We start from the raw sequence: 48133 nt of genomic DNA on the forward strand, positions 1-48133 counted from the left end.
TGGCCAGCACCGCCGCCAGGTCCGCTTCGCTCATCGACAGGTCCGCGGTCAGTTCCGCCACCAGGGCACGGTTGGCATCGATTTCCGGATGCTCCAGACCCTTGGCGAGACGCTCGCGGAAGCTGCTCAGGCGCTGCTTGTTGAGGTCGTCCACGGACGGCAGGGACATGGCGTCCAGGCGCTGGCCGGTGGCGCGCTCGATACCGCGCAGCATGCCCTGCTCGCGGCGGGCCACGAACAGAATCGCTTCGCCGGGGCGGCCGGCACGGCCGGTGCGGCCGATACGGTGCACATAGGCTTCGGTATCGGTGGGCATGTCGTAGTTGAACACGTGGGTAATACGCGGCACGTCCAGGCCCCGGGCGACCACGTCGGTGGCCACCAGCAGGTCGATGCGCTTATCGCGCAGCCGGGCCACGGTGGTCTCCCGTTGTGCCTGGGGAATATCACCGTTCAGCGCTTCCACGCGGAAACCGCGCGCCTGCAGCTGGTCGGCCAGGCTCAGGGTGGCGTGCTTGGTGCGGGTAAAGACGATCACACCGTCGTGCTCTTCCGCTTCCAGAATACGGCACAGGGCGTCCAGCTTGTTGATGCCGGCCACCGGCCAGTAACGCTGGCGGATGTTGGCGCCGGTGCTGGAGGACGAGCCTTCCACGCGGATCCATTCCGGGTTCTTCAGGTGCTTCTTGGCGATGGTTTTGATCGCCGCCGGCATGGTGGCGGAGAACAGCGCCAGCTGGCAGGCGTCCGGGGTGCGTTCCAGCACCCAGCGCACGTCGTCGATGAACCCCATGCGCAGCATTTCGTCGGCTTCGTCGAGCACCAGACAGCGCAGTTCGTCCATGCGCAGGCTGCCGCGCTCCATGTGGTCCATCACCCGGCCGGGGGTGCCGACAATCACCTGGGCGCCGTTTTTCAGCGCTTTCAGTTGATCGCGGTAACCGCCGCCGCCGTAAATCGGCACCACGTTCAGGCCTTTCAGGCCGGTGGCGAAGGTTTCCAGGGCGGCGGCCACCTGAATGGCGAGCTCGCGGGTGGGGGCCAGCACCAGCATTTGCGGTGCTTTCAGTGCCGGGTCCAGGCGTGCCAGCAGGGGCAGGCCGAAGGCGGCGGTTTTACCGGTGCCGGTTTGTGCCTGACCGAGCAGGTCACGGCCTTCCAGCAGCGCGGGAATGCTTTGTTCCTGAATCGGTGACGGAGTGGTGAAACCGAGTTGGGCGATGGCGCCGAGCAACGACTCGGGCAGGCCCAGGGTGGAAAACCCTGAGGGACTTTGCGACATGTACAGACCTATTAGTGAGCGGGCTTGTGGCCCTGAAGCTGCTAACTATTAGGAGCTGTGCCGGGCGCTGCCCTGTATGAAGGGGTGCGGACTATACGGGATGCGTGGCGTTTTTGCACGCTTTTTATCGGCTTGTGCGAGCGGGCCCCGCCCGCGAAAGGGCGGCAAAGCCGCCCGGCAGGATCCCAGAGACCTTAAAGCGGCAGCACCTCAAAGGTCCCCATGTACTGCAGACGGCGGCCATCGGCTTTCGGATGCGCGGCGCGGTCGTCGCTGTAGGCGGCTTCCAGGTGGTAGCGGCCGGCCTTGGGCCATTGCAGCTTGATCTCGCCGTTGTCGTCGCTGGTGGCGGTGAGGGCGCCGTGGTTGTCGCGGTAGCGGCTGCCGCCGGGCACCACTTCCACTTCCACGCCGGCGGCCGGTTCGCCGTCGACCAGGAAGCGGAACAGGGCGGTTTCCCCGGCGTAGAGGTCGTTGGGGTGGGTCACCGGCTGCAGTTCCAGGCCCTTGCCGACCGGTTTGAAGTCGGAGGGCGCGCCCACCGTGGCGAAGGTTTCCAGCCGGTTCATGACTTCGGAGAGACGCATCTCTTCCGCGCCTTCGGGAATCTCCCGCAGCAGCGCTTCGGCGCTGTCGCCGCGCCGGCGGTGGCGTTCGCCGTCGAGCTGATAAAAGGCCATGTACATGGGCCGGAAGAGGGTGATGCGGTAGCTGCCTTCCTCGCTGAGCTCGGCGTCGAAGCCGCTGCGCCGGTGGCCCTCGAAACGGTGATCCACCGGCGCCTCCTTGCCGTCCGGGCCGGTGACGGTCAGTCCTTGCAGCGGGAACGGCCGGTCGACGTCGAAAATGTCGTTGGAGACGCTGGCGTCCACGGTGATCCATTGCGCTTCCGAGACCACGGTGTGGCTGGGCAGCAGCCAGAGTTTATGGGCCTGGGCCGCCGGGCTCAGGGTCAGCAGCGCGGCCAGGGCGGTGCCGGCGAAAGGGGTGATTTTCATGGAAACTCCTTGCAAAGAACCTGGTGAGAAATAGTCGGTCAGGGCGCGAGGCGCAGTTGCACCCGGCCCAGCTCTTGCTCGCCGTCGGCGCGCACGGTTTTGTTGCCGGTGGCCGGCCACTGGAACGGCAGGCGCACCACTTCCCGGCCGCCCACTTCGCGGGCCGCTTCCACCACCAGTTGGTAGTCACCTTCGGGCAGATCGCTGAGAGCCGGCAGCTCGGAAAAATCCACGGAATGGGTGCCGGGACGGCGGGTGGCGCCGGTGAGGCCGTCGTAGGGCCGGCTTTGCCCGCGCCCGGTGCGGCGCCACCACAGGCGCAGGTCCTTGAGCCATTTTTCCTGATCGTCGTACCACAACCCCAGCGGCACGATCTCGCCGCTGTCGGCGTGTTTGAGCCAGAACGCCAGGTAGGGGGCGTGGTATTCCGCCACCGCCATGCGCGGGATGTCCACCTCCAGGCGCAGCTCGGCGGCGGCCGCGTTGGCGGCGGCGACGCCGGCGAACAGGGCGGCGAGAAGAGAGAGCCAGGGACGCATTTCGTTCTCCAGTCAGTGCACGAACAGGGCGATCAACAGCCAGGGCACGATCAACCCCAGCGCGGTGACCGGCCAGGTGGCCGGCCGGCGTTTGGCGTGCAGCGCCATCAGCGCCAGGCCGGTCAGGGCGAACAGCAGCGTCGCCACCGCGAACAGGTCGATGAACCAGAACCACACGGCGCCGCCGTGGCGGCCTTTGTGCAGGTCGTTGAAAAACGCCACCCAGCCCCGGTCGGTGTCTTCGTGGATCAGCTCGCCGTTACCCAGGTCGATGGCCAGCCAGGCGTCACCGCCGGGGCGCGGCTGGGCCAGATACACCTCGTCGGCGGACCACTGCGCGTCGCGCCGGTCCACCTGGATCTCCGCCTCCCGCGCCAGCCACCGGCGTACCGTTTCCGGCAGGGGGCCGCGTTCGGTTTGCGCCAGGGTCGCCAGCAGCGGTGGCGGCAGCACCGCTTGGCGTTCGCTGATCACCGGTTGCGCATCGATGTCCGCGGCGTGGTTGAGGGTGATCCCGGTGACACTGAACAGCACCATGCTGATCAGGCACAGGGCGGAGCTGATCCAGTGCCACTGGTGAAGTTGCTTGAGCCACCGGGCTTTGGTTTTTTTGTTCACGCGCTCCGCCATGCCTGCGAATCAGGCGATGGATGTTATTGGGAATGATTCCCATCCACAATGGAGCGGCGCGTAAAGAGTGTAAGGTTGTGGATTGATGGAATGATAATATTTACTATTTGCGAATGAATGCCATAACGACCTGCCCGTCGCGCCTGCTGGTGATCGAGGACGATCCCGTATTGAGCGCCGACCTGGGGGACTACTTCCGCGACCGCAATCACCGGGTCACGCTGTGCCGCGACGGCGGCGAGGGCCTGACCCTGGCCCGCGACGGCGATTTCGATCTGGTGCTGCTGGACATCCTGCTGCCCGGGCTGGACGGCCTGGCGTTGCTGGCCCGGTTGCGCGAAACCAGCCCGGTGCCGGTGATCCTGCTGTCCGCGCTGGGCGACGAACAGGACCGCATCACCGGCCTGGTGCGCGGCGCCGACGACTACCTGCCCAAGCCGTTCAGCATGGCCGAACTGGCGGTGCGGGTGGCCGCCGTGCTGCGCCGGGTGGCGTTGGAGCGCCGCGCCGGCCAGCGGCCCCGCCAGGGCCCTCTGCGGCTGGACGGCCTGGCCCTGGATCTGGACACCGAGACCGCCCGCTACCGGGACCGGGCCCTGGACCTCACCGTCACCGAGTTCCGTCTGCTGCGGGTGTTCCTGGAGCAGAGCGACCAGGTGTTGAGCAAAGCCTTCCTCTACCAGACCGTGCTGCACCGCGGCTACGGGCGCCATGACCGCAGCCTCGACCTGCACGTCAGCCACCTGCGCCGCAAGCTGCGCGCCGCCGGCGTGCCCGGCCAGCCGCTGCGTACCGTCTGGGGGCAGGGCTATACGCTGGCCACCGAGGCGGCCGGCGCCGAGCCCGCCACGCCGGGCCCATGATTCCCGGCCGTCATTCCCTGTTCTGGAAGCTGGCGCTGCTGCTCTGCCTGAGCGCGGTGTTCACCGTGGTGCTGAGCGGCTGGCTGTTGCGCACCGTGGGCGAGCAGGTGGTGCTGCTGGACGAGCCGGCCAAGGTGGTGATGCGCGAGTACGCCGCCCAGGCGGAGGACGCCTGGCACCGGGGCGGCGCCGAGGGCGTGTCGGCCTGGCTGCAGCAGCTGCGCCGCCGTGAGCCCGGCGACGCCATGGTGGTGGACGCCAGTGATCATTCGCTCAGTGGCCGGCCGCTCACCGAGAGCCAGCGCGCCGGCCTGCGCTTCCAGAGGGAGCTGGACTGGCGCATGAGCTTCCGGTCCACCTCCATGCCCTACATCGGCGTGCCGTTTCCCGAGAACCCGGAGGCGGGGCGGCTGGTGATGCAGTTGCCGCCGCGCTTTATGCCCGGGCGCAACTGGCCGCTGTGGCAGACCCTGCTGGTGGTGGTGCTGCCGGCGCTGCTGGCGATGCTCGCCGGCGGCCTGCTGTACTGGCGCACCATGGTGCCCCTGCGGCTGCTGCAGGCCCGGGTGCGGCGCTTCCAGGACGACCCGGAAGCGCGCGTGGGCCCGGGGCTGGCGGCGCGCCGGGACGAGTTCGGCGACCTGGGCCGGCGCTTCGACCGCATGGCCGAACGGGTGGCCCAGGTGCTCGGCAGCCAGCGCCAGCTGCTGCACGACATGTCCCACGAACTGCGCACGCCGCTGAGCCGCCTCAGTGTCGCCCTGGAAGGCGACCTCTCGGAGCAGGACCTGCGCCGCCGCGTGGCCCGGGAAGTGACCGCCATGCGCGAGCTGGTCTCGGACACGCTGTCGCTGGCCTGGCACGACACCGAGCAGCGCGGCACCGCCACCGAACCGCTGTCGCCGCTGGCGGTGTGGGACCTGGTGGTCGACAACGCCGCCTTTGAAAGCGGCTGGCCGGCCCGCTGCTTTCCGTGCCGGCTGCCCGCCGACGCCCGCGTGGCCGGCAACCTGAACGATCTGGCCCAGGCGCTGGAAAATCTGGTGCGCAACGCGGTGCGCCATTCGCCGCCGGAGGGCCCGGTCCGCCTGGACGGCCGCCGCGAAGGCGACTGCTGGCACCTGTGGATCAGCGACCGCGGCCCCGGTGTCCCCGACGACCGGCTGGACAGCATCTTCGAGCCCTTCGTGCGCCTGGACCAGGCGCGCTCCGCCGGCAGCGGCTTCGGCCTGGGGCTCAGCATCGCCCGCCGCGCGGTGCACCGCCAGGGCGGCCGGATCTGGGCGGAGAACGGCCACCCCGGCCTGCGCGTGCACCTGTGCCTGCCCGCCGCCGCGGAAGTTCCCGCCGCGAACGTATAGTTTGTAAAGCCTCTTTATTTGCAAATAAGAATTACTATCATTCCGGACTCTGTTAACTGGATCGGACAAAAAGGAGTACCGGGATGCGATTTGCGTTATGGGGTGCGGCCGCGCTACTGGCCACCGGGCCCGTATTGGCGGAAAGCGGTGACGGCCACGAACTGGGGCAGGTGACGGTCACCGCGTCGGGGCACGCGCAGCAGCTGGAGGACGCGCCGGCCTCGATCAGCGTGATCACGCGCGAGCAGATCGAGCAGCGCTACTATCAGGACGCCACCGACGCGCTGCGGGACATCCCCGGGGTGATCATTACCGGCGGCGGCTCCGGCGATCGCGGTAACGACATCGTGATCCGCGGCATGCCTTCCCAGTATACCCTGATCCTGGTGGACGGTAAGCCGGTGTCCACCCGCGAAACCCGCCCCAACGGCAGTGCCGGTTTCGAGCAGGACTGGCTGCCGCCGCTGCAGTCGATTGAGCGGATCGAAGTGGTGCGCGGCCCCATGTCCACCCTGTACGGCTCGGACGCCATCGGCGGCGTGATCAACGTGATCACCCGCAAGGTCGCCGAGGAGTGGGGCGGCGCGGTGCAACTGGACACCATCATTCAGGACGATTCCCGTTCCGGCGACATCCAGCAGGGCAACTTCAGCCTCAGCGGGCCGTTGCTGGCGGACACACTGGGCCTGCAGGTTTACGGCCGCGCCAGCAGCCGCCAAGAAGACCGTTTCGTGGACGGCTTCGAAGAGAAAAACCTGAAGAACCTCAACGCCCGCCTGTCGTTCACTCCCACCGACAACCAGGATTTCACCCTGGAGGCGGGGCAGACCAAGCAGGACCGCCGTTCCCTGATCGGCTACAGCGCGCCGGCCACCGGCTGCCGGGGCGGCTGCACCGATTCCGACAACGAATACACCCGCGAAGTGCTGGCTTTGAGCCACACCGGCCGCTGGGATTTCGGCACCACCGACTCCTACGTACAGCGCGAGGAAGCGGAAAACCTGACCCGCGAGATGAAGGTCACCAACACCTCCGCGAAGACCGCCCTGGTGGCGCCGCTGGGCGACCACCTGCTCACCGTCGGCGCCAACTTCGAGAAAGAAGAGCTGTCCGACCGGACCTCCAACCAGATCTCCAACCGCACCGACGTGGACGCCTCCAAATGGGCGCTGTTCGCCGAGGACGAATGGATGCTGCCGGGTAACGTCTCGGTCACCGGCGGGGTCCGTCTCGACGACGACGAAAACTACGGCAGCCACGTGAGCCCGCGTCTGTACGGCGTGTGGGGCATGGCGCCGCGCTGGACTCTGAAGGGTGGGGTGTCCACCGGCTTCCGGTCGCCGTCGCTGCGCGAGATCACCCCGGACTGGGGCCAGGTAAGCCGGGGCGGCGACGTCTACGGCAACCCGGACCTGGAACCGGAGACTTCGGTGAACAAGGAGCTGGGGCTGTACTTCAACGCCGGCCGCGATCTGCAGGCCAACGTCACCGTGTTCCACAACGACTTCAAGGACAAGATCACCCGCATCGCCTGCCCGCCCAGCGTCTGCCCCGGCGGCCCCAACCAGTTCGGTTCCGACCCCACCTACCGGGTGAACGTGGACGAAGCGGTGACCCGGGGCGTGGAGGCCGCCGTGTCCACCACGCTGGCGCGCACCCTGGACCTGACGCTCAGCTACACCTACACGGATTCCGAGCAGCAGTCCGGCGAGTACGAGGGCGAGCCGCTCAACCAGGTGCCCAAGCATCTGGCCAGCCTGCAGGCGGACTGGCGCGTCACCAGCCGGTTGTCGCCCTGGCTGGCGGTGCGCTACCGCGGCGAAGAGAGCCAGCCCACCACCGGCCCGTCGAGCAGCAGCATCGTGGCGCCGTCCAACACCCTGGTGGACGCCGGCCTGGCCTTCAAGCTGACGCCCCAGGCCACGCTCAACACCGGCATCTACAACATCGCCGACAAGGAAATCTTCCAGGACGAGTACGGCTACGTGGAAGACGGCCGCCGCTACTGGCTGGGCATGCGCGTCAGCTTCTAAGCCCTTACAGCGGTTCCGTGAAGCGGGTGAGGATCGCCCGCCAGCGGTCGTAGACGAAGAAATGGCCGCCGTCCGGCTCCAGGGTCAGGCGGCTGTTGGGCAGCCACTGGTCCACCGCCAGCGCCTGGGCCACCGGCACCTGACCGTCCCGCTCGCCGTGCCACAGAAACACCGGCATGGTGAGGGAGGCGGCGTCCGGTTCCGGGGCCCGGGCCACCGCCCGCAAATCCTCCACGAAACCCTGGCAGCCGTTGCGGTAGGCTTCTTTCACCGCCTTCACATAGGCGTCCCGGTGGCGCTGCTGGGCGAACACCGGCGCGTCCGCCGGGCTGGTGAAGGTGACGAAGCGGCGCAGGTGCTTGTCCGGGTTCTTGATCAGCCCCCGCGCCACCAGGTTGAGCACGTTCTCCATCAGGTCCGGCGCTCGGTCAGCCACGCCCACCACCATCCGGAACAGGCCGCGCATCGGGTCGGCGTCGCCGCTCAGGTGGGTGGGGCCCAGCGCCGATACCAGGCCCAGCCGCTGCACCCGGTCGCCGAGACGGCCGGCGCAATGCAGGGCGAGAAAGCCGCCCAGGGAATAGCCCAGCAAATGGAAGCGGTCGATGCCCAGGTGCTCGGTCAGCAGTTCCAGATCGCTCACCAGGTCGTCGATGCTTCTGTCCTTGAGCGGGTCGGAAAGGCCGTAGCCGGCCCGGTCCGGCACGATCAGCCGCAGGTTCAGTTCATGCAGGATATCGGCGCCGCCGGGCACCTCCAGCCGCGATCCCCGCACGCTGTGAAAGAAGATCACCGGGGTGCCGTCGGCGTTGCCGTACTGGTGGAAGCGCAGGGCGCGGCCGTCACGGGTGGTGAGCTGCCCGCCGCCGGTGCTGTCCAGGGCCGGCAGGTCCAGTGGCGGTTCCGGGCGGGCCGCCGGCGCGCGCTCGGCGGGGCGCGGGGCCAGCGGCGCCAGCCCGGACAGAATCACCGACACCAGCTCCGCCTGGCGGCCGGTGTCGGTCTTGCGGAACACCGACTTCAACTGCGCGCGCACCGTGGCCGGCGCCACCTGGGCGTCGTCGGCGATGCGGTCCAGGGTGTGGCCGCTGACCAGGCCCTTGGCCACCTTGCTCTCCGCCGGGGTCAGGTCGTAAAGATCGCCCAGCAGCGTCTCGTCCACCAGGTTGTCCAGATTGGAGTGGGAGATGAACAAGGTAGCGGCGGGGCGCTCCGGGTCTTCCATGTCCACGGTGCGGCTCGGGCACACCAGCAGCGAGACGGTCACCCCGGTAGCCGGCTCGGTGAGCGGCAGGGCATGGTGGCTGCCCTGTTCCAGACAGCGGGCCAGGGCCTCGTGCAGCGCCTGATGCTGGCGGCGGTTGTTGATGCGCAGGCGCCCCTGGTGGTTGCTGAGCACCTCGCTGTCGCTGAGCGCGCCGGCGGCGATGCGGTTGAGCGTGATGATATTGAGCTGGGCGTCCACCACCGCGATGCCGATGGGCAGGCGCTCCAGCGTGGCCACCGCCAGGTCCCGGGTTTCCCGGGTGCGCTCCATCTGCTCGCCGAGCCGCAGCGCCTGCTCCACATGGGGCACCAGGGCGTCGAGCATGCGCCGCCGCCGGTTCGGTTGCTGGTAGAGCCGGTCGTCCTCGAACGGGATGGCGGCTTCGCGGAGCAGGGCGGTCATTTCCGCCCAGCGCTCCGGGTCCTGCGCGGCCTGGTACATCAACAGAGTCAGCGCCGACAGTTGTTCGGTATGGCGGGCGCTGTCGTCGCCCTGGTCTTCATGCATTCGTCTTCCCCTCCCCAGGTTCCGAGCATGAAGCCATTGTGCACGTGAACAGAAACGAAAGAACCCCGCCGTGGCGGGGTTCCAAGGGTCACGGCCCGGCGGTGCCGGGCGGAACCGGGCTTACATCTTTTCCTGAATGCGCTCGCGCAGATCGGTGTCGTACTGCGCCAACTGCGCGATCTGGTTGTATTTGCGCACGTCCAGGCCGGTGTCCTTCACCGCCTTGACCATTTCCTGCTGCGCTTCACGCTGCACTTCCATGGCTTTTTCCGGATCCTCGGAAGCCGCCTGAACCTCGCCCTGGTACTGGCCTTTCACTTCTTCCACTTTGGCCTGGGCGTCAGCGAATTTCTGCACTTCCTCGTCGGTGATGTCGGAAGCGTCACCCAGCGCCGGATTGGGCTGGCCCTGCGGCGCCTGTTGCGCCGGCGGCTGACCCTGCTGGGCCGCGCCTTGCTGGCCCTGCTGCTGGGGCGCGCCCTGCTGTGCGAACGCGGCGCCGGTGACGCCGGCGGCGAGAAGAAGAGCGGACAATGACATCAGAGGCTTTTTCATGGAGCTTCTCCTATCCAATACAGAATTTTTAAGACGCGTTTCCCGATGCGTCCTGGCAGGTGTGACAGGGGGCAAGCCAAGAGTTCCCAAATTGACGGGATCAAATTGTGTAAAGCCGGGACCGGATACCGTGACGCGGGCCTTTATATTCCTTTAGAGAATAAAACTAGCACCATATATTTCTTTTAAATGAGACCGACGCCCTTATCATTGCTCACTCATACGAAGTCAGGACGAAAGGAAAGGCACGCCATGGGTAACGCGCAGTTGATCACACGGGTCGGCAACAACAGCGCCGGTCTGTCCCGCGACGCCATCGATGACCTCAACCGGGAATACCGGGATTTGGACTTCGAGGCGCGTATCCGCCGTGTCTATCAGGATTTCGCCCCGGACAAGATCATGGTGACGTCCTCGTTCGCGGCCACGTCCGCCTATTTCCTGCACATCATTTCCTCGATCCGCCCGGAGCAGAAGATTCACTTCATCGACACCGGCTACCACTTCGAGGAAACCCTGAAGTACAAGGAATACCTGATCGAGCGCTTCAACCTGGACGTCATCGACCTGCGCGCCGACGAGCGCCAGCACCAGATCACCCAGGACGAACAGATGTGGCGCACTGATCCCGATCTGTGCTGCCAGGTGAACAAGGTCCAGCCCCTGGAAGACGCCAAGGAGCACTACGACCTGTGGATCTCCAGCCTGATGGGCTGGCAGACCGAGCACCGCGCCGGCCTGGAAGTGTTCGAGGAGCGCCGTGGCATGATCAAGTTCAACCCGATGATCGACGTCACCCGCGAGCAGCGCGACGCCTACATCGCCGACCACGACCTGCCGTTCCACCCGCTGGTCGAGGAAGGCTACCACTCCATCGGTTGCAGCCACTGCACCTGGAAAGGCGAAGGCCGCGAAGGTCGCTGGCAGGGCTCCTCGAAAACCGAGTGCGGCATCCACCTCTGACAACGCGTTGATTTCTGGCCTCCTTTCAAAGCCCGGCTTCGCCGGGCTTTTTTATGGGTGACCGGACTGATGGCTCCGCCTTTAGGCTGCGTTGTACCATGATCAAGACCGGCCTTCGGGGCCATGGCTTGATCAAAGGGAGTCGACAACGCCATGAAACGTTTCGCCGTAGCGTTCGTCTTGCTGTTGGTGCTCACCGCGCTGATGCTGGCCGGCTATTTCAGTGGGGTCTTTCGCGCACCGGCTCCGCCGGAGGCCGCCGCCATTACCGTCACCGAGGAGATGCGCGGTGACATCCGGATAACGGAATTGCGCTTGCGCGACGCCGCCACGCGCCGGCACTGGCACAGCGAAGGCGACAATCATCGCGTGGACATTCGCCGCGAGGGCGCGGACCTCTACCATCTGGATATCGCCCTGCTGGACGAGCGTATCGCGCCGCTGGAGCGGCGGATGCGCTCCACGGTGGTGCTGCGCCCCGGACGCCACCGTGTGGGTGGTTTCAGCTACGACGACGTCGGCCAGCAGCGTGTGCGGCGGCGTATCGAGGTGGTGATCGAGGAGTGAGGCGCGGCCCCGCCGAGGAGCCGCGCGGCCGGTGGGGCGTTACCGGTAGCGGCGGCTGTAGACCCAGTACACGCTGGCCAGCAGCGCCGCCAGAGTGGCGGGTACGAGCAGGGCGGTGAAGTGCAGCCCACGGAACAGCAGGGTTCCCACCAGGCCACCGCAAACGAACCCGCCGATCAACAACAGGAACAGCAACAGCCGCCGCCCGTTTATCGGCACGCCGCGCAGCCGATTGCCGAGCATGATGCCCAGGTCGGTGAAGATGCCCGACAGGTGGGTGGTGCGGATAATCGAGCCGCTGTAGGTGGTCACCATGGCGTTCTGCAGGCCGCAGGCCATGGACGCCAGATACACCCCCAGATCGCTGCCCTGTTGCAGGGTCAGCATCGCCATCAGCAGCAGGAACGCTTCGATCAGCAGCGAAAACCCGTAATGGCGGCCCAGCTTGAGCGCCGAGCCGGGAATCAGCACGCCGCTGAGGGCGGCGCCGGCCAGGAAGCTGAGCAGGGTGAGCAGCAGGTGGCCGGCATGGGTCAGCGCCAGGTCCGCCAGCGCCAGGCCCAGCAACGAGGTGGTGCCGGTCAGGTGCGACACCGACTGATGGCTGAAACCCAGCAGGCCCACGGCGTTGACGCTGCCGGCGAGGAAGGCCAGCAAAAAAGCGCCGACCTCCACCCAGCGGGGTAGGCGGGTGAGCAATGGCTTGTCCTTGTGGTTGGAAATAAACCGCCATGATAGCAAAGGCCCCGCGCCCTGGTCCTTCCGAGACCCTGGACCTGCTCGCGGATCCCTCACGGAAACCGGTTTATACTAAGCGGTTACAAACCGAGGTGGCGGCGGTCCGCCTGCCGTGCCTCAATGGAAGGGGTCTATCGGGGACAGGGACATGAAAACAGCGATCATCGTGGAAGATCATGGTGACACCAGGGAGTGGTTGGCCGCTCTGTTAGGGGACGCGTTCCCCGGCATTGACGTGGCTGTCGAAAGCACCGTGGCCGGCGGCCTTCAGGCGCTGAGTGAGAGGGCGTTCGGACTGGCGTTGCTGGACATCAGTCTGCCGGACGGCAATGGGGTGACACTGGTGGAATGGCTGCGCCGCCACGCCCCGGACACCTACATCGTCATGGCCACTATCTTCGATGACGACGACCACCTGTTCACCGCGCTGCGCGCCGGCGCCCACGGCTACCTCCTCAAGGATCAACCCCGCGAAAGACTGATCGAGCAGCTCGGCGGCATCCTGCGTGGCGAGCCGCCGCTGTCACCGAGCATCGCCCGCCGCATGATGCGCCACTTCCGGCAAACCACCAAGCCGGAGAGCGGCGAGGATCCGCTCACCGAACGGGAGCGGGAAGTGCTCGGGTTGCTGGCGCGGGGCTTTACCCGCACCGACATCGCCAACGCCCTGGGCATCGCCGCCAACACCGTGGCCACTTACACCAAGAGCATCTATCGCAAGCTGGGTGTGTCCGGCCGCGCCGAAGCCGCGCTTGAGGCGGTGCGGCTTGGTGTGGTGAAACAGGATGGCTGACTCGTCACGGACGAATAAATGATAATCGGAATAACAGGGTTGGCCCCGCAGCAGCGGTTAATCATCGTTACCTTAATGGCTGTGTTCGTCACAGCGCTCTCCATCGCCTATGTTCTCAGCGTCCCGCAGCTTGGCATCGATTGGAAAGCGGATTTCGAACGCAATGTGCTGGTGGTCGAGAACGTATCTCCGGACAGCCCCAATCACGGGAAAGTGGTTGCTGGCCAGCGCGTCGTCGCGGTAAAGAAGGACAACGGCGGACTGATTCCTCTGTTCGTGGATACCATCCATGAAGATCCGGATCTGCTCACCTATCAGCGGTACAACATTCTTCTGGAGCAGCAGAATCGGCTAATCGAAGAGCTTGAAGATGGGATCATTAACGTTATCACTTCGGACCAGAGGGTGGTGACGCTTACCGCGGAACAGCAGGCCGGTTCCGGCGCCCTTGCATACTTACTGATCAAGGCCGGCTACGGTTGGGTGGCGCTCCTGGTAGCGGCGGGCATCTGGGCCTACAGCCCTGGCAGGATAGAAACCAAGCTGTTCTTTTTGTCCGGTGTCAGTATATTTTCCACCACTCTGACCCTGGGCACCTATGGCGGCCGTGAGCTCGCCATCAGCGGTGACGTGCTTGCCGTTTTGATGTCTCTGAACCACCTTGCGGTATTACAGGTGTCCGCGTCGCTCATCGCCTTATTCTGGGTCTACCCGATTCGTCAAAGTCGCTTCCCGGGTCACTACGTGATACTGGCCATCGGCGTCCTCGCCTGGCTGAGTGATCAGTTGCAGCTCGCCACAAGCCCTCAATACACGGTTTACTCGGTTATCGTGGTGGGCTTTATTCTCGGTGTGATGGTACTGGGCAGGCAGTGGCGTCTTACCCGCAATCATCCGATCGAAAGAGCCTCTCTGAAATGGTGTGCACTCTCCGTGTTCACCGGCTGTCTGTTACTGACGACATTGATCATGCTGCCACCGGCATTGGGTGTAAGCCGGGGCTTGCCACTGTCGCTCAGCCTTATTTCGGTGCTGGTGCTTTATTTGGGGATGGCAGCGGGGCTGACGCGATATCGGTTGTTTGATCTGGAGCAGTGGTGGTTCAAGACCTGGATCTGGTTTTTCGGCGGTGTGCTGGTGGTGCTGTTGGACGTGGCGCTGATCTTTGGTCTGGGCCTGGCGGGCGAAATGGCACTGGCCCTGTCTCTGGCGTTGGCGGGCTGGTTCTACTTCCCGTTGAGGCAGGCGCTGATGAGCAGGCTGGGACGAAACCGGCAGAACAACTTTGACCTCGCCTTGAAGAAGCTGGTCGATAACCTTTTCTCCGCCAGCAGCGGCGGGCGCATTCTCTCCGCCTGGCCGGATCTGCTGAAGCAGACGTTTTCGCCGCTTTCGATCAGACCCATCAAACAGCCGGCCGATGCAAAGCCGGTAGCGGTTTCCAACGATGGCGTGCAGATGACGTTGGCCGCTCTTGATGTTGACCAGCCCGGCTTTCTGCTTGAGTTCGCCGATGACGGCCGGCGCCTCTTCAGTCCTGACGATCTGCGCATCGCGAGCCTGTTAAGAGCGATCAGCGAGCAGGCCCTGTTCACGGTGCGGGCCCGCGAAGACGGTGCCGAAGCGGAGCGACGTCGCATTATGCGTGATCTTCATGACGACGTTGGCGGCAGGATACTCAGCGTGCTACACAATGCGAGCGACGAGCGCCAGGCCAGCCTCGCCCGCAACGCGTTGCAGTCGCTGCGAGAGGCTCTGCAAGCCCTGGATCAGGAGTCCCTGAGCTGGCTGGTTGATTGCGTTCATGACTGGAATGACTTATGTCTCCAGCGCTGTAAGGAAATGGGCGTGCAATTACGCTGGTCGTTCACCGGGGACCTCTACAAAGAGCAAGCGATAACGGTGCGTCAGCGCATTAACCTGAGCCGTATTATTCATGAGGCGCTCACCAATGCGTTCAGGCATGCCCACCCCGATTACGTCCAGGTGAGTGTCAAACTCGATAACGAAAATTTGTATCTCAAGGTGACCAATGACGGTGTGGTCAGGCTCCAAACGGAAAATAACAACATAGCAAAGCGTGGCCTGAACAATATGCGCACCCGCTCCGAAGAGCTGGGCGGGCACTTTCACTTCCATATAAATGGCTCCACCGCCACCATCGACGCTGTGATTCCCCTCGACGGCGCCTAGCGCCGGCTGCTTCCCCCGGCCTCACCCCAGGTGACCCCGTTTGGGTGATGGGGCGGTTGTTCCCCGCCGCCTATGCTGACTCCGCTTGCCCTGGTCCACAGGGCTCCATGGAACGACGTAGCGGATAATAGGGGAACAACATGAAAACCCGTAACCAATTCTCGGGGGCACGCGCGGGCGTGCTGGCGGTGGCACTCGGTGCTTTGTTGGCCGGTTGTGGTGGGGGCGGTAGCTCCAACGACGGTGCGGCGGGAGGGCCGTCGACCCCCGGTGGCGGAGGCGGCGGCGTCGAGCCCACCGAGCTGCCGGCCCTGGCCGGTCTGGAAGGCGACGCCGACAACCAGGACCTGCTCTATTTCACCCAACCCGAAGGCGCCGACCCGGGGTTGTACGCGCTGGACCCGGCGGCGCCGGAGACTTCCATCCTGGTGGACGACCGGGTGCTGCTGGATGAAAACGCCTTTTCGCTCTCCTACGACCGCAGCTTCCTGCCGATTCACGAAGCCACCCTCAACGACGACGGTTCGCTGTCCGATTTCCGCGTCGACCGGGTGCTCTACTTCGACAACCGCTCGCTGCTGGACACCAACGGCTTCCATACCGCGGCCACCGATGTGGCGAACCCGCAGCCCGACCCGGTGTCCTCCGAGGATCTGATTCTGCTGACCAACGCCATCATCCAGTACGCCCTGGACGACGCGGACAACACCTCGGTGCTGTATGAGCTCAGTGACCAGGGTTGGTACCAGTTCCTGCTCAGCGACGATGAAAACACCGACCCCCTGCAACTGGCGGAGCGCTTTACGCCGGTGGCACCGGTGCTCGACCCGGACCTCGGCCGGGGCGCCGGCTATCTGGTGATCGACAGCGACGACGACAACCGCATTAAACGGGTCGGCATGGACCTGGAACTGGAGCCCGGCCAGGTCACCATCGAAGGGGTGGCGCCCGCCGCCACCGCCCGGGTGTTGCCGTTGGGCGGCCCGCTCAACGACGGCGCCCAGTATCTGGTGATCAGCGGCGAGGACAGCCCCGGCATCGGCGGATTGTTCCTCTATCGCCCGGAACAGGGCGACGTGGGCACGCTCGAGCAGGTGGTCAACGGCGAGGGTGACCCCCTGTTGTTCAATGAATCCCTGTTCCCGCCGCCGACCCCGGCGCTGCCGGCGCCGCAGCATCTCACGCGCAGCGCCGACGTTCTGTTTTTCGCCATGCAGGGCAACGTGCTCGGCTTTGGGGACTTCGACCTGGTGCGGTTGGAGGGCGCCGAATGGCGTCGGGTGGCCACCGAATCCAGCCTGGGTGAGTTTGTCATCGCCAGCGGTGACCGGGTGGCGGTGCACAGCGAAGACCAGGTGCTCAGCTTCGCGCTGGACGGTTCCGACCGCCGCGTGATCGACAGCGACGACTCCATGTTCGGCCAGGACATTTCCACCCCGGTGTTGGGCGCGCGCAACGGCTGGATCTTCTATAACCGCGACACCGGCATCGGCGGCGCCGACCGCTTCGCGGTGGCCAAACGGCTGGACGGCAGTGACCAGGTGGTGATCGCCGACGCTTCCTGGGTCGGCGCCTCGTCCACCGGCACCGCGCCTTCCGCCACCCAGCTCGACGCCATGGAAGTGTCCGAAGTTTTCATGCTGCGAAACGGCACCGAGCTGGCGGCGGTGAACGCGGCCATGCCCGCCGCCGGCGCGGTGCGCCTGGGCCAGCTGCCGGATTCCGCCGACCAGGTGCGCATGTACGGCCTGGCCCCCGGCCCCCACCGTCTGTTGCAGGCGGTCAGCTCCGGCGCGCCGGAGACCCTCGACGTGCTGTACGTGAACACCCGCCAAGAGGACTCGCTGCGGGTGATCAGCGAGCAGTCCAGCGGCGACGCCGACCAGCGTCCGGTGAAGGGCTTCTGATGAAAAACACGACCTTCGTTCTGTTGTGTCTGGTCGCCGTGCTCGCCGCCTGCGGCGGCGACTCGTCCTCCTCCGGCGGCGGCACCACCGCCGCCGGACCGGGGGCCGAACAGCCAGGGCCGGAACAGCCCACCCCCGAGGGCGGCGGTGCCCTGAGCGGCGCGGCGCAAAAAGGCCCCTTCCAGGCCGGCGCCACCGCGCGGCTGCAACGGCTGGTGAACGGCGCCGTGGACAGCGACAGCGCGGCGCTGGAAACCACCGTGGACGAACGCGGCCGCTATGCGTTCCCGGAAACCGGCTTCGTCGGGCCGGCATGGCTGACGGTCAGCGGCTTCTGGTTCGACGAAGCCGAGGGCCAGTTCAGCGGTGAACCGGTGACCCTGAGCGCGGTGGTCTTCCTCGAAGAGGGCGAACAGGCCGCCGACGCCAACGTCAATGTGCTCACCGACCTGATCAGCGAACGGCTGATGGCGGAGCTGGCGGAGCACAATGACGACTACGCCGCCGCCCTGGCGGCGCTGATGCCGGACTACCGGGCGCTCACCGGCCTGCGCCGGCCGCCGGGCCAGCTGGACATGCTGGCCGGTTTTATTCCCGGCGAAACCCTGGAGGTGGGGCTTTACCAGGAGGTGCGGGTGCTGCCGTTGCTCAGCGCGGCGGTGGCGGAAAACGGCCTGCCCGCCCTGGCGGCGGCGCGCGCCGGCTTTGCCCGGAACGGCGCCGACGACGAGGACACCGTGGCGTTCTGGGACGCCATGAAAACCGGCTACGGCACCCTGCTCGCCGACTACCCGGATGAAGAAGCCCTGGTGGCCGAGATCCAGCAAAACCTGTCGGCCCAGTACCCGCTCAATGACGGCGAAGGGTTTCCACCGGCGTCCCTGGGGGCGCTCTCGGAAGCGCTGGGCTTCGCGCCGGCCTGTTCCCAGGGGCCGGACGGGGGCGAGGAGGGCTACCGGCGCGTCTGCGTGGACGCCGGGCCGCAAACCACCAGCCTGGCCTCCGGCGCCGCCAACGCACGCGATTTTTACCTGGAAGCCCCCTACGGCGGTTCCTTCACCGTGCGCCTCAGCCACGGCGACCAGGACCCGGATACCGACACCATCTTCCAGTACCGCCGCGCCGGCAGCAGCGGCCCGGGCACCCTGCTGGAAGAGTGCAGCACCCGGCACGCCTGCACGGTGGCGTCCATGTCACTGCGTAAGGGCCAACGTGTGTATCTGCGCGCCATCGCCAACAGCGGCAGCGAGCGCTCCGTGTCGGTGGAAGCGATCCCGCTCAGCGACGGGCACTGGCTGGAGCCGGTGATCATCGAACCCTTCCTGGTGCCGCACCAGGGCCAGGTGGGCAGCCGCGACGGCAGCCTGGCGCCGTCCGACTACGCGGCGGAAACCGCCAACAGCCACGCCCATTACTTCCTGTACCTGGGCGACACCAGCGGACGCAGCCTGGTGGTGGACGAGTTTTTGTGTGGCGACGACATCCTGCCTGCCGGCCACAGCACCCGGGTACTGCTGGTCAAGCTGCTGGGCCGGGACACCGAAGTGGTCCGCGACAGCTCGGTGCGCCGCTGCGAGGGCTTCCGCCATGACTTCGAAGCCGGCCAGGCGGGCCTCTACTACCTGCGCGTGAACGCGGACTACCAGCGGGTGTCGGGGCTGAGGCCGTCGTCCGCGCCGTACCGTTTCCGGATCCGGGGATTGTGAAAGCGGCCCGCGCGGCGCGGGCGGTGTGACGTGGCGGGGGGCGGTGTGGCATAATCCGCCCCCTTTTCGCCCCTCCACGCCACACCAATTCGGAACCCGACCTTGCTCACCACCGCCAACATCACCATGCAGTTCGGCGCCAAGCCGCTGTTCGAAAACGTCTCCGTGAAATTCGGCGACGGCCACCGCTACGGCCTGATCGGCGCCAACGGCTCCGGCAAGTCCACCTTCATGAAGATTCTCGGCGGTGACCTGGACCCGTCCTCCGGCAACGTGTCCAAGGACGTCAACGAGCGCATCGGCAAACTGCGCCAGGACCAGTTCGCCTACGAACAGTATTCCGTGGTGGACACGGTGATCATGGGCCACGACGAACTGTGGAAGGTCAAGGAGGAGCGCGACGCCATCTACGCCAAGGCGGAGATGACCGAGGAAGACGGCCTGCGCGCCGGCGAGCTGGAAGCCGAGTTCGCCGAGCTGGACGGCTACACCGCCGAATCCCGCGCCGGCGATCTGCTGCTCGGCGTGGGCATTCCCGTGGACCAGCACTTCGGCCCGATGAGCGAGATCGCGCCGGGCTGGAAGCTGCGCGTGCTGCTCGCCCAGGTGCTGTTCTCCGAGCCGGACATCATGCTGCTCGATGAGCCCACCAACAACCTGGACATCAACACCATCCGCTGGTTGGAAGGCGTGCTCAACCAGCGCGACTGCACCATGATCATCATCTCCCACGACCGCCACTTCCTGAACAGCGTGTGCACGCACATGGCGGACCTGGACTACGGCGAGCTGCGGGTTTACCCGGGCAACTACGACGAGTACATGACCGCCGCCACCCAGGCGCTGGAACGCAAGCGCGCCGACAACGCCAAGAAGAAAGCGCAGATCGCCGATCTGCAGCAGTTCGTCAGCCGCTTCTCGGCCAACGCGTCGAAATCCAAGCAGGCCACCTCCCGCGCCAAGCAGATCGACAAGATCAAGCTCGAGGACATCAAGCCGTCCAGCCGCCAGAACCCCTACATCGTGTTCGAGCAGGACAAGAAGCTGTTCCGCAACGCGGTGGAAGTGAAGAGCCTGGCGAAAAGTTTCGACGACGAGGAGCTGTTCTCCGGCCTGGATCTGCGCGTGGAAGTGGGCGAGCGCATCGCCATCATCGGCCCCAACGGTGTCGGCAAGACCACCCTGCTGCGCTGCCTGATGGGCGACCTGGAGCCCAGCGCCGGGGAAGTGAAGTGGTCGGAAAACGCCACCCTCGGCTACTACGCCCAGGACCATGCGGCCGACTTCGAGGACAAGCTCAACCTGTTCGACTGGATGCAGCAGTGGGGCAAGGAGAGCGACGACGAGCAGATCATCCGCGGCACCCTGGGCCGGCTTTTGTTCTCCTCCAGCGAGATCAACAAAACCGTGAACGTGATCTCCGGCGGCGAGCAGGGCCGCATGCTGTTCGGCAAGATCATGCTGCAGCGCCCCAACATCATGCTGCTGGACGAGCCCACCAACCACCTGGACATGGAGTCCATCGAGTCGCTCAACCTGGCGTTGGAAAACTACCCGGGCACGCTGCTGTTCGTCAGCCACGACCGCGAGTTCGTGTCGTCCCTGGCCACCCGCATCATCGAGCTGACGCCCACCGGCATCGTCGATTTTCACGGCAGCTACGAGGATTACCTGCGCAGCCAGGGCGTCGCCTGAGCGCACCGCGACAATTTGCCGCATTCCCTTTGCCCGCCGGGCCGCTAGGCTTGCGCACACTCTCGATGTGCCAGCCTGGAGGCCCCAGTGTTGTTTGTTGCCCGGTCCCGCTTTTCCCGCCACGCCCCCCTGGCGATCGCCCTGACGATACTGGCGCCCACCGCCTGGTCGGCGCCCTCCGGCCACCAGCTGGAGACGGTGCGCGTCGATAACGACGCCGCCGCCCCGGTGACCCCCACCACCACCGACGGCCGGCTCGGCCTGAGCGAGCGGGAAACGCCGGCCACGGTGAGCAGCGTGGACCGCGAGGACATCGAACAGCTCGGCCTGCGTAATCTGATCGAGCTGTACCGCAGCGCCCCCGGCGTGGCCGCCGGCAACATTCCCGGCTCGCCGGCCTCGGTGTCGATGCGCGGGCTCACCGATGTGGGCTACCTGTTCGACGGCGTGCGCGTGGCCGACCCGTCGCTGGTGTCGCGCAACCTGGACACCTGGAACCTGGAGCGTGTGGAAGTGCTCAAGGGCCCGGCCTCGGTGCTGCACGGCACCGGCGCCCTGGGCGGCACCCTCAACCTGGTGACCCGCAAGCCGGACCTGGCCGGCGACCGCTATGACGGCATGCTGGAGTACGGCAGCCACGACAGCTTGCGGCTGGGCGTGGGCACCAACCGGGTGGTCAATCCGAACGTGGCGGTGCGCGCCGACCTCAGCCACAGCCGGAGCAGCGGCTATGTGGACGACACCGATGCCGAGACCACCGCGCTGACCGCCGGCATCCTGGTCCACGCCAGCGACCGGCTCACCCTGAGCGCCGCCCTGGATCTGTACAGCGACCGCTACGCCACCCCTTATCAGGGCACGCCGCTGCTGCCCGCGGACGTGGCCCGCGACCCCAGCGACGTGGTCTCCGGCAGCGGCCTGGTGCTGGACGAAGCGATCCGCGACAACAACTACAACGTGCGCGACGGCGAAATGACCGCCGACAGCCAGTGGCTGCGCACCAAGGCCGACTATCAACTCAACGGCACCTGGCGGCTGGTCAACGAGCTGAGCTTTTACAACGCCAATCGGGACTGGGCCAACTCGGAAGACTTCACCTACAACGACGCCACCGGACAGCTGGACCGGCTCACCACTCGCATCAACCATCACCACCGGTTCGCCACCGACCGCTTCTACGGCGTCCACGACGGTTACCTGGGCGAGCGCCGCCACCGCCTGGTGGTAGGCGCCGAATACCAGTACACCGATTTCGACAGCCGCCGCCGCTTCGGCGACACCACCTCGGTGGACCCGTTCAACCCGGATCGCGGTGATATGCCGCCCAACAGCCCGGCCAACTACAGCTCGCGGGCCGACTTCGACAGCACCGTGTCCGGCGGCGCGGTGTTCCTGGAAGACGCCCTCAACCTGACCCCCAACTGGGTGCTGGTGAGCGGCCTGCGCTACGAATACCTGGAGCTGGATCGGGGCATCGACGACCTGAGCGCCGGCACCCGGGACACCTTCGGGCAAACCTTCGAGGACCTCTCCTGGCGGCTGGGCACGGTCTACGACCTGACCAACAACATGCAGGTGTTCGCGCAGTACAATCAGGCGTCATCGCCGATCGGCAGCCTGTTGCTCAGCAACCCCACCAACGCGCGTTTTGATCTGAGCGACGGCCGCGCCACCGAACTGGGCGCACGCGCCAATTTGTGGCGTGACCGGGTCACGCTCACCACCGCCGTGTACCGCTTGAATCAGGACGACATCGTCACCCGCGACCCGGCCAACCCGGCGCTGTCCGTGCAGGGCGGCGGCATCGAGGCCGAAGGCGTGGAAGTGGACCTGACGGTGCGCCCCCATGAGCGCTGGTGGATTAACCTGAACGGCGCCTGGAACGACGCCGAATACGATCAATTGCTGGGCGCCGGCGGCGAGGACCTGTCCGGCAACCGCCTCACCAACGTGCCGAAAACCACCGCCAACCTGAGCAGCGCCTACACCCTGGCGGCGCTGCCGCTGACCCTGGGCGGCGCGGTACGCCACACCGGCGACTTCTACACCGGCACTGCCAATGAGTACCTGGTGGACGAGCGCAGCCTGCTGGACGCCTGGGTCAGCTACCCGGTGGCCAGCGGCACCCTGACCCTGCGCGGACGCAACCTCACCGACGAGTTCTACGCCGACTGGTCCGGCTACAGCGCCACCCAGGTCTACGTGGGCGCGCCGCGCACCGTGGAACTGGGCTGGACCGGCCGCTTCTGATCACGACCGGCCGTTGCCCCAGGGGGTTTAGCGGGCGCTGGCCAGCGCCGGCTGAAGCTCCGGGTAGACCTGCAGGGTGGCGTTGAGCACTTCCTGGAAGTTGCTCTTCTGGCCGTGCACCGTGGTCATCCAACGGGCCATGTCGTTGAGTGAGCGGAACGACAGATCCGACGTCTCGCGGATGTACTCCCAGCCGCCGGAGGCCTGGATGGCGGCGTCGCGGCCCACGTTCTGGCCCGCCTTGGAACCGGCCATGCCGCCGAAGAAGCTGCCGATCAGGCTGCCGCCGGGCACGCTCTCCAGGGCTTTGCGTCCGGCGTAGGCACCGGCCGCCGCGCCCACCGCGGAGCCCGCCGCCGAGCCCATCTTCGCGTTGATCGCCTTGTTCACCCACTCGGCGGTGACGCCGTCGCTGGTGTAGGGGCTGAGGTATTCACCGGAGTTGTCCTCAATCGCCAGCCCTTCGACCCGAGCCTGCGCTTCGGCCTGCAGTACCTCTTCCAGGGCTTGCTGCTGCTGCGGGGTAATCTCCGCGCGGGTCAGGGTCACCGTGCGATCGTCGCCGCCGTCCTGGCCGGCCAGCACCAGGCTGACCGGCGTATTCGGCTCGCCCTGGACCATCAGGCGCACTTCCAGCATCGATTTGCCGCCCACGCTTTGTGGTTCGCCGTCGCCTTCGGCCACCGCCAGAAGCTGGTCGCCGGTGTGCACCTCGCCGCTTTGGTCCGAAGGTGCGCCGGGCACCAGGGTACCGATCACGACGCGGCCCTGCGCGTCGCTCGCCAACACCGCGCCGATCTTGCCGGACTCCTGCGCCAGCGCCTGTTGTTGCGCCTGTATCTGTTGCCAGGCCTGCATCTGGGCCTGCTGTTGCGGCGTGGCGCAGCCCCCCAGGGTTGCCAGCGCCGCCGCCAGCAGGACATACCGCGTTGCGTGAGTTATGGAAAAAGTCATCGTCGTTCCCCTACTGCTTGATTGATGTTGTTAAGGCGCCATGCGCGCCATGGTCTGCAGCGCCAGTTCCCGGCCGGTTTCGGCCAGGGACACCGGCTGTACCCGTTTCTGATAGCCCCGATCCGTGGCCACCCACTGGTAGGGCGGGTCTTCGTCGTTGTCGCGCCGGCCGGTGCTGGTGAATACCGCCAGCACCGAGGCGTCGCGGGTGGACAGCACCCGCACCTGGTACACCGGCTGGTCCTCGAACGACGGACCGGCGGTGAGCTCCATGACGAAGTCGGCGTGCTCCGCCAGCGCGCGCATGCGCAGGCGGGCGTTGTCCGGCGACAGCCTTGAGAAGCTGCCGTCTTCCAGGGCGTTGTCGGTGAGCCGAGCGGCCAGGGCGCGGTCCACCACGCTGGCGCCGGCGCCGCGGAAGGCGGTGATCAGCCCGGACTGCAGCTCGTGGGCGGCGCCGTTGTCCGTGGGGCGCTCGCCGTCGCGGTATTCGTTCTGCGCGATCGCCTGGCCCTGGGCGTTGCCCTGGCTGTCGCCGTCCGGGCCGCTCGCTTCGAATTCGCCGCGCACGCCCACGGTGGCCCGTTGCCGGCTTTGCCAGTCGCTCACCCGGCTGGACAGCGCCTCGTTCCACAGCACCGCGATGCGCGCTTCGCCGTCGCCGCTGAAACGGTCGCGGAAGCGGGCGGTGATGGTGTCGGCGTCGTCCCGGCGGCCGCCCGGGGCCTGCTGTTCCCGGTAAGCCTCTTCGCTGAGCGGGGCCTTGGCCGGGGCCATCATCGGCGCCGGGGAGTGATCGGTCTGGGCGGCGGCGGTGCCGGCCAGCGCTAACGCCGTCCCCAGGGCCGCGAAGCGGATCAGCCGTTGTCGGTTCATCGTGCTTGCCTCACTTCCACGCGGTATTGCAGCCGGTCGGTGCTGACCGATTTTTCTTCGTACACGGCGCGGGCGTTGGCCGGCACCGAGATGCGCCGCCACACCGGGCGGGCGTCCAGGGGGCGGCCGCTTTGCGAGTAGAACGAGGTGCGCGCTTCCACCATGTAGTTGAAGTCGGTGTGGTTGCGCAGCTCCACCCACACCTGGGAGGTGCCGGTGTCGGTGCGCTCGATGCCGTGGCCGGTGGTGGACAGACGCATCACGTTGTCCGGCCCGGTGAGGCCGTCCTTGAAGCGCCGGTTGAGGTCGTAGTCGGTGAAGATCACGGTGTTGTAGCCGGTGTCTTCGGTACGCTGCTGAAACTCTTCCTTGCTCATGCTGCTCTGGCAGCCGGTGACGACCAGGCCGGCGGCCAGCAGCGCGCTGACGATCAGGGTTTTCATAGTGGCTTTCCTTCTTCTGTGGGGCGGCTGCTGGCGAAGGCGAGGCCGTTGCCCCGGTCATCGAAATGCACGGGCACGGTCTCGGTGCCGTCCGGCAGCGGTTGCGAGGTCGCGTCCAGGAAACGGACTTCCAGGGGCCCGGCGCCGGGCGCCAGACGCAGGGTGGTGACATGCAGGCCGTCCGGCAGGCGCTGCCAGTAGCGGGTGTCCGCCTCGGTGCGCGAACGCGCGGACAAACCCTGGGCGGCCACGCCGATGGCGGTCACGGTATGAAAGCCCGCCGCCAGACCGCCGCCGGCGGCCATGCTCAGGCCGGCCACGGCGCTGTTGCCGCTGGCCGCGGTGAGCACGTCGCCGGTGGCCTGGGTGTTCTTCTTGAACTGCACCTTGCCTTCGATAATGCGGTCCACGGTGCGCCCGCCCCGTGTGGAGGCCTGGAAGAACACGTCCTCAACCGGGAACAGGGCGACGCTGTCACCACCGTGCATAAGCTCCGCACCCTGGGCGCGGATCCGCTTGCCGCGCCGGTAGACCAGCTCGTAATGGCCGACGCCGTCGGCCAGCTTGCGCGGCGCGGTGCCGGTTTCGGCGATCACCAGGGTGTTGTGGTCGGCGGCGGGCACCGGGCCGTCCGGACGGAACTGCCGGTACTCTTCGAAGTGCTGCTCGGCCAGGGTGTTACTGCCGGCCAGCTTGGCGGACCAGCCCGCCAGATAGATCAGCGAGGCGAAATCCGTGGTGTTCTGCTCTTCCTCGGCGAAGGCGTCCTGCAGCAGCCCGCTGATAAAGCTGGCGCGGGCGTTGCCGTAATCGCCGTCGCGCAGGAACAGCAGGCCCCGGTAATAGAACACCATGGAGCGTTCATAGGGCTCGCCCTTGAAGTCCTTTTCGCCTTCCTCGTACCACAGGCTGCGCGCCCGGTGGGCCGCCTCGTTGTCGGCGTAGACGCTTTCGATATTGGCGATGGCCCGGTCCAGCGCCGCCTTGGACAGGTCGTAGTGCCCCCGGTGGAAGGCGGCGGCACCGATCTCCATCAGGTTGAGCACCTCGTTGCGGCGGCCTTCCTCGAACAGGTCCTGGTGGAGCGGCTGCAGGGCGGCGGGCTTGCTGGCCACCACTGCCTGCTGGTCCGGGTCCAGGGCGCGGGTTTCGTATTGGGTGGGCCCGGTGGCGCAACCGGCGAGCAGCAAGGCGGCGGCCAGCGGCGCCCCGGCCTTAGCGATAAAGCACATTGTCCTGGCTCGCCTTCTTCATCTCATAAGAGCCGCTCCAGACAATGGTGCCCAGCTCCAGGTCGATCATCTCGAACGTCACCTGGTGGTAGCGCGAGCGCGTCTGGCTGTTGCGGTCCATCGCGTCCAGGGAGGCGATGCGCCCGCCCAGCCGGTAATCGCCGCCGGCGGTGGCCTGCGTCCGGCGGATGGTGCCGCCGTCCACGGCGCCGTCGCGCTTGAGCTCGCGCTCTTTCTCCACCATGTCCGCGAAATGCCGGCCCACGAACACCATGCGGCCGTTGGCGGCGCGGTTCAGTTCCACGCGCAAACGGTCGGTGAGCAGGTTGGTATTGATGATCGAAGAGCTTTCGTTCCTGAAATATTCGTTGTCGATGATGATCCGCGGCGGCACGTCCCGCGCCGCCAGAATGCGGTTGGAGAGCATGTCCCGCATCATCTCGTCGGTCATCGCCACCACGTCCTGGGACTCGATGCCGACCCCCTGAACACGGCCCGAGGACGACGGGTCCTCGTACACCGAGGCCTGGCCGGCCACGTTATCCACCTGCGAGGACGGCGTGCATCCCCCCATCACCATCAAGGCCCCCAGGCCCGCCATCAGATGACGTTTCTTCATGTCCTGCTCCGTCTTGTCTTATGCGCCGGTGACAGACACCGACGTCCCCATGCGGGCAAGAGTAGCCAGGGCAGAGCAGGGCGCGCATACCCCATATGGGGTAAGCGGAGTGTGTTTTGGATCACAGCATTCCCGTGGGCCATCCCTAGACTTATGCAACGACGTGCCCAGGACCGCATAACAGCAAGGGCGCGCTGACATGGAATTTGGGGGATAACATGGATAAGACCTTTCTCGCCGGCGCGGCTGTCGTCGCGATCCTGGCCATCACCGGTTGTGGCGGATCAAGCAGCTCCAGCAGCAGCGGCGGCGGTACCGCCACACGCACCGCGCACTTCGTGGACAACGCCGTCACCGGCCTGCACTACACCTGCGGCTCTTCAAGCACCAAAACCACCGGCGAACAGGGCGTGCTGCGCTGCCCGGACGGCGCCACCGCACGCTTTCTGATCGGCGATATTGAATTGGGCGAGGCCGTGGTGAACGGCAATACGGTGTTCATCACCCCGGTGGACCTGGCCGGCGACGGCGCCGACGAAAACGACAACACCGTGATCAATATCAGCCGCTTCCTGATCAGCCTGGACGCCGACCAGGACCTGGCCAACGGCATCCAGATCGACCCGGCCTCGCACCTGGACCTGGGCCTGGCCATCGATTTCAGCCTGGATCCGTTGGCCTTTGAAACCGCCATCGCCTCCGCGCTGGACATGCTCACCGCCGATTTGCCCGGTGGGCCTTATCCGCTGGTGGCGGCGGCGGACGCCCAGGATCATGTGATCGTGGCCCTGCACCTGAGCAACGCCGGGCTGTATCGCGGTACCGTCCGCCACGCCGGGAACGCGCTTACCGGCATGACGTTCCTGGTGACCCGGCAAGGCGCCGCCTACGGCACCAACCTGGCCGATACGCCGCCACCGGCTTTGAAGAGTCGGCGGATTGGTTGAATACATCGGGTCAGGGTGAAGGTTTCAAAATCGATGGCACCACCGGCGCCACCCATTTCATTGAAACGTCGATGGCGGATGGCCGTGCTTCCGGAAGTCCGGATAGCGGCGACTATCCGAGCTTTGAAGCCACCCGCCGCCTGGCGTTCGACCCGCTCTACGATCAGGCGTTGGCCGAGGATTTCGCCGATCTTCTGCCCCTGGCCATCGGCATCGGCGAGAACGACGATGCCCCGTTTGTCATCCAAGACGCAGCCGACGATCTGGACGGCGCGCCGTTCGGATCCAGGGGTTCAGAGGGCGGTGTCGCCGGGGCGCCGGCTTCCTCGAAGGAGCAAAACGACCTGGAGTTCAGCGATTTAATAGCCGCGGAGATCGTGGAAACCGATGGCCGGACACTCCGCCTGATGGCCCTGTCCATGAGCGGCTACCTGGTCGATGCCACCATCGATCTGAGCGACGCCCAACCCACGGTGAAAGCCACCTGGGAGCACGTCCACGAAGGCCGTCGAGGCACAACGCAAAGGTTCGTGCCCCTCCCCTAGGAGAGGGACCAATAGTCAGGGCGTGCTTGCGAGCGCGCCCTGACGGACCGGTTGTCGAAATCCAGATTCGGCGTTCGACCAGAGGGTATCCACAGCAAAGGAGAGACCCCATGACCGGCCAAACCATCCGCCTGCACCGCGTCCTGCGCGGCACCCCGGACCGCCTCTACCGCGCCTTCACCGACCCGGACGCCATGGTCAAATGGCTGCCGCCCTTCGGCTTCACCGCCACCATGCACGAAAGCGACGTCCGCGAAGGCGGCGGCTACCGCATGTCCTTCACCAACTTCACCACCGGCAGCCGCCACACCTTCGGCGGCACATACGTGGAGCTCAAGCCCAACGAACGCATCCGCTACACCGACAAGTTCGACGACCCCAACCTCCCCGGCGAGATGCAGGTCACCGTCACCCTGAAAGCAGTGCTCGGCGGCACCGAGCTGCACATCGTCCAGGAGGGCGTGCCCGACGTGATCCCGGCGGAGATGTGCTATCAGGGCTGGCAGGAGTCGCTGATCCAGCTCGCGCAGCTGGTGGATCCGGAGATCCCGGACGAGGGGTAAAGATAGATGGAGGAAAAGTTGGCGGCTCACAAAAGAAACGGATTTATTGCTTTCTTGAGCGCTGGCTCATTTTCCGAGCGATAGGCAACTTAAATATTGCTTACATGCCAATAAAGAAGCTGTTATGTTTCTTTTAAGGTAAAAGCAATTGATAGGATGCCTCATGAGTACCATGCGTCAGCAGCTCAAAGCACGCAGAAAAGCACTCGGCCTCCGACAGGAGGATATGGGGACGCGTGTGGGTATGCCTCGCCAGCAGTACCAACTCTTGGAGGCCAAGGGCAACCCACGACTGGACACTCTGGAGCTGGTGGCCAAAGGGCTGAATAGCGAGCTGATGCTTATTCCCCGCGAAAAGCTTGCTGCGGTTAAGGCGGTGCTTGAGGGCAAAGCGTTGCCTGTGCGTGAAAGTGATGCGCCAGACTACAGCGAAGCTCCATCGCTGCCCGATGACCCTTGGGCCGGGCTTCTGGGGGACGGAGAATGAGCGCTCCGATCCCCCTGGAGGCCCGAGTGCTGCGGCTGTCCCTGCATGGCCGCCATGTCGGCTATTTGGCCGGATTCACGAATGGCCAGAACGTCCTGACCTTCGATCACGCATTTCGGGAAGATCCCCTGCGTCCCACGTTCAGTTTGACCACCCATCCGGAGTTTCCCACGGCGGACAAACTCCTTTCCAGGCCTTGGGTGGCCAAACAGCGAGTTCATCCCGTGCTTTCCAATCTGTTGCCGGAAGGTGCGTTGCGCGACTTTATCGCTCAGGGATTGAAAGTACACCGGGACAGCGAGTTCGACTTTCTGGCCTATCTGGGGCGCGACTTGCCCGGCGCTATCGTTGCCGAGCCGGCCGACCCCGATGACCTGCCGGAAACGCTGGCGGAAGCGTTGGGCCAGGCGAAGCCAGTCCGGATTGTTGGCGCCCGAAACGAGAAAAAATTCTCGCTGGCGGGTGTGCAAATGAAGTTCTCCATGAAAGAGGGAGACGGCCGTTACAATCTGGCCACTGGGGATGAGTTGGGCGACTGGATCATCAAAACGCCGTCCACCACACACCGCCACGTGCCCGAGAACGAATACACCGCTATGAAGCTCGCCGAGCTGGTGGGTGTGGAGATTCCCGATGTCCGCCTCGTCGACCTGGACAAGCTGGATAACCTGCCGGCCATAAATTTACCGGATGAAAAGCAGGCCTTTGCAATCCGTCGTTTTGATCGCGATCAAGGGCAGCGCGTGCACATGGAAGATTTCGCCCAGGTGCTGATGAAGTACCCCCACGAAAAATACGGCTCGGCGAACTATGAACAAATCGCCCGGGTCCTCTACCAGTTTTCCGGCGAGGCCTTAACCGACGTTCAGCAGTTTGCGAGGCGATTGCTGGTCAATGTTCTGCTCGCCAATGGCGACGCGCACCTGAAGAACTGGAGTTTGCTCTACACGGATCGAATGACCCCGGTTCTGTCACCCGCTTACGATATCGTCACCACCCGCGCTTATATCGAAGGGGAAAGCCAATTCGCACTGAATCTCGGCAAAACCAAGTCCTGGGGTGATATCACTATGAACCATTTCGAGCACTGGGCTGCAAAGGCCGATGTGCCGTGGCGTGCGATCCAGCCACAGTTGGAGGATGTGATGGATAAGGCGCGCGCTCTTTGGCCTGAGGCGCTCAACGAGCTGCCCATGGATGATGCCCACAAAGACATTCTCAAAGCGCACTGGTGTGGCCTTCAGGCGGACTTCCGAGTGTAATTGAGACCAGCATATGCGGCCGAAGGGTTTCCTATGAATATCTTGCCACCCCAGAAAATAATGTTGCTATCAAGCGTGTTGCTGAGCGCGCTGCTGATACCGCGAATCGTCGTGGCTGATCTCTTTTTGGGCGTATCTCCGGGTGATTCATGTAGGAACGTCCACGCAATGGAAATAGCCCGAGGCGCCAAGCCTGGACTGCCCCTCGAAGAGATGCTTCGCCAGGGCATGCTGGGCTTTGAGCGCTCAGGTGCCCGGAAACGTGAAACCAGCGTCTATCGATGCAACGAAGGCACCGTTGTATCAGTCAGGCCGTGGCCTTTGACACCGAAGAGGCGCAACGACATTACTTTCGGCGGCAGAGGCAAGCCATGGAGCAGCGGTTTGGAGACCCCGAGTTGGATACCTTCAACTTGACGCTGTGGGAGAAGCTGCTGCTTTGGTTTGAAGGTATGAACAAGACGGTAGAGCGTTTCCAAACCGTTTATTGGACCGTGGAGCAAGGCCACTCCGCCCAACTTTCCCTGAGTGAGCGGCCAAACCAGAGAAGGAAATACTTGGTCGCCATGGATCTGAATAGGGAAAGCACTGTCTCGTCCGGCCCCGGGCCAGAGATTGAACAGGCGCCCGATTAACCCCTCTTCGGTGGTGACAGCCGCTCGTTTTGCTTTCATTCGCGCCACAAGATGGTGTAATTTCGGACCTGCATCACAAAATAATAACCGCCGGCCCGGAGAGGCCAGGCGAAAGAATAATGATTCAGGGGAAAGGGATGTCTGTCCGTGAGCGCACCCGCCGGCCCGCTATGGGCTCTGAAACAACCACCCGCGAAGCCGTTGCCCGCCGGGGCTGACCCTAATGGCCACGGTGATTCCCAGCCTCAGCACTATTCGCGGCATGATGCCCGGCGAACGGCGCCTGGGCCAGCGCCTGGAAAGCCTGCTGGAGGACGACTACACCGTCTGGTACGACATCCCCCTGGGCCGTCAGCGCCGCTACCCCGACTACATCATCCTACACCCCGGCCGGGGCCTGCTGTTCCTAGAGGTCAAAGACTGGAAGCTGGACACCCTCAAGCGCCTCACCCCGCGTGACGCCGAGATATATACCCAGCAGGGCCTTAAAACCGTCAGCAATCCCCTGGAGCAGGCACGCCAGTGCGCCCTGGTGGCCATAAACCGCTTGCAGCGCGATCCACACCTGATGCAGCCCGACGGCCGCTTCAAGGGCAAGCTCTGTTTTCCGTGGGGCTATGGGGTGGTCTTCCCCAATATCACCCGTAAGCAATGGAACGAGGCCATTTCGGAAGCGGACCAGGAACTGGTTCTGCCCCCACACCGCCTGATCTGTAAAGACGAAATGACCGCCACCGCCGACCCAGAGGCGTTTCAGGCCCGGCTCTGGGGCATGTTCGAATACGCCTTCGGCGAAAAGCTCACGCTCCCGCAGATCGATCGCATCCGCTGGCAGCTCTTCCCGGAAATCCGAATCAACGCCCCGCAGCAAACCTTGTTCGTTGAAGAAGGCCAAGATGACGACCCGGTCGACGGGCAAACCTACCAAGAGAATGAGCTGGTCATCCCCGACATCGTCCGCGTTATGGACCTACAACAGGAGCAGCTCGCCAAAAGCATGGGCGACGGGCACCGCGTCATCCACGGCGTCGCCGGCTCCGGTAAAACCCTGATCCTCGGCTACCGTTGCCTGCACCTGGCCCAGGCCGTCACCAAACCCATCCTGGTGCTCTGTTTCAACATTACCCTGGCCGCCAGGCTGCGCAGCTTCATTGCGGAGAAAGGCATCGAAGAGAAAGTACAGGTGCACCACTTCCACGAATGGTGCGGCCTGCAACGTAAAACCTACAACGTGGAGCTGATACAAGGCGTCGCACCCTATTGGGAGAGGGAAGTAGAGACGGTCATCCAGGCCGTGGATAAAGACCAGATACCCCGCGCCCAATACAGCGCGGTGATGATCGACGAGGGGCACGACTTCGAACAGGAATGGCTCAAGCTAGTCGTCCAGATGATCGATCCGGACACTAACTCCTTGCTGCTACTTTACGACGACGCCCAGTCCATCTACAAAAAGCGCAGCCTGAAATTTCCGCTTTCCAGCGCGGGTATCGAGGCCCGTGGACGCACCACTATTCTTAGGCTCAACTATCGCAATACTCGCGAGATTCTCGGTTTTGCTTACGACTTCGCCAAGGACTTTCTGCAAGCGCAGGACGCGGATGATGATCACATTCCACTTATTGCCCCGGAAGTGGCCGGTACAAGTGGCCCTCTGCCGCAATTCAGGCGCTTTGATCATTTCAGCGAGGAAGCCGCCTATATTGCACGCTGCATTAGCCAATGGAGTAGTCAAGGTAAGCCACTTAACAGTATGGCTGTAGTGTACGGTCACAACTGGCAGGCTGGAGTAATACATAAAGCCATAAAAGCTAAAGGGATAGACTGTTCTTGGTTAAAGGGAAAGACTGACAAAACGACTTATGATGCCAGTTCGGAACGCGTGACTTTGCTTACTCGGCAAAGCAGTAAAGGGTTGGAGTTCGATACCGTGGTGTTGGCAGGGCTAGGTGGGTTGAAGCATGACGAGGAGCATCTGGAGCACCAGGTGCGCCTGCTCTATGTGGGAATGACACGGGCAAGACGGCAGCTGTTGCTTACGGGAAGCGGCGAGAATTGGTTTCTGGAACGGCTTTCCGAGCACGATCAAAGATGTCGATTAACGTCTTGCCTACCATGAAGAATTCGAATGATTTGCAACTGTTCCCTCTGGACCCGGTAGAAAATCACATGACTGGTAACGGACACACTGCGGACGTCAGGCGATAGCTCGGGCCGGGCGGCGCCGACTTCCGGTTGTTGCAGTAACAACCAGAGTTTGTCGTTTAGCGAGTTCATGTAGTCGTCGGATCGGGGCTTGCCCCATTGGCGTGATCCGTATTGGTGGATGGCGCGCAGATCCTCCCGGGCGGCGGGCGACAAAACCAGCGACAACGAAGCCATCAGGCTTTCAGGTCGTCGAACAGGTCATCCAGGCCGGCTTTGCTGTCCACGCGAATGCCGTCGCCCTGGTCCAACTGCACCATGCCTACCTGAAGCTGCTCACGCAGCTTGGCCAGCTTGAGCTCGTTGATCCATGCCTCATGGGTTTCCACGAACCGCAGGGATTCCCGGATAACTTCGCTGGCGTTGTTATACAGGCCGCTGTCCACCTTGGCCTTGATGCGGGCTTCGAGTTCGGGGGTCAGTGAGATATGCATGCTCACTCTCCTGAAAAGAGGGGATTATGGTAATGTTAGACGGTGCTCAGAGATTGTCAATCTATGGATATTGATCGCGATTTAGGCAGCTCCCACACAAAGAAAAACCCCGCCGGGAAATCCCGCCGGGGCTTCTTCATATCACCAACAATGAATAAAGCGAATTCTTAAACCCGCTCAATCACCGTGGCAATACCCTGGCCCAAGCCAATGCACATGGTGGCAAGACCGATCTGGCCGTCGTTGCCTTCCAGTACGTTGAGCAGGGTGCCGGTGATGCGTGCGCCGGAGCAGCCCAGGGGGTGGCCCAGGGCGATGGCGCCGCCGTTCAGGTTGACCTTCTCGTCCATCTTGTCGAGCAGCTTGAGGTCCTTCAGGACCGGCAGGGACTGCGCGGCGAAGGCTTCGTTGAGCTCGACGTAGTCGATGTCGTCGATGGTCAGGCCGGCCCGTTTCAGGGCTTTCTGGGTGGCGGGCACCGGGCCGTAGCCCATGATGGCCGCGTCACAGCCGGCCACGGCCATGCTGCGGATCTTGGCGCGGGGCTTGAGGCCCAGGGCCTGGGCGCGCTCGGCGCTCATCACCAGCATGGCGCTGGCACCGTCGGACAGGGCCGAGGAGGTGCCGGCGGTCACGGAGCCGCTGGCCGGGTCGAACACCGGGCGCAGTTTGGCCATGTCTTCCAGGCTGGCGTTGGCGCGGATGGTCTCGTCGATTTCGCAGAGTACCTTGCGGCCTTCGGCGTCGTGGCCTTCGATCGGCACGATCTCGTTCTTCCAGCGGCCTTGTTCGGTGGCTTCCCAGGCTTTCTTGTGGGAGCGCACGCCGAACTGGTCCTGCTGTTCACGGGTGATGCCGTGCATGCGGCCGAGCATTTCCGCGGTCAGGCCCATCATGTTGGAGGCCCGTGCGGTGTACTTGGAAAGCTCGGGGTTGAGGTCCACGCCGTGGTCCATGGCCACATGGCCCATGTGCTCCACGCCGCCGATCACGAACACATCGCCGTTGCCGGTTTCGATGGCCTGGGCGGCGCTGTGCAGAGCCTGCATGGAGGAGCCGCACAGGCGGTTCACGGTCTGCGCGGCGCTGGTGCGCGGCAGGCCGGCCAGCATGGAAATGTTGCGGGCGATGTTCATGCCCTGTTCCTTGGTCTGGTTCACACAGCCCCAGATCACATCTTCGGTTTCTTCGATGCTCCAGTTGGGGTTGCGCGCCATCAGCGCCTGGATCAGCAGCGCGGACAGTTTTTCCGCGCGCACGTTGCGGAACTGGCCGTTACGGCTTTTGCCCATGGGGGTGCGCACGGCATCGACGATGACGACGTCTTTCGGATTCAAGCTCATTTCAAAATCTCCTTTGCCCGTGCCTTACGCGAAGAAGGCTTCGCCTTTGGCGGCCTTGTCTTTAAGCAGCTGGGGGGCTTCGTAAAGCTTACCCAGGTGGGCGTATTTGTCGCACAGTTCCGCGAACGCCTTGGTGCCGATGCTGTCGATGTAGCGCAGCGGGCCACCGCGGAACGGCGGGAAGCCGATGCCGTAGATCATGGCCATGTCGGCTTCGGCGGCGGAGCCGACGATGTTGTCTTCCAGGCAGCGGATGGTTTCGGTGCACATCGGAATCATCATGCGGGCGATGATGTCGTCGGCGTCGAACTCCTTGGACTCGCCGGTGACCATCGGCTTGATCAGCTCGTAGGTCTTCTCGTCGACCACCTTCTTGGGCTTGCCCTTCTTGTCTTCTTCGTACTTGTAGAAGCCGATGCCGTTCTTCTGACCATAGCGTTCGTTTTCGAACATGATCTCGGACGGGTCCTTGAAGTCGTGCTGCATGCGGTCGGGGAAGCCTTCGGCCATCACTTCGGCGGCGTGCACGCCGGTGTCGATGCCGACCACGTCGAGCAGGTAGGCGGGGCCCATGGGCCAGCCGAACTTCTGCATCACCTTATCGACTTGCTGGAAGTCGGCGCCGTCGCGCACCAGCATGCCGAAGCCGGCGAAGTAGGGGAACAGAACGCGGTTCACCAGGAAGCCGGGGCAGTCGTTCACCACCACCGGGTTCTTGCCCATCTTCTGGGCGTACTTGACCAGGGTGGCGACGGTTTCGTCGGAGGTCTTCTCGCCGCGGATCACTTCCACCAGGGGCATCATGTGCACCGGGTTGAAGAAGTGCATGCCGCCGAAGTTCTCCGGCTTCTTCAGGGCTTCCGCCAGGCGGGTGATGGAAATGGTGGAGGTGTTGGACGCGAGCACCGCGTCATCACCCAGCACTTCCTCGGTTTCCGCCAGCACGGACTGCTTGATCTTCGGGTTCTCGACCACCGCTTCGACGACCACGTCGATGTTGGTGAAGTCACCGTAGCTCAGGGTGGGGCGGATCATGGACAGGGTCTTGCCCATTTTGGCGGCGTCCATCTTGCCTTTGCTGACGCGCTTGGCGAGCAGCTTGGAGGCTTCGTTCATGCCCAGGTCCAGGGCTTCCGCCTTGATGTCCTTCATCACGATGGGGGTGCCTTTCAGGGCGGACTGGAAGGCGATGCCGCCGCCCATGATGCCCGCGCCCAGTACCGCCGCGTTGTTGATCTCGCGGCTGGCCTTGGCGGTCTTGCCGTTCACTTTCTTAACCTGCTGGTCGGCCAGGAACAGACCCACCATGGCGGTGGCCTGCGGGGTCTTGGCGACCTTGGCGAAGCCCTTGGACTCCACGTCCAGCGCTTCGTTGCGCTTCATGCCGGCGGCTTTCTGCATGGATTTTACCGCTTCCATGGGCGCCGGGTAGTTCTTGCCGGCCTGCTGCTGGACCATGGCGGAACCGGTCTGGAACGCCATCATCTGCTCCATGGGAGGCATCGGCAGCGGCTCCAGCTTTTCCTGGCGCTTGGCGCGGAAGTCGATCTTGCCGGCCAGGCACTGCTTCACCAGGTCGATGGCGGCGTCACGCACGTCGTCGTGCTTGACCACGGCGTCCACCATGCCGTCCTTGAAGGCTTTTTCCGGCTTGTGCTGGCCGCCGGCGGAGATCCACTCAATGGCGTTGTCCACGCCCATCAGGCGCGGCGCGCGCACGGTGCCGCCGAAACCGGGGTAGATGCCCAGCTTCACTTCCGGGAAGCCCACCTGGGCCTGTTCGCTCATCACGCGGAATTCGCAGGCCAGGCACATTTCCAGGCCGCCGCCCAGGGCGAAGCCGTTGATGGCGGCCACTTTCGGCACGTCCAGGTCTTCGAAGGCGTTGAAGATGTCGTTCGCCTGGCGGGACCATTTGGCGATCTCCGCTTCGTCCTGGGCGAACATTTCGGTGAATTCGGTGATGTCCGCGCCAACGATGAACACGTTTTTCGCGGAGGTGACGACGATGCCCTTCACCTGGTCGTTGCCTTTGAGGGCCTCGGTGGCCTTGCTCAGGTCTTCCAGGGTGGCTCGGTCGAACTTGTTCACGGACTCGCCCTGAAGGTCGAACTTCAGTTCGGCGATCCCGTCGTCAAGCAGTTGTACGCTTACGGCGTTGCCTTGGTAAATCATATCGTTTGCTCTCCAGTCCCAAAGTATGCGGCCGGCCAGCCGCCTTGGTGAGCCTGTGGTTCCTCACTCGGGGGCGCCAAGTATATGAAAGCAAAGGGCATACATTCAGTCCCTTTTTGTGACTTGCCGGTCGTTGCAAGCCCGCTTCCCGCCTGTATTGGGTGCGGGGCGGGGTCTTTCAACCACCGGCGCTTTCAGCCATGAGGAGGATACAGCAAGCCGGGCCCGGAGTATCTTGACTCGGGAGGCGTCTATGCGGACCCTTGCCGCGTCTTTCCGCCAGGCTGAATTGATGAGCGCACGTCCTTTTCCCGAGATCCGCCGCCGTACCCTGGACACCGTGCCCGACTGGCCCGGCGTGCCGCCGCTGCTGGCCCGGGTGCTGGCCGCCCGCGGCGTCACCCGGGAAGAGCAGCTGCAGCTGAGTCTGGGCCGCCTGCCGCACCCGGACGGCTTCAACGGCCTGGGCGCGGCGGTGGACCTGCTGCAGCAGGCCCGCGAAGAGCACTGGCGCATCTGCGTGGTGGGCGACTACGACGCCGACGGCGCCACCGCCACCGCGCTGATGGTGCGCGGGCTGGCCGGCCTGGGCTTCCGGCGCCCGGACTACCTGGTGCCCAACCGCTTCGAGTACGGCTATGGCCTGTCGCCGGCGATCGTCGAGCTGGCCCGGGAGACCCTGGCCCCGGACCTGATCATCACCGTGGATAATGGCATCGCCAGCGTCGACGGCGTGGCCGCCGCCCGGGCCGCCGGCATGCGCGTGCTGATCACCGACCACCACCTGCCCGGCGACCAGCTTCCGGACGCGGACGCCCTGGTCAATCCGCGCCTGTGCGAGGACGGCTTCCCGGCGCGCAACCTGGCCGGCGTCGGCGTCGCCTTCTATTTACTGCTGGCGGTGCAGCGCCGCCTGGGCATCAAGAGCCCGGTGCTCGACCTGCTGGACCTGGTCGCCCTGGGCACCGTGGCCGACGTGGTGATCCTGGACGACGCCAACCGCATTCTGGTGGAGCAGGGCCTGCGGCGCATCCGCGCCGGCAAGGGCAGCCCCGGCCTGCGCGCCCTGTTGCGGGTGGCCGGCCGCGATCCCGCCAAGGTGGTGGCGGCGGACCTGGGCTTCGCCGCCGGGCCGCGCCTCAACGCCGCCGGCCGACTCACCGACATGAGCCACGGCATCGAATGCCTGCTGGCGGACAGCGAGGAACAGGCGCGCCGCTTCGCCGAGGAGCTGGACACCATCAACCGCGAGCGGCGCGGCATCGAGCAGGGCATGCGCGACGCCGCCATGCTGGAAGTGGCGCGGCTGCGCGAGCGCGAGCTGCCCGCCGCGCTCTGCCTGCACGGCCCGGACTGGCACGAAGGGGTGGTGGGCATCCTCGCCTCGCGGGTCAAGGAGTCGGTGCACCGGCCGGTGATCGCCTTCGCCCCGGCCCGCGAGAAGGGCATGCTCAAGGGCTCCGGCCGCTCGATACCCGGCCTGCACCTGCGCGACGTGCTGGACGCGGTGGCCACCGCCCACCCGGAAATGCTGCACAAGTTCGGCGGCCACGCCATGGCCGCCGGCATGACCCTGCGCGCCGACCATCTGCCGGCCTTCACCGAGGCGTTCCGGGACGCGGTGGCGGCGGTGGCCAGCGCCGACCTGTTCGACGAGGTGGTGGAAACCGACGGCGCCCTTGAGGAGATCGACCTCTGCCTGGACACCGCGGAAATCCTCAGCCACCGCTTCCCCTGGGGCCAGGGCTTCCCGCCGCCGCGCTTCGACGGTGAATTCGAGGTGCTCGACAGCCGCGTGGTCGGCGAGCGCCACCTCAAGCTCACCCTGGGCCTGCCCGGCTGCGGCGGGGTGGTGGACGGCATCCACTTCAACGCCGATCTGGACCAGCTCGGCGACCGCCTGCGCCGGGTGTACGGCATCTACCGCCTGGAAGTGAACGAATTCCGCGGCAACCGTAACCCGCAGCTGCTCTTCGAGCACCTCAGACCCGCGTAACGGGTGCCTTGTAGGGGGCACTTTGCTAGCATTGCCGTTCGCGCCGCCCCGGCGTGTTGTACCCGATTCGATTCTCGCGCGGCCCAAAAGGCCGGCGATGTCTGGCAGCCCCTAACGGAGGGAAGCATGAAAACAATTCACAAACACCGCCTGGAAGCCGGCACCGATGTGCAGGAACTGCGCCTGCCGGAAGAAGGTGATGTGCTGCGCGTTGACTTTATCCAGCAGGAACGCGCCATCTACATGTGGGTGGAAGTGGACGCCGACACCGTCATCGACACCCCCAAGGAAGTGCGCCGCTTCAAAGTATTCGCCACCGGCAGCGGCATCCCCAACAACGCCGTCTACATCGGCACCACCCTGGATAACCTCAAACCCGAGGCCTTCCACGTCTACGAACTGGTGGACTGACCCCCGGTGCCCGCCGGCCCCGGCCTCGTCAGGGGCCGGCTGAAACGGTAGAATACGCGGCTTTTCCCATTCTATTGAAAGCGCACTGAGAACCTTTATGGAAGTGAATCCGCTGAGAACCCACCTCACCGACCTGGCCGAGCGCGTCGATGCGCTGAGGGGGTATCTTTGACTACGACCAGAAGAGCGAACGACTGGTCGAAGTAGAGCGCGAACTGGCCCTGCCGGACGTCTGGAACGAGCCCCAACGGGCCCAGGCCCTGGGCAAGGAGCGCTCGCAACTGGAATTCATCGTCGCCACCCTGGACCAGGCCGGCCAGGGCATCGGTGACACCCGCGATCTGCTCGAGCTGGCGGTGGAAGAGGGTGACGAAGCCACCGTCGCGGAAGTGGAAGCGGACCTGCAGCGCCTGGAGCGGATGGTCGCCGACCTGGAATTCCGCCGCATGTTCTCCGGCGAGATGGACGCCTCCAACGCCTATCTGGACATCCAGGCCGGCTCCGGCGGCACCGAAGCCCAGGACTGGGCCGAGATGCTGCTGCGCATGTACCTGCGCTGGGGCGAGGCGCACGGCTTCAAGACCGAGCTGGTGGAAGCCTCCGACGGCGACGTGGCCGGCATCAAGTCCGCCACCGTGCGCTTTGAGGGCGAGTACGCCTACGGCTGGCTGCGCACCGAGATCGGCGTGCACCGCCTGGTGCGCAAGAGCCCGTTCGACTCCGGCGGCCGCCGCCACACCTCCTTCGCCTCGGTATTCCTGTCCCCGGAAGTGGACGAGGACATCGACGTGGACATCGATCCGTCCAAGATCCGTGTCGACACCTACCGCGCCTCCGGCGCCGGCGGTCAGCACGTGAACCGGACCGATTCCGCGGTGCGCCTGACCTATGTGCACACCGACCCGGACACCGGCGAGGAAACCACTCTGGTGACGCAGTGCCAGAACGGCCGCTCCCAGCACCAGAACAAGGACCAGGCCATGCGCATGCTGCAGGCCAAGGTCTACGACCTGGAGCTGCAAAAGCGCAACGCCGAAAAGCAGAAGCAGGAAGAGGGCAAGTCGGACATCGGCTGGGGCAGCCAGATCCGCTCCTACGTGCTCGACGACGGCCGCATCAAGGACCTGCGCACCAACGTGGAAAGCCACAACACCCAGCAGGTCCTCGACGGCGACCTGGACCGCTTTATCCAGGCCTCGCTGAAGGCAGGGCTTTAAAAGGTTAAACACATGGCTGACGAACAGAATACCCCCAACGACGCCGCCCACGAAGGCGCCGACGAAAACCGTCTGATCGCCGAGCGGCGCGCCAAGCTCAACGAGTGGCGCGAAAGCGGTGAGGCGTTTCCCAACCACTTCCGCCGCGACAGCCTGGCCGCCGACCTGCAAAAACAGTACGGCGAGCTGAGCAAGGAAGAGCTGGAAGAAAAGAACATCCAGGTGGCCGTGGCCGGGCGCCTGATGCTCGACCGCAAAGCCTTCAAGGTGCTGCAGGACATGTCCGGGCGCATCCAGATCTTCGCCCCCAAGCCGGTGCAGAAAGACACCAAGCACTGGGACCTGGGCGACGTGGTGGGCGTGCGCGGCACCCTGTGCAAATCCGGCATGGGCGACCTGTACGTGATGATGGACGAGTACCTGCTGCTCACCAAATCGCTGCGCCCGCTGCCGGAAAAACACAAAGGCCTCACCGACACCGAGTCCCGCTACCGTCAGCGCTACGTGGACCTGATCGTCAACGAAGAAAGCCGCCGCACCTTCCAGATCCGCTCACAAATGGTGGCCGGCATCCGCAACTACCTGGTGCGCCACGGTTTCGTGGAAGCGGAAACCCCGATGCTGCAGGTGATCCCTGGCGGCGCCACGGCGCGGCCGTTCATCACCCACCACAACAGCCTGGACCTGGACATGTACCTGCGCATCGCGCCGGAACTGTACCTGAAGCGGCTGGTGGTGGGCGGTTTCGAGCGGGTGTTCGAGATCAACCGCAACTTCCGCAACGAAGGCCTCAGCACCCGGCACAATCCGGAATTCACCATGCTGGAGTTCTACCAGGCCTACGCGGATCACAACGACCTGATGAACCTCACCGAGGACATGCTGCGCACCCTGGCGCAGGACGTGCTCGGCACCACCGAGATTCCCTACCAGGATGACGTCTACGACTTCGGCAAGCCGTTCGCGCGGCTGTCGGTGTTCGATTCCATCCTGCAGTACAACGACGACATCGACGCCGCCACCCTGGCGGACGAGCAGGGCGCCCGCGGCATCGCCGAACGGCTGGGTATCCCTGTGAAGGACGGCTGGGGCCTGGGCAAGGTGCAGATCGAGATCTTCGAGAAGACCGTCGAGCATCGCCTCAAGGACCCGACCTTCATTACCGATTACCCCACCGAAGTGTCGCCGTTGGCCCGCCGCAAGGACGACGACCCCTTCGTCACCGAGCGCTTCGAGTTCTTCGTCGGCGGCCGCGAGATCGCCAACGGCTTCTCCGAGCTCAACGACGCCGAGGATCAAGCGGAACGTTTTCGCGCCCAGGTGGCCGAAAAAGAAGCGGGGGACGACGAAGCCATGTTCTACGACGAAGACTACATCACCGCTCTGGAACACGGCCTGCCGCCCACCGCCGGCGAGGGCATCGGCATCGACCGTCTGGTAATGTTGTTCACGAATTCTCCCTCTATTCGTGATGTAATCCTGTTTCCTCACATGCGACCGCGCTAGCCGATACCAGCGCGCATTAACGAATAACAAAGTGAAGGCCGTTATGAGTTCAGCCATTCAGTATCAGGGTCGCAAGGCCCGTCGCGCCGGCAGTGAACAACGTCGCCAGGCCATTCTGGACGCGGCGCTTAACATTATCGTCACCGACGGCATCCGCGCGGTGCGCCACCGCGCCGTGGCCCGCGAGGCGGATGTGCCGCTGTCCGCCACCACCTATTACTTCAAGGACATCTCCGACCTGATCGCGGACGCCTTCACGCTGTTCGCGGAGCGTGCCCTGGAAGAGGTGATCCGCCCGTTCCGCGACCAGGCGTTCGGCTTGATCCAGCAGTTCCAGGCCCAGGCCAGCCACCAGGAGCCCGACCGCGCCCGTCTGATCGAGTCGCTGGCGTCGATGACCACCGCGTTCATCCTCGATGAGGTGACCAATCGCCGCGAGCATCTGATCGCCGAGCAGGCGTTCTTCCAGGAGGCGATTCTCGACCCGCGCCTGCGGGGGCTGGCGGACCTCTACCTCAAGGAAATGTCGTCGCTGCTGATCGACGCCTGCCGGGCGGTGGGGTCGGAAAGCCCGGAACTGGACGCGGAGCTGATCCACAGCTTCCTGCTCGCCACCGAGGTGCGCCTGCTCGCCCACCCGGAATGGGCCGACGAAAAGGCGCTCAACAAACGCATGCAGCACCTTTTGGAGAAGCTGGTCCCCCATGGCTGAACAGTCCTCGGTGGAGTTGGAGCCGGGCTGGAAGCAGGTGCTCGGTGACGAATTCACCAAGCCCTACATGCAGGATCTGAAAGCCTTCCTGCGCCAGGAAAAGCAGGCCGGCGAGACCGTCTACCCGCCCGGCCCGGACATCTTCCGCGCCTTTAACGAGACCCCCTTCGACCAGGTCAAGGTGGTGATTCTCGGCCAGGACCCGTACCACGGCCCCAACCAGGCCCACGGGCTGTGCTTCTCGGTGCAGCCGGGCGTGCGCACGCCGCCGTCGCTGATCAATATCTTCAAGGAAATCGAACGGGACCTGGGCATCCCGGCCCCGGACCACGGCAACCTGGACGCCTGGGCGCGCCAGGGTGTGCTGCTGCTCAACGCGGTGCTCACCGTGCGCGCCGGCCAGGCCGCCTCGCACCAGCGCCAGGGTTGGGAAGAATTCACCGACCAGGCCATCGAGCACATCAACCGCGAGCGCGAAGGCGTGGTGTTTTTTCTGTGGGGCAGCTACGCCCAGAAAAAAGGCAAGCTGATCGACCGCCAGCGCCACTGCGTGCTCACCGCGCCGCACCCGTCGCCGCTCTCCGCGCATCGCGGTTTCCTGGGCTGCGGGCACTTTTCCCGCGCCAACCAGTACCTTCTGCAACAAGGCAAGGACCCCATCGACTGGTCCCTGTGAACCTTCGCATCACCGACCCATTAAGGACCCTTTCGGCATGACCGACAATGTACAGTTCCAAGAAAGTGTACAGTTCGAAGAACGCCCCACCGGCAGCGGCCACCTGATCGGCCGCGCCACGCTCAACGCGCCGCGCTCGCTCAACGCCCTCAGCCTGGAAATGATCGAAGCCCTCGACCGGCAAATCACCGACTGGCAGGCCCGCGAAGAGGTCGTGGCGATCTGGCTGGAAGGCAACGGCGGCAAGGCGCTCAGCGCCGGCGGCGACGTGGTCGCCCTGCACGGCGCCATGGTCAAGCACGCCGGGCAAAGCCGGAACCCGTTCACCGAGCACTACTTCGCCAGTGAATACCGCCTCGACCATCGCCTGCACACCTCCGAGACCCCGGTGATCTGCTGGGCGGACGGCGTAGTGATGGGCGGCGGCATGGGCCTGATGCAGGCCAGCCAGTTCCGCCTGGTGACCCCGAAAAGCCGGCTCGCCATGCCGGAAATCACCATCGGCCTGTTCCCGGACGTGGGCGCCAGCTGGTTCCTCAACCGCCTGCCCGGCAAAACCGGTCTGTTCCTGGGCCTCACCGGCGTCCACCTCAACGCCCGCGACGCCCTCGACCTGGGGCTCGCCGACCGCTTCGTCGACGCCGACCGCGAGCAGGTGCTCGACGCCCTGGCCGAAACCCACTACCAGGACGACCGCGACGCCAACCGCCGGCAACTGCACCGCACCCTGCAGGATCTCGCCACCCGCCCGGACAGCCTCACCCCGGCGGTGATGGATCATCTCGACACCATCAACACCCTCTGCGACGCCGCCACCGTCAACGAAGTGGTGCACCGCATCCTCGAGCACAAACAATGCGACGGCTGGCTCGACAAAGCCCGCGCCACCCTCGCCGACGGCTGCCCGCAAACCGCCCACCTGGTCTGGGAACAACTGCGGCGCAGCCGCCACCTGTCCCTGGCCGAAGTGTTCCGCATGGAATGGTGCCTGGCGGTGCAATGCACCCTGCACGCCGACTTCCGCGAAGGCGTCCGCGCCCTGCTCATCGACAAGGACGGCAAACCCCGCTTCCGCCACCGCGACGTCGACCAGATCGACCCCAGCTACATCGACAGCTTCTTCCAGAACCCGGCGCCGCAGCACCCCCTAGCCGACCTCTGAGCCTGGGGGTGGTGGGCTTGTGCTTGTGCGAGCGGGCCTCGCCCGCGAAAGGCCGGCAAGCCGGCCGGCAGGATCCCAGAGGTCTTGATGGAGGGTTTGGGATAGCGCCCTGGCATCCCGCCGGCAAGCACAGCTTGCCTTTCGCGGGCAGGGCCCGCTCCCACAAGCCACCAGCCAGCACAAGCGCCGGGGTTGGGTACCGCCATCCAGAACCGTATGAGCGCAGGGATGCGCGAATCGAGCCTACAGGGACGTATTTACGGCGTGTTCTGGATGGCGGTACCCAACCCCGGCGCGTCTTCCTGGAGGGTGAGGCCTCACTGGAGGATCACACCGACCTACCGACCCGCCGCCCGACGCTCCTCCTCAATCACCCGAACCAGCTCCTCAACCGGCAACGCCCGACCCCGATGCGCCCCGGTCCCGGCCCACAGGCTCTTCCACTCCACGCCGGCGGCCTTGCGCAGCGGCGAAGTGAGCCGGTGCTGGTCCGGGTAGGGCGCCACCTCGGTGGGCGCCCGCCCGTCCATCCAGGCGTTGGCGATGCCCCGCGCCCAGCGCCCGGACACCGCCCGCGTCACCGCGGTGGCATCCGGCCCGGCGTCGGCCAGCGCCTGGCGCCAGCCGTCGGCGGTACCGGCCTCCGGGCAGCGCAAAAACGCCGTGCCCAGCTGGCCGGTGGCCGCGCCCGCGGCCATCACCCGCGCCACATCGGCGCCGTCCATCAGCCCGCCGGCGGCGATCAGCGGCGTCCCGATATCCCGACAGGCGCTCAGCAGCTCGGCCAGCGGCAGGCCCTCGCCCTGCGGGTCCACCCCGCCACGGTGGCCGCCGGCTTCCTCGCCCTGCAGCACGATGCCGTCGACGCCGTCGCCGGCCAGCGCCAGCGCCTCGTCACGGTGGGTGGCGGTGCCCACCAGGGTGATGCCGCGCGCCCGGCAGGCGGCCATCATCGACCGGGGCAGGCGCCCGAAGGTCCAGGAAAACACCGCCGGGCGCGCCTCCAGCATGGCCTCGAACTGCTCGCGGAAGTCGGGCAGCGGTGAAAAGTGATCCGGCGCCGGCACCCCGGCCTGCCGATAGCAGGGCGCCAGTGCCTTCAGGGCCGCGCGCCACTCCGCATCGGTGGCGTCCCGTTCGGCGGGAACGAACAGGTTTATCGCGAAGGCGTCGCCGCCCGCCGCCCGCACGCCGTCGGCGGCCGCCATGATGGCATCGCCGCTCAAATAGCCGGCGCCCACCGAGCCGAGCGCGCCGGCGCGGCCGGCGCCCTCAGCGGTGGACAGGCCGCCGGCCATCGGTGCCTGGATCAAAGAGTAGTCTTGGAACGCCATGGCGCCTCCGGGCTGTTGTGGCTAAAGGGGGACTGATTCACTCAGGCCTTGGGTTGGGGTAGCGGGTAGGGCAGCTCCAGCGGCTCGGCGTGCAGCGGCTGGTCACCGTGGTACAGCTCGCCCTCGTGGGTCACGCGCAGCGCCGCCAGCGCGACCGGAGACGGCACGCCCGGGGCGCTGTCGACCACTTCGCCCACCGCCTTGCCGTCGGCGTTGCGCAGGCTCTCCCCGGCGCGCAGCGGCGGCCCCTGGTACTGAAAGGCGCGCATGCGCTGCTTGAGCTTGCCCTTGAAGTGCATCCGCGCCACCACTTCCTGGCCGGTGTAACAGCCCTTTTTGAAGCTCACGCCGCCGAGCACATCGTAATTCAATACCTGGGGCAGGAACAGGTCCTCGCCGCCGGAGAACACCTGGGCTTCGCCCGCCAGGATGTCCTGGAAGCGGGCGCCGTTGCCGTCCACCAGGGCGCGCTCGGCGCTCAGCGCCTGCCAGTGGGCGCCCAGCAAGCCCGGCGCCGCCACCAGCAGCGTCACGTCCGCGTGGGCGTAGCGCAGCACGGTGATGCCGTCGCGGTGGGCGCTCTGCCCGGCGCCGGGCACCGGCAGGCCGGCCTCGGCGAGGGTGCCGTCGACGCCGCCGCTGAGCTGCGCCACCGCCAGTTCCGGGTCAGGCTGGAAATCGGCCTTGGCGCGCAGTTTGTATTTCTCGAAGCAGCGCAGGGTGTCGTCCACCCGGGCCTGGGGCACCACCAGCAGGTAGCCGCCGGGCATCGCCGCCACCCGGGCGCTGACCAGCCCCCGGCCCTTCAGGGAAAGGTGCATGGCCAGCCGCTGGGCGCCTTCGTCGATGTGCTTGAGGTCGGCGGTGATCTGCCCTTGCAGATAGTCGCCGGCTTCGTCGCCGGTCACGCGGATAACCGCCAGGTGGTCGCAAAGCGCCAGCGCCGGTTGCCGCACGCCGCCCGCGCTGGGTTGCTGATCGCCGAGAATGGCTTGCCAGGTGCTCATAATGCCCCTTTCCTTAGAATATTGAGCTTGGAAATAGCGAATGCCACGCCAGAGTTTGGGGCGCATGGCTGTAAACCAAGGCCCATGATGATAGATAATCCACCCCTGATCTGTCAGTCCATCAGCCAAAGAGGCGCCATCAATGACACCCCCGGAATCCCTCGATATCGCCGAACAGAAGCGACGTTTTCACTGGCAATGCCGGCGCGGCGCCTCCGAGGTGGAGGTGGTGCTCAACGCCTATCTGGAGCGGTTTTTCGAGGTCGACGACGAACAGCGCCGCGCCCGCTTCGCCCGCCTGCTGGAGTGCGAGGACGTGGACCTGCTGGAGTGGTTCACCCGTCGCTCCGAGCCCGAGGACCCGGAATTGCGCGCCTTCGTCGCCGAGTTGCTCGACCGTGTGGCCCAGAAGGGTTGAGCTGGCCGGCTCCCGCTACCCGCGGCGGTTGCGGTGCGCCGCGCTCGGCCTGGGCGCGGCGGCGATCCTGCTCAGTGGCCTGCCGCTGAGCCTGGCGGCGCTCGCCGGGCTGGCCGCGCTGGTGGCG

Annotated in this window: 44 protein-coding genes (1 of these 44 only partly in view); 26 read left to right on the top strand and 18 right to left on the bottom strand. The window is 65.2% G+C overall.

Annotation, left to right across the window (positions count from 1 at the left end):
• The 4 genes from ISO4_RS08105 to ISO4_RS08120 form a co-directional block, all read right to left on the bottom strand.
• Window positions 1-1282: the 5' portion of a DEAD/DEAH box helicase gene (locus tag ISO4_RS08105; protein WP_194855835.1), read on the bottom strand. It extends 359 nt beyond the left edge of the window; only the first 1282 of its 1641 coding nucleotides appear in the window; it begins with the start codon at window positions 1280-1282; its stop codon lies off the left edge, out of view.
• Between the two features lie 194 nt (window positions 1283-1476).
• Window positions 1477-2280: a DUF4198 domain-containing protein gene (locus tag ISO4_RS08110; protein ID WP_194855836.1), complete on the bottom strand. Its 804-nt coding sequence runs from the start codon at window positions 2278-2280 to the stop codon at window positions 1477-1479.
• Between the two features lie 38 nt (window positions 2281-2318).
• Complete coding sequence (locus ISO4_RS08115) at window positions 2319-2819, bottom strand: DUF2271 domain-containing protein (RefSeq protein WP_194855837.1); 501 nt, start codon at window positions 2817-2819, stop codon at window positions 2319-2321.
• Window positions 2820-2831: 12 nt separating this feature from the next.
• Complete coding sequence (locus ISO4_RS08120) at window positions 2832-3437, bottom strand: PepSY-associated TM helix domain-containing protein (protein ID WP_323745357.1); 606 nt, start codon at window positions 3435-3437, stop codon at window positions 2832-2834.
• A gap of 125 nt (window positions 3438-3562) precedes the next feature.
• On the opposite strand from ISO4_RS08120, the gene ISO4_RS08125 reads away from it, so the two are divergent.
• From ISO4_RS08125 to ISO4_RS08135, 3 genes are all read left to right on the top strand, one after another.
• The gene (locus tag ISO4_RS08125; RefSeq protein ID WP_194855839.1) at window positions 3563-4312 is read left to right on the top strand and encodes a response regulator transcription factor; all 750 of its coding nucleotides are present in this window, start codon (window positions 3563-3565) and stop codon (window positions 4310-4312) included.
• Window positions 4309-5673, top strand: a complete 1365-nt coding sequence (locus ISO4_RS08130; RefSeq protein WP_194855840.1) for a sensor histidine kinase — start codon at window positions 4309-4311, stop codon at window positions 5671-5673. Before ISO4_RS08125 ends, ISO4_RS08130 begins: the two co-directional genes overlap by 4 nt.
• A gap of 83 nt (window positions 5674-5756) precedes the next feature.
• Entirely contained in the window at window positions 5757-7706 is a 1950-nt protein-coding gene (locus ISO4_RS08135; RefSeq protein WP_194855841.1) for a ligand-gated channel protein, read from the top strand.
• 4 nt (window positions 7707-7710) lie between these two features.
• Here the strand turns inward: ISO4_RS08135 and ISO4_RS08140 are convergent, their stop codons facing one another.
• Together ISO4_RS08140 and ISO4_RS08145 are read right to left on the bottom strand one after the other, a co-directional pair.
• Window positions 7711-9480 (bottom strand): alpha/beta fold hydrolase, encoded by a 1770-nt coding sequence (locus ISO4_RS08140; protein ID WP_194855842.1) that lies wholly within the window; start codon window positions 9478-9480, stop codon window positions 7711-7713.
• A gap of 120 nt (window positions 9481-9600) precedes the next feature.
• Window positions 9601-10035: a DUF4168 domain-containing protein gene (locus ISO4_RS08145; RefSeq protein WP_194855843.1), complete on the bottom strand. Its 435-nt coding sequence runs from the start codon at window positions 10033-10035 to the stop codon at window positions 9601-9603.
• 252 nt (window positions 10036-10287) lie between these two features.
• Between ISO4_RS08145 and ISO4_RS08150 the strand changes: the two genes are divergently transcribed.
• Window positions 10288-10998, top strand: coding sequence for a phosphoadenylyl-sulfate reductase (locus ISO4_RS08150; RefSeq protein ID WP_194855844.1), 711 nt, complete (start codon window positions 10288-10290; stop codon window positions 10996-10998).
• A gap of 153 nt (window positions 10999-11151) precedes the next feature.
• Complete coding sequence (locus ISO4_RS08155) at window positions 11152-11565, top strand: hypothetical protein (RefSeq protein ID WP_194855845.1); 414 nt, start codon at window positions 11152-11154, stop codon at window positions 11563-11565.
• Between the two features lie 39 nt (window positions 11566-11604).
• On the opposite strand, the gene ISO4_RS08160 is transcribed toward ISO4_RS08155, so the two are convergent.
• On the bottom strand, window positions 11605-12264 hold the full coding sequence (locus ISO4_RS08160) for a YoaK family protein (protein WP_194855846.1): 660 nt from the start codon (window positions 12262-12264) through the stop codon (window positions 11605-11607).
• A gap of 187 nt (window positions 12265-12451) precedes the next feature.
• On the opposite strand from ISO4_RS08160, the gene ISO4_RS08165 reads away from it, so the two are divergent.
• The 6 genes from ISO4_RS08165 to ISO4_RS08190 all read left to right on the top strand — a co-directional run bounded on the left by ISO4_RS08165 (window position 12452) and on the right by ISO4_RS08190 (window position 22847).
• On the top strand, window positions 12452-13096 hold the full coding sequence (locus ISO4_RS08165; RefSeq protein WP_194855847.1) for a response regulator: 645 nt from the start codon (window positions 12452-12454) through the stop codon (window positions 13094-13096).
• 39 nt (window positions 13097-13135) lie between these two features.
• A complete protein-coding gene (locus ISO4_RS08170) occupies window positions 13136-15289 on the top strand; it encodes a sensor histidine kinase (protein ID WP_194855848.1) in 2154 nt (717 codons plus the stop codon).
• Window positions 15290-15429: 140 nt separating this feature from the next.
• Window positions 15430-17196, top strand: coding sequence for a hypothetical protein (locus tag ISO4_RS08175; protein WP_194855849.1), 1767 nt, complete (start codon window positions 15430-15432; stop codon window positions 17194-17196).
• Window positions 17196-18902 carry a hypothetical protein gene (locus ISO4_RS08180; protein ID WP_194855850.1) on the top strand — a complete coding sequence of 569 codons (1707 nt, stop codon included), beginning with the start codon at window positions 17196-17198 and terminating at the stop codon, window positions 18900-18902. Before ISO4_RS08175 ends, ISO4_RS08180 begins: the two co-directional genes overlap by 1 nt.
• 102 nt (window positions 18903-19004) lie before the next feature.
• Window positions 19005-20597 (top strand): ABC-F family ATPase, encoded by a 1593-nt coding sequence (locus ISO4_RS08185; RefSeq protein ID WP_194855851.1) that lies wholly within the window; start codon window positions 19005-19007, stop codon window positions 20595-20597.
• A gap of 87 nt (window positions 20598-20684) precedes the next feature.
• Window positions 20685-22847, top strand: a complete 2163-nt coding sequence (locus tag ISO4_RS08190; RefSeq protein WP_323745358.1) for a TonB-dependent receptor — start codon at window positions 20685-20687, stop codon at window positions 22845-22847.
• 27 nt (window positions 22848-22874) lie between these two features.
• On the opposite strand, the gene ISO4_RS08195 is transcribed toward ISO4_RS08190, so the two are convergent.
• The 5 genes from ISO4_RS08195 to ISO4_RS08215 are packed head-to-tail and all read right to left on the bottom strand — an operon-like array spanning window position 22875 to window position 26971.
• Window positions 22875-23801, bottom strand: a complete 927-nt coding sequence (locus ISO4_RS08195; RefSeq protein ID WP_142949478.1) for a PDZ domain-containing protein — start codon at window positions 23799-23801, stop codon at window positions 22875-22877.
• 30 nt (window positions 23802-23831) lie between these two features.
• The gene (locus ISO4_RS08200; RefSeq protein WP_194855852.1) at window positions 23832-24677 is read right to left on the bottom strand and encodes a hypothetical protein; all 846 of its coding nucleotides are present in this window, start codon (window positions 24675-24677) and stop codon (window positions 23832-23834) included.
• A complete protein-coding gene (locus ISO4_RS08205; protein ID WP_194855853.1) occupies window positions 24674-25120 on the bottom strand; it encodes a putative periplasmic lipoprotein in 447 nt (148 codons plus the stop codon). The genes ISO4_RS08200 and ISO4_RS08205 overlap by 4 nt, the downstream gene beginning before the upstream one ends.
• On the bottom strand, window positions 25117-26352 hold the full coding sequence (locus tag ISO4_RS08210) for a hypothetical protein (RefSeq protein WP_228548008.1): 1236 nt from the start codon (window positions 26350-26352) through the stop codon (window positions 25117-25119). Before ISO4_RS08210 ends, ISO4_RS08205 begins: the two co-directional genes overlap by 4 nt.
• Window positions 26336-26971, bottom strand: coding sequence for a penicillin-binding protein activator LpoB (locus ISO4_RS08215; protein ID WP_194855854.1), 636 nt, complete (start codon window positions 26969-26971; stop codon window positions 26336-26338). Before ISO4_RS08215 ends, ISO4_RS08210 begins: the two co-directional genes overlap by 17 nt.
• Before the next feature lie 218 nt (window positions 26972-27189).
• Here ISO4_RS08215 and ISO4_RS08220 point away from each other — a divergent pair, with 218 nt between their 5' ends.
• From ISO4_RS08220 to ISO4_RS08250, 7 genes are all read left to right on the top strand, one after another.
• Entirely contained in the window at window positions 27190-27918 is a 729-nt protein-coding gene (locus ISO4_RS08220) for a hypothetical protein (RefSeq protein WP_194855855.1), read from the top strand.
• Window positions 27915-28463 (top strand): hypothetical protein, encoded by a 549-nt coding sequence (locus ISO4_RS08225; protein WP_194855856.1) that lies wholly within the window; start codon window positions 27915-27917, stop codon window positions 28461-28463. The genes ISO4_RS08220 and ISO4_RS08225 overlap by 4 nt, the downstream gene beginning before the upstream one ends.
• A gap of 110 nt (window positions 28464-28573) precedes the next feature.
• A complete protein-coding gene (locus ISO4_RS08230; RefSeq protein WP_067606906.1) occupies window positions 28574-29026 on the top strand; it encodes an SRPBCC family protein in 453 nt (150 codons plus the stop codon).
• A gap of 163 nt (window positions 29027-29189) precedes the next feature.
• Window positions 29190-29513, top strand: coding sequence for a helix-turn-helix transcriptional regulator (locus tag ISO4_RS08235; protein ID WP_194855857.1), 324 nt, complete (start codon window positions 29190-29192; stop codon window positions 29511-29513).
• Complete coding sequence (locus ISO4_RS08240) at window positions 29510-30775, top strand: type II toxin-antitoxin system HipA family toxin (protein ID WP_194855858.1); 1266 nt, start codon at window positions 29510-29512, stop codon at window positions 30773-30775. Before ISO4_RS08235 ends, ISO4_RS08240 begins: the two co-directional genes overlap by 4 nt.
• A 371-nt stretch (window positions 30776-31146) precedes the next feature.
• Window positions 31147-31410, top strand: coding sequence for a hypothetical protein (locus ISO4_RS08245; protein ID WP_194855859.1), 264 nt, complete (start codon window positions 31147-31149; stop codon window positions 31408-31410).
• 223 nt (window positions 31411-31633) lie between these two features.
• Window positions 31634-33529, top strand: a complete 1896-nt coding sequence (locus ISO4_RS08250) for a DEAD/DEAH box helicase (RefSeq protein WP_194855860.1) — start codon at window positions 31634-31636, stop codon at window positions 33527-33529.
• On the opposite strand, the gene ISO4_RS08255 is transcribed toward ISO4_RS08250, so the two are convergent.
• The 4 genes from ISO4_RS08255 to fadB form a co-directional block, all read right to left on the bottom strand.
• The gene (locus tag ISO4_RS08255; protein ID WP_194855861.1) at window positions 33496-33792 is read right to left on the bottom strand and encodes a type II toxin-antitoxin system RelE/ParE family toxin; all 297 of its coding nucleotides are present in this window, start codon (window positions 33790-33792) and stop codon (window positions 33496-33498) included. The two genes, ISO4_RS08250 and ISO4_RS08255, sit on opposite strands and share 34 nt — an antisense overlap.
• Window positions 33792-34049, bottom strand: coding sequence for a type II toxin-antitoxin system ParD family antitoxin (locus ISO4_RS08260; RefSeq protein WP_194855862.1), 258 nt, complete (start codon window positions 34047-34049; stop codon window positions 33792-33794). The genes ISO4_RS08255 and ISO4_RS08260 overlap by 1 nt, the downstream gene beginning before the upstream one ends.
• A 167-nt stretch (window positions 34050-34216) precedes the next feature.
• A complete protein-coding gene (gene fadA, locus ISO4_RS08265) occupies window positions 34217-35392 on the bottom strand; it encodes an acetyl-CoA C-acyltransferase FadA (RefSeq protein WP_194855863.1) in 1176 nt (391 codons plus the stop codon).
• Between the two features lie 24 nt (window positions 35393-35416).
• Window positions 35417-37567: a fatty acid oxidation complex subunit alpha FadB gene (gene fadB, locus ISO4_RS08270; RefSeq protein WP_194855864.1), complete on the bottom strand. Its 2151-nt coding sequence runs from the start codon at window positions 37565-37567 to the stop codon at window positions 35417-35419.
• 292 nt (window positions 37568-37859) lie between these two features.
• On the opposite strand from fadB, the gene recJ reads away from it, so the two are divergent.
• The 7 genes from recJ to ISO4_RS08305 all read left to right on the top strand — a co-directional run bounded on the left by recJ (window position 37860) and on the right by ISO4_RS08305 (window position 45247).
• Window positions 37860-39563, top strand: coding sequence for a single-stranded-DNA-specific exonuclease RecJ (gene recJ / locus ISO4_RS08275; protein WP_194855865.1), 1704 nt, complete (start codon window positions 37860-37862; stop codon window positions 39561-39563).
• A gap of 126 nt (window positions 39564-39689) precedes the next feature.
• On the top strand, window positions 39690-39974 hold the full coding sequence (locus ISO4_RS08280; RefSeq protein WP_142949466.1) for a DUF7352 domain-containing protein: 285 nt from the start codon (window positions 39690-39692) through the stop codon (window positions 39972-39974).
• A gap of 97 nt (window positions 39975-40071) precedes the next feature.
• A protein-coding gene (prfB, locus tag ISO4_RS08285) for a peptide chain release factor 2 (protein ID WP_194855866.1) occupies window positions 40072-41191 on the top strand; the annotation gives its coding sequence in 2 pieces (ribosomal slippage) (window positions 40072-40143 and window positions 40145-41191; 1119 coding nt in all).
• 12 nt (window positions 41192-41203) lie between these two features.
• A complete protein-coding gene (lysS, locus tag ISO4_RS08290; protein WP_194855867.1) occupies window positions 41204-42697 on the top strand; it encodes a lysine--tRNA ligase in 1494 nt (497 codons plus the stop codon).
• Window positions 42698-42740: 43 nt separating this feature from the next.
• Entirely contained in the window at window positions 42741-43409 is a 669-nt protein-coding gene (locus ISO4_RS08295; RefSeq protein WP_194855868.1) for a TetR/AcrR family transcriptional regulator, read from the top strand.
• Window positions 43402-44085 carry a uracil-DNA glycosylase gene (gene ung, locus ISO4_RS08300; RefSeq protein ID WP_194855869.1) on the top strand — a complete coding sequence of 228 codons (684 nt, stop codon included), beginning with the start codon at window positions 43402-43404 and terminating at the stop codon, window positions 44083-44085. The genes ISO4_RS08295 and ung overlap by 8 nt, the downstream gene beginning before the upstream one ends.
• A gap of 37 nt (window positions 44086-44122) precedes the next feature.
• Entirely contained in the window at window positions 44123-45247 is a 1125-nt protein-coding gene (locus tag ISO4_RS08305; RefSeq protein ID WP_194855870.1) for an enoyl-CoA hydratase/isomerase family protein, read from the top strand.
• A gap of 338 nt (window positions 45248-45585) precedes the next feature.
• Here the strand turns inward: ISO4_RS08305 and ISO4_RS08310 are convergent, their stop codons facing one another.
• Together ISO4_RS08310 and ygfZ are read right to left on the bottom strand one after the other, a co-directional pair.
• Window positions 45586-46581 carry an NAD(P)H-dependent flavin oxidoreductase gene (locus ISO4_RS08310; protein WP_194855871.1) on the bottom strand — a complete coding sequence of 332 codons (996 nt, stop codon included), beginning with the start codon at window positions 46579-46581 and terminating at the stop codon, window positions 45586-45588.
• Window positions 46582-46622: 41 nt separating this feature from the next.
• On the bottom strand, window positions 46623-47588 hold the full coding sequence (gene ygfZ / locus ISO4_RS08315; RefSeq protein WP_194855872.1) for a CAF17-like 4Fe-4S cluster assembly/insertion protein YgfZ: 966 nt from the start codon (window positions 47586-47588) through the stop codon (window positions 46623-46625).
• A gap of 142 nt (window positions 47589-47730) precedes the next feature.
• Here ygfZ and ISO4_RS08320 point away from each other — a divergent pair, with 142 nt between their 5' ends.
• The gene (locus ISO4_RS08320; protein WP_194855873.1) at window positions 47731-48006 is read left to right on the top strand and encodes an FAD assembly factor SdhE; all 276 of its coding nucleotides are present in this window, start codon (window positions 47731-47733) and stop codon (window positions 48004-48006) included.
• Window positions 48007-48133: the final 127 nt, after the last annotated feature.

It is taken from the genome of Alloalcanivorax venustensis ISO4, from assembly GCF_015356855.1.
In the GTDB taxonomy this organism is placed as follows: Bacteria; Pseudomonadota; Gammaproteobacteria; order Pseudomonadales; family Alcanivoracaceae; genus Alloalcanivorax; species Alloalcanivorax venustensis.

Excerpts from the sequence above, each read along its gene's own strand:
- ISO4_RS08110 (WP_194855836.1), bottom strand. The coding sequence starts at position 2,280 with ATGAAAATCACCCCTTTCGCCGGCACCGCCCTGGCCGCGCTGCTGACC.
- ISO4_RS08115 (WP_194855837.1), bottom strand. The coding sequence starts at position 2,819 with ATGCGTCCCTGGCTCTCTCTTCTCGCCGCCCTGTTCGCCGGCGTCGCC.
- ISO4_RS08125 (WP_194855839.1), top strand. The coding sequence starts at position 3,563 with ATGAATGCCATAACGACCTGCCCGTCGCGCCTGCTGGTGATCGAGGAC.
- ISO4_RS08130 (WP_194855840.1), top strand. The coding sequence starts at position 4,309 with ATGATTCCCGGCCGTCATTCCCTGTTCTGGAAGCTGGCGCTGCTGCTC.
- ISO4_RS08135 (WP_194855841.1), top strand. The coding sequence starts at position 5,757 with ATGCGATTTGCGTTATGGGGTGCGGCCGCGCTACTGGCCACCGGGCCC.
- ISO4_RS08140 (WP_194855842.1), bottom strand. The coding sequence starts at position 9,480 with ATGCATGAAGACCAGGGCGACGACAGCGCCCGCCATACCGAACAACTG.
- ISO4_RS08145 (WP_194855843.1), bottom strand. The coding sequence starts at position 10,035 with ATGAAAAAGCCTCTGATGTCATTGTCCGCTCTTCTTCTCGCCGCCGGC.
- ISO4_RS08150 (WP_194855844.1), top strand. The coding sequence starts at position 10,288 with ATGGGTAACGCGCAGTTGATCACACGGGTCGGCAACAACAGCGCCGGT.
- ISO4_RS08155 (WP_194855845.1), top strand. The coding sequence starts at position 11,152 with ATGAAACGTTTCGCCGTAGCGTTCGTCTTGCTGTTGGTGCTCACCGCG.
- ISO4_RS08165 (WP_194855847.1), top strand. The coding sequence starts at position 12,452 with ATGAAAACAGCGATCATCGTGGAAGATCATGGTGACACCAGGGAGTGG.
- ISO4_RS08175 (WP_194855849.1), top strand. The coding sequence starts at position 15,430 with ATGAAAACCCGTAACCAATTCTCGGGGGCACGCGCGGGCGTGCTGGCG.
- ISO4_RS08180 (WP_194855850.1), top strand. The coding sequence starts at position 17,196 with ATGAAAAACACGACCTTCGTTCTGTTGTGTCTGGTCGCCGTGCTCGCC.
- ISO4_RS08195 (WP_142949478.1), bottom strand. The coding sequence starts at position 23,801 with ATGACTTTTTCCATAACTCACGCAACGCGGTATGTCCTGCTGGCGGCG.
- ISO4_RS08200 (WP_194855852.1), bottom strand. The coding sequence starts at position 24,677 with ATGAACCGACAACGGCTGATCCGCTTCGCGGCCCTGGGGACGGCGTTA.
- ISO4_RS08205 (WP_194855853.1), bottom strand. The coding sequence starts at position 25,120 with ATGAAAACCCTGATCGTCAGCGCGCTGCTGGCCGCCGGCCTGGTCGTC.
- ISO4_RS08210 (WP_228548008.1), bottom strand. The coding sequence starts at position 26,352 with ATGTGCTTTATCGCTAAGGCCGGGGCGCCGCTGGCCGCCGCCTTGCTG.
- ISO4_RS08215 (WP_194855854.1), bottom strand. The coding sequence starts at position 26,971 with ATGAAGAAACGTCATCTGATGGCGGGCCTGGGGGCCTTGATGGTGATG.
- ISO4_RS08220 (WP_194855855.1), top strand. The coding sequence starts at position 27,190 with ATGGATAAGACCTTTCTCGCCGGCGCGGCTGTCGTCGCGATCCTGGCC.
- ISO4_RS08230 (WP_067606906.1), top strand. The coding sequence starts at position 28,574 with ATGACCGGCCAAACCATCCGCCTGCACCGCGTCCTGCGCGGCACCCCG.
- ISO4_RS08235 (WP_194855857.1), top strand. The coding sequence starts at position 29,190 with ATGAGTACCATGCGTCAGCAGCTCAAAGCACGCAGAAAAGCACTCGGC.
- ISO4_RS08240 (WP_194855858.1), top strand. The coding sequence starts at position 29,510 with ATGAGCGCTCCGATCCCCCTGGAGGCCCGAGTGCTGCGGCTGTCCCTG.
- ISO4_RS08245 (WP_194855859.1), top strand. The coding sequence starts at position 31,147 with ATGGAGCAGCGGTTTGGAGACCCCGAGTTGGATACCTTCAACTTGACG.
- ISO4_RS08250 (WP_194855860.1), top strand. The coding sequence starts at position 31,634 with ATGGCCACGGTGATTCCCAGCCTCAGCACTATTCGCGGCATGATGCCC.
- ISO4_RS08255 (WP_194855861.1), bottom strand. The coding sequence starts at position 33,792 with ATGGCTTCGTTGTCGCTGGTTTTGTCGCCCGCCGCCCGGGAGGATCTG.
- ISO4_RS08260 (WP_194855862.1), bottom strand. The coding sequence starts at position 34,049 with ATGCATATCTCACTGACCCCCGAACTCGAAGCCCGCATCAAGGCCAAG.
- fadA (WP_194855863.1), bottom strand. The coding sequence starts at position 35,392 with ATGAGCTTGAATCCGAAAGACGTCGTCATCGTCGATGCCGTGCGCACC.
- fadB (WP_194855864.1), bottom strand. The coding sequence starts at position 37,567 with ATGATTTACCAAGGCAACGCCGTAAGCGTACAACTGCTTGACGACGGG.
- recJ (WP_194855865.1), top strand. The coding sequence starts at position 37,860 with ATGAGCGCACGTCCTTTTCCCGAGATCCGCCGCCGTACCCTGGACACC.
- ISO4_RS08280 (WP_142949466.1), top strand. The coding sequence starts at position 39,690 with ATGAAAACAATTCACAAACACCGCCTGGAAGCCGGCACCGATGTGCAG.
- lysS (WP_194855867.1), top strand. The coding sequence starts at position 41,204 with ATGGCTGACGAACAGAATACCCCCAACGACGCCGCCCACGAAGGCGCC.
- ISO4_RS08295 (WP_194855868.1), top strand. The coding sequence starts at position 42,741 with ATGAGTTCAGCCATTCAGTATCAGGGTCGCAAGGCCCGTCGCGCCGGC.
- ung (WP_194855869.1), top strand. The coding sequence starts at position 43,402 with ATGGCTGAACAGTCCTCGGTGGAGTTGGAGCCGGGCTGGAAGCAGGTG.
- ISO4_RS08305 (WP_194855870.1), top strand. The coding sequence starts at position 44,123 with ATGACCGACAATGTACAGTTCCAAGAAAGTGTACAGTTCGAAGAACGC.
- ISO4_RS08310 (WP_194855871.1), bottom strand. The coding sequence starts at position 46,581 with ATGGCGTTCCAAGACTACTCTTTGATCCAGGCACCGATGGCCGGCGGC.
- ygfZ (WP_194855872.1), bottom strand. The coding sequence starts at position 47,588 with ATGAGCACCTGGCAAGCCATTCTCGGCGATCAGCAACCCAGCGCGGGC.
- ISO4_RS08320 (WP_194855873.1), top strand. The coding sequence starts at position 47,731 with ATGACACCCCCGGAATCCCTCGATATCGCCGAACAGAAGCGACGTTTT.